Consider the following 57671-nt stretch of genomic DNA (forward strand, 5'->3'; position numbering starts at 1 on the left):
ATGCAGACCAAATCAATGCCGACCTACTCGCCTTCTTTCAGGTCGCTGGTCGAGCTGCAGCGTAGAGACAAGTTCCCCCGGCCGTTCGTCGTCGGCGACGGCCGGGAAGACTCGTTGTCGTCCCGAATTGAGTCCGAACCATACTTTCCGGCATCGAATTGTTTCCATGGCTACCCCACCTCTCTTACCGCCTGAACGCCGGGAGCAGCTCTTCCCCGCACTCACGCCTTCGCAGATCGCGCGCATAGCCGCAGCGGGAAAAAGACATCCAGTGAGCGCCGGCGAATTATTGATCAAGCAAGGTGAAGTGGCGGCAGGTCTTTTTGTAGTCGTGTCAGGAGAGATTGAGATCATCCAGCCAAGCCCGCACGGAGATGTGCTGATCACAACGCACACGGCGGGAAGCTTCACGGGAGAGCTCAACATGCTCTCGGGACGCCGTGCCCTCGTCTGCGGACGGATGAGCAAAGCCGGGGAGGTAATAGAACTCGATCGTCACGCATTGCAGCAACTGGTCCAAACCGATGTCGAACTCAGCGAGATCATCATGCGTGCGTTCATTCTGCGCCGTCTCGAATTGATTGCTCACGGCATCGGCGATGTGGTCTTAGTAGGCTCCTCGCACTCGCCGGGGACGCTGCGTATTAAGGAGTTTCTCACCCGCAACGGTCATCCTTATTCTTATATCGACCTCGACCGTGACGAGGGTGTGCAGGAGCTGCTGGACAAGTTTCAAGTCAAGATCGACGAGATTCCCGTATTAATCTGCCAAGGCAAGCTCGTCCTCCGTAATCCGAACAACCAGCAAGTCGCCGATTGCCTTGGGCTCAATTCGGACATCGACGAAAGTCATCTCCGCGACGTTGTAGTCATCGGAGCTGGGCCCTCAGGGCTGGCAGCCGCTGTTTATGCGGCCTCTGAAGGTCTCGACGTGCTTGTGATTGAAACCAATGCACCCGGAGGACAAGCAGGTTCGAGTTCCAAGATCGAAAATTATCTCGGGTTCCCTACGGGAATCTCGGGGCAAGATCTCGCCGGGCGCGCTTACACCCAAGCCCAGAAGTTTGGCGCCGAGATGATCATTGCGCGCAGCGCCGTGAAGCTGGCTTGTACTAAGCGTCCATATGCGATTGAGATCGAGGGAGGCGCACAGATCCCGGCCCGCGCAATCGTGATTGCGACCGGCGCTCAATACCGCAGGCTTCCGCTTGAGAATCTCTCACAGTTCGAAGGTATCGGCGTGTACTACGGGGCTACCTACATCGAGGCGCAGCTTTGCGAGCACGAGGAGGCAATCGTAGTAGGCGGGGGGAATTCAGCTGGTCAGGCAGCGGTCTTCCTTGCAAACACTGCGAAACATGTGCACGTTCTAATTCGCTCAGAAGGGCTGGCCGACACCATGTCTCGTTATCTGATTCGGCGAATCGAGGAGAGCCCAAAAATCACCCTGCATCCATTTACCGAGATTGACGGTCTTGAAGGCAACGGAAAGCTTGAATGCGTTCGCTGGCGAAATAATCGGACCAAAGCGGTGGAGATCCATCGCATTCATCATGTTTTTCTCATGACCGGAGCCAGTCCCAATACGGAATGGCTCGAAGGATGCATAGCTCTGGACGACAAAGGCTTCATCAAAACCGGGCCGGAGCTTCTTCCCGAAGATTTGCGCTCGGCGCAATGGCCGCTCTCGCGGTCTCCTTACCTGCTCGAGACAACTCTTCCAGGCGTCTTTGCGGTGGGTGATGCCCGGGCAAACAACGTAAAGCGTGTCGCTTCAGCCGTAGGAGAAGGCTCGATCTCCATACACCTTGTCCATCGTGTCCTTGCGGAGTGAGTCATGCAGGTAATTGTTCCTTTTGAAACTGTCATCCCTCGCGCCGCACGACAGCTCTTTCGTATCGAGAGAATGATTTTGCGGCGCGGGGGAGCTGCGGTTGCGTCTGTGATGACAAAAGCAGATCCCCCAAGCCGCATAAGCTTCACCTCTCAAATGACAGCTACGCCGCGGCTTGAGGGATGACAGTATCTATGGTTTCGGCCGCAATCGTGAATCATTCAGGCCCAACCGCAGAGTACACGGTCACTGGGAAAGGCCCTCGCTCTTCCGGTGTGAGAACACCCAAAACTTATAACCGATAAAGTTGAATCCGAGCGAGAAAGCTGTTCCCACCAACGCCGCGAACGACGGCCACGCCTTCGTGTGGATTCCCCATCTGGGATGCATGTAGGTAGCAACGTACGACGACGTCCCCACATTCACCACCGCGCCCAGCAAGCTTATAAACAGAAACTGAGCCCCTTCCACGACATAGTGCTTGTCAGTGGAGCGCCGGAAGGTCCAGGAGCGGTTCATCACGTAGCTGTTCAAGACCGCGGATGCGAATGCGAACGTCTTGAAAACCGCGAACATTGCTCCTGCCTGTCCAGTGTGGGTAAGGAAAATGAGAACATTCAGGACCGAGAGATCGACGACAGTATTGATGACGCCAACCACTCCAAAACGAAAAATCTGCACAACATGAGATGTCCGCCGTGGCCGAAGATGTGGAGGAGGATGGGGTACGGCGATCGCGCTGTTGGGGGGTAGATTCACCGAGATTTCACCCATTGGTCGAATTGCATAAAATGACTGTCCATTCTAGCCAATAGAATCATTCTCCCTTTGGCCGCGGGGTTACTCCCGTTTGGTCCGGTTGAAATTCTGGCACAGGCTGTGTGATCACGTCGTTGCCCCGGACAGCATAAGGCGCGTGCGGCATCTGCGTTACATTTCCGCTCGCGGCGTCGGCAATGCTGATGCCGAGTGTCTCAAGCAAGCGGCCTGTCACCACGTCGAGGTTCAGCTTCGACTGCTCGTAGTCAGACATCGCGTTCACCAGATTCGAATCGGCAGTCGAGACATTACTTAGCTGCGTGAGCACGTTGTATGTCGTACTCAGCCCCTGCACAAGCTTCTTCTGCTCAGCATCGAGGCTCTGTTGAGCGTAATCTCGCGCCTTGAGTGCGGCATCGACCGCTGCGCGATTCTGCTGCACCGAGAACTGCGCATTCCGCACTCCAATAGCTATTGAGTTTTGTAGTTGCTGGAGACGAACCTCCGCTTGGCGATATTCCAGCTCCGAACGAATCTGATCTGCCTGTGCCGCGCGATTGCGAATAGGGATATCCACGGCAAAGCCGACAAAGTACGTTGGATGGTTAACAGTCGTCGAGAGTGCATCGGAATAACCACCGTTCGCCGTACCGACCGGCGACGTGGTTGTAGTGAAGTTGGGATTCAGCGCCCCGGCCAATCCATTGCCTCCGTAATTCGCGACGAGGTCAACGGTCGGCAACAGTGCATTGCGGGCCGATCGCTTGCTGATATTGCGGTTGGTCAGGTCGATACGGGCCTGCGTCAATTCGGGTCGCCGGGTAAGCGCATCGTTAATCAGATCCTGAATCGGCAGCACGGGCTCTGAAGCCGGCAGCTGAATCCTGTCAGTTGGAATCACTCCGGCGTTGGCGATCACGGGATCGTTCTCATTGCGAGTGATCGCATTCTTCATGAGCAACTGTTGAAGCTGCAGGTTGGTTTGCGACGTGATCAGCGCCTGCTGGTTCGATGCAACTTGCGCCTGCGCGTTTACGATCTCGATTTGCGCAATGGTGCCGGCCTGCACTTGCTTTCGGTTGTTAGCCTCCAGCTGCTCGGCTGACGCAACCGCGCGCTCCTTTGCCTTCTCGTCTTCATACGCTGTCACAAGATTCCAGTAGAGAGTTTCTATTTGAGTGACCGTGAAAATTACTTGCTGACGAAAGGCTTCGTCGGCGATCTCGCGATTGTTATTTGCAATGGTGATAAAGCGACGGTTGGAAGCGAATCCAAATCCCTGCAGAACGTGCTGCCGCAGTTGGAACAAAAAGTTCGAATTTAGTTGTGGCACCAGGAACGTCCGCGTGCTGTTAGTAGTAACGCGCGAATTGTTGAATGTGACATTGAAAAGCGTACCGCTGGAAAATCCCTGCTGATATCCAAAGTTTGCCGTTCCAGTATTTTGAAGAAGTGCGGGGACACCGCTGATAACTGTGTTCGACTGCGGAGTGTCGCTGTGCTGGATTCCCAAACTGGAAGTCAGAAGAGGATCGAAGGAATCGATGGGAGGACCAACACCCAATGTCGACGAAACTAACCCAGCAGTTCCAGTGCCTGCTCCACCTGCCGCGGCCACCGTGCCGCCAGCGCCCCCTCCAGTGGCTCCGCCTCCGATTCCACCAATGCCGGCGCCCGGAGTTCCCTGCACGATTCCCGTGTTCACGCCTCGGACGTTGGCCCCGGACTTTGTGCGAAGGATGTCGGTATCAGCAACTGGAAGGTTATACCGTGCGATCACTAAATCCAGATTGTTCTCCAATGCCAGTGCAATCGCATCGTCGAGCGACAACACCATGTTCCCATTTTGGAGCACGCTGTTCAGGCGAGCCGAGTTTGTCAGGTTAGGTTGTGGCACCGTATGTGCCTTGTAGGGCGCAAGCACATTGGGAAATATCGGCGCTCCATTCGTGATCTCTTCCCTTCCCGGCTGCTCTGCCTGCGCACCAGGACAGAGAGTTATTGCAACCATTAAAACCATGAAAAAGACACGACAAAGCGAATGAACGCATTGGAACATCTGTTGTCCTCCGAAACGTTTTACGCGCGAACTGCGCATGAGAAACCCTGTGGCATTCTGCATTGTCAGGCACGACACGAGCAAACCAGGGCTGAATAAAACGATACAAAACAGGTGGGCAGGGTTATGTAAAGCTTTGTAGCGACAGGACGGGTGGTCTGAGAGGTGTACTGGTAGAGACGCAGCATGCTGCGTCTCCGCTATAAAGCTTCGGCAACCCGCGCTCTCTGGCGTCCTAAGCGGCCGGGAGGAGACGCAACACGCTGCGTCTCTACCACGCTCCAGTGAAGCAACCGCGGCCGGCGTAAGCCAGTCTAAGTCGAGCTGAAACTACTGCGGAGGAATTCCGGGACCAGAAGGCGGTTTGGGTGGCGGCGTAGAATTGTGCTGCGAGTTCGCGATCGCGACTCCTGCAGCGGCGCCTGCTGCCACGGAGCCAACGGCAATTAGCACGGTTCGCAATATGCTGGTAGTGGTCTGAACCCCGACGTTCGATCCTGCAGCTAATCCGGCGCGGCTGATCGCTGTTTGCTGAATGGCTTGCTGAATCGCCTGCTGCGTTATGGGACCGACCGTTCCCACTCCCGCAGCCGTCACTTCAACCTGCTGCCCCGGATTTACATTTACAGACTGCGATTGGTTCGGCGCTCCACCTGCTCCATTCAGCGGAGTGATTTGCACGACACCGCTAAACACGATGAGAGTCGTGCGGTCAGCCGTCGCGATCAGTAGAAAGTCAGTGCCGATGACTCCGGCAACTGACGTTGGCGTGCGCACCTCGAATTTGGAGTTCGGTTGCGTCAGCTTGACTACCTGACTCCGGAGACGGCCAAATAGCAGCTCAAGCGTGGTCTGCTGCGCAGCCGCGTCGTGCTGGACCACGCGCATTTGACTGTTCGATCCCAAACTGAGAATCGAGCCATCGCGGAGGCTCACCCGGAGACGCCCGGTATTGTTGGTCTGGAGCTGATCGTTCCACTGTAATTGATCGCGAACTGCAAGCGCGGCCCCATTGCGTGTAGCGGCCTGATCCAGAGCAGTTACTGCGCCAGCGAGTTGCCCTGAGCCGGCGCCTTGATAACAGAAGCCCGCCAAGGGCGAAAGCAGAAAACACAACACCACTGCTGTACAGCGATAGAGATTACTTCTCAGCTGCATGCAATTGATCATCAATCTAGCCTCTTTGCACTGCGCTACTGAACGGTCAAATTAACGGTTGTGGAAGTCTGCATCCCGCCAGAGTTGCCGACCACGATGATTGTGTACGTTCCCTGCGGCGTCGGCGCCGGAGTCGTTGATTTGCTCATACCGCCGCCTCCGCAGCTGGCCCAGATTCCCGTGCAGGCAACGATCAAGCCAAGCCACATCACCGAGCCACGGCGACGACGCGGAGAGCGCAATCCAACCAGCACGATCGCCGGCACCATTCCCATCCAACTCGCCAACATCCAAGGTGAACTCGGATGCAGCAGCTCGGCGGTGGTCGTTCGCGTTATCGTCAGCGTTGATGTCGTTGTCGTCCCCACCGCACCCAGGGTAATGGTTGATGGATTGAACGAGCATGCGAGTCCAACAGGCAAGCCCGCGCACGAAAGCGTCAAAGTATGCCCGGCGCTCGCGGCGTTTGGAGTGAACGAGACGGTAAACGTCGCCGATTGCCCTGTTGCCAGCGAGGCGCTCGATGGCGACGTAGTGATGTTGCCTGCATTGCCCAGTCCGGCGACGTTCAAACCGGAACCTGAAATAGCTACGCCGAACACGGTTCCGCTCGGCGTTCCCGAATTGAACTTTGCGAGCTGCTTCCCCGAATTGATATCGAACCGATAGATGTTCGAGCTGCAATAATCGCCCGCCCAGAATGACGTTCCATCCTGGTCAAGCGTAATCGAGTACAAGCACTGATCGCCAGGCGCTGTGTACGTCATCACCTGCTGGCCAGAGGCATTGAGGCGAACGATGTCCACCAAGTCGGCAACAATGACGCCTCCGTCAGGAAGAATACGCAACATGAGCGCCTTCTTCAGGCCCGTGGCAAAGGGCGGCAGTTGCTGATTGCGGCAAACGTCGTAGCGCAGAATCGATAGGCCCTCTGATGTGTACAGGAGCGTGCAGTTGTCAGCCGAGAGATCAATGTCGTCGCTTCCCTGCTCCTCAGTGGCCACCGTGAATGTGGTCACAAGCTTGCCGCTCGGATCAAACTTGAGAATCTGATGCGAGCAACCTTGTTGTCCGACGTAAGCGTTGCCCGCGCCGTCGAACACAATCGTCTCTGGCTGGCAATTGAATCCGGTGCCGAACGTTCCCAATAGCGTACCTGTCTTCGGATCGAACTTGCTGACGTTGCCCGCGGTGAAGTCCGTGGCATACAGATTCCCTGCTTTATCGAACCCCATTCCGGAAACCGTTCCATTAAGACCCGTGGTCAGCGTCTGGAGCAACGTTCCGTCCGGAGCAAACCGCTTGACCGTTCCCGGACTTATTCCCACGAACACCCCCTGGGGGAAGTTGTTCACGGTTACAGTCACACTCTGTGACGCGGAACCGGAGAGTCCCAGCGCATCCGTTGCGGTGACCTTCACGATAAAGGTGCCGGCCGCGTTGTACGTATGCGTGCCGCTCGCAGCGTTTGCAGTCGTGCCGTCCCCGAAGTCGAGAACCGTTGTGGCGATGTTGTTCTCGGCGTCGACGCAATTACCGGTCGCGCTGATTGGCAGTGGGACGATGCCGGTGGTTGGAGTAACCGTCAGAGTGCAGGTGGGCGCGGTGTTGGTACCCACCGTGACGGTTTGCGTTGCTGTGGCCTTTTGACCAACCGCATCGGTTCCGGTAAGCGTGACCGTGAACGTTCCCGCTTTGGTGTAGGTGTGCGTACCGCTCGGAGCGGCCTGTGTTGTACCGTCTCCGAAGTCAAGCAGGGTGCTCGACAGAGCTTTCTCAGGATCACTGCAACTGCCGGTTGCTGTGACGGGCAATGGCGCAAGGCCGCTCGTTGGAGCGACCGAAAGCGTGCAAGAAGGTGGCTGATTCACTGCGACTGTGACCGTTTGAGTTGCCGAACCTGTGAGGCCGTTGCCGTCGGTCGCCGTTACTTTGACGGTGAACGTGCCCGCAGAACTGTATCTGTGAGTTCCGCTAGTTCCACTTTGGGAAGCTGAGCCGTCTCCAAAATCAAGCGTAGTACTTGCGATGGGACTTGTGCCCGCTGTGCAGTTACCGGTTGCAGTTACGTCGAGTGGAGCAGGACCGCTGTTCGGAACGACTGTAAGAGTGCAAGCTGGCGCGACCGCCGGGGTTACCGTCACCGTTTGTGTCGCTGTACTGGAGAGACCACTTGTGTCAGTTGCAGTGAGCTTTACTGTGAATGTGCCGGCCGTGGTGTATCTGTGAGTTCCGCTAGCTCCGCTCTGTGCGGCTGAGCCATCGCCGAAATCAAGAGTTGTACTTGCCAGGGGACGCGAGCCCGGCGTGCAGTTGCCAGTCGCAGTTACGTTGAGCGGAGAAGCTCCGCTATTGGGCACAACACTCAGCGTGCAAGCGGGCGCTACCGCTGCACCCACAGTTACCGTCTGAGTCGCCGAGCCGGAGAGGCCATTGGCGTCCTTGGCAGTTACAGTAACAGTGAAGGTTCCGGGCGAGTTGTAGGTATGCGATCCGCTGGTTCCACTTTGGGCCGTAGAGCCATCGCCGAAGTCAATCGTAGAACTCGTGATCGGACTGCTGCCTGGAGTGCAGTTTCCAGTGGCCGTCACCGTCAAAGGCGCAGGGCCGCTGTTCGGAGCAACAACCAGCGTGCAAGCCGGTGGTTGAGCCGCACTAACGACAACCATCTGCGTTGCCGAGCCGGAGAGGCCATTCTGGTCGGTCGCCGTAACTCTCACCGTAAACGTTCCGGTGGAACCGTACCTGTGCGTTCCGCTAGTTCCAGTTTGGGAGGCAGAGCCATCTCCGAAATCAAGCGTTGTGCTTGCGATTGGGCTTGTGCCGGCAGTGCATGTGCCAGTTGCAGTTACGTCGAGTGGAGCAGGACCGCTGTTCGGAACGACTGTAAGAGTGCAACCTGGCGCAACCGCCGGGGTTACCGTCACGGTTTGTGTCGTTGTGCTGGAGAGACCACTTGTATCTGTGGCGGTGAGTTTTACCGTGAATGTGCCGGCAGTTGTGTACTTGTGAGTTCCGCTGGTCCCGCTTTGGGTGGCTGAACCATCGCCGAAATCAAGAGTTGTACTTGCTATGGGGCGCGAGCCCGGCGTGCAGTTGCCAGTCGCAGTTACGTTGAGCGGAGCAGCGCCAGTGCTGGGTACAACACTCAGCGTGCAAGCTGGCGGTTGCGCTGGGCCGACCGTTACAGTCTGGGTCTTTGAGCCGGACAAGCCGTTGGTGTCAGTCGCGGTGACTGTAACAGTAAAAGTGCCGGGTGAATTGTAAGTGTGAGTACCGCTGGTTCCGCTTTGGGCCGCGGTGCCATCCCCGAAGTCAGTTGTAGAACTCGCGATCGGGCTGGTTCCAGCGGTGCAATTGCCCGTGACCGTCACACTAAGAGGTGCCGGGCCGCTGTTCGGGACCACTGAGAGCGCGCACGTTGGTGGCAGGTTGGGCGTGACTGTGACAACCTGCGTGCCAGTCCCGGTAAGTTGGAGGTTGTCGATTGCCGTGACCGTGACGGTGAACGTCCCGGCAGCGGAGTAAGTGTGCTGAGCGGTGCTACCGTTAACCGCGGGGGTTCCGTCGCCAAAGTCCAGGGTTGTGCTACTGATCGTTCCGGCCGCGTCCGAGCAGGTAGCAGTCGCGGTCGTCTGCAAACCGGCAGGCACGGGATTCGGCATGACAGAAACGCTGCAGGCCGGACCAGTTGAGGTCGTCGCACTCGCCGTATTTTTGGCCAGGTTCGGATCCGACTCGATGCCGGAAACATTTGCCGTCGCAGTAATCGTCCCCGGGCTGCTCGGCAGCGTGATGAAGGTGGCCGACACAGGTTGACCATTGGCAGCGAGACTGCCGATTGGACAGCTGATATTTGTACCCTGTGTGGTGGTCGTGGAGGTGCAAGTGTTTGGAGACAAGCTCACGACAGTGCTGTTCGGAATAGAGGCAGTGAGCGTGACGCCCGTAGCATTGAGTGGACCAGCGTTGCTAACGCTGAGTGAATAGGTGATGTTCGCGCCGACATTGACAGCAGCAGGAGCGCTCAAAGTCACTCCCAAATCGGCTCCGCCGGAAAGCGCCTGGCCGAAGACGGCGATGCCTCCTATTTGAGTAAACAGTCCGGAAGTTCCCGAAAAGCCAAGTCCGGTGCCGTAGCCGGTACCGTTCATAACGGCCCCTGTCTGGATATTGATCCGGTAGAGCACTCCCGTGAATTCATCGTTAGTCCAGAAGCTTTGGCCGTCGGGATCGAGATTGAGGTTTTGAAAGAACGCTTCTATGGACGGGATCGTGTAGGTCTGCAGGATGTTCCCGCTTTGGTCAATTCTCACGATACGATCTGTATCCGCAACAAGAAGCGTGTCGTCCGGAAGTTCACGCAGCGCGAATGCGCCGTGCAGATTCGTGATCATGTCCGGATGCTGCGCGAGCTCAGCAAGGTCGTAAACCTGCACTGTCTGCGTTCCTGTGGTGTAGGCAATAATGTCGCCCGAGTCGAGCAGCTCAATCCAATAGGCTGAAGTGAAAGGGTTGAGGGAAGCGGGAAAGAAAGTAGTGCTCGGTGGCGTAGTAGCACTTGCCGATTGCGGGAGTTGGACGACCGTTGGTAATACGCTCGTATCCCCTCCATGTCCGGTTTGCCCCACCAGCAGGTTTCCTGAAGGTTGGACTAAGGGTGACCACGGACCCGTGTAGCCGGTTCCAAAAAGGGTCGGCGGCACCGTGCCGTTGACCGCAAATTGCGCCACCTGGTTCGCCTGCGAGTTCGCCATGTAGAGGTTGCCGGCAGCGTCGAACGTAAGTCCCTCGCCCTGGCCTGTCGTTGGGTTCGAACTGAGCACTTGCACTACCTTGCCCGTCGCTGAATCCAGCACAAATACCATGCCGAAGTCCGTGCTTAAGAAAACCTGTCCCTTAGCGAATGTCTGAGGGGGACCCGTGAACACACTTCCGAGAGCAACCGTTTCCGGGAATGGAGAGATCGAGCATGGATTTGTGTAAGGACTGCAGAACCCGCCCAACCACCCAACAAAGCTCGAACCGTTGCCTGCAGTGGGAGTGGCCGTCAACATCACAGGAGTTGTTCCCGTACCTGGAAACTGTGCGGAGCAGGTTCCAGAAGCGGTACCGTTTGTAACAGCGCAGTTGATTGCGTTGGTGCTGTCGGTAATCGTACCGCTTCCGCTGCCAAACCCGACGATGTTGATCGTCATCTGCGGCGCAGGAGTAATGGGTGTGAACGTAGCAGTAACGTTCTGGGCCTGGTTCATGAGGACCTGACAAGACGCAGTCCCGGAGCAGGCACCGCTCCAGCCGGCGAAGTTGAAGCCAGAGCTGGGGGAGGCCGTCAATGTCACTGTCGATCCTGCGGCAAAGTTTGCTGTGCACGTCCCCGCAAATTGGGTAAAGCAAGAGATTCCGAATGGACTGCTCGCGACGAATCCCCCAGCGGCGCTCGAACCTGCGGGCGGAATTAGGGTAACCATGAGCGGAAATGTTGTCTGCGCGGCCGTTCCGGAGAGAGTGTACGTAAGGCTGGGATTGGCAGCGTCGTTGGTAGAGAACGTCAACGTTGCTGTAATCGGGCCGTTCGCGTTGGGGCCGGGAGCGAAGGTAAAGTTAAGGATACAGAAACTCAGTTGACCTGTCGGGGGTACGACAACGGGAGGATCTGCTCCAAAACACCCGGAGGACGGCTTGACGTTGAAGTCGGTCGGGTCGGAAACGCTCAGATTGCTGATAACGAGATCGTCCAGGCCGAGGTTTCCCAGGTCGATAGGTTGCCTATTTGTCTGACCAACCAATGTAACCGGAAATGTGAGCGTACTTCCCGATCCGGGAAAGATCGAACTGATAGGCGCCAGATTTACTTTGCGGATGCGGTTGCTTCCTGAGTCGGCAATGAAGACATCATGGGTACCCTGCTGAGTGTTAAACAGAGCAAGGCCGGTATTCTCGATCATCGCCACGGTGGAAGGGCCTCCGTCGCCGGAGAATCCTCCGGCGAGGTTGTTGACGTCGCCAGCGATGGTGCTCACGTCTCCGCTGAATGCGTCCACGCGACGAACTACGTTATCGAAACCGCCGCCAATGTACAGGTTCTCCAGGTTGTCGACAGCAATGTACTGGGCGCCTTCCATTGAGGCTGAACGTGCGGATCCACCGTCTCCTCCGAAAGTCGGGATTCCGTTGAATGCGGCGTTTGATATGTTCTCGATCAAGGCAATTCCGCTCACAATACTCACTCGGCGGATCGCATTGTCGCCGCTATCCGCAATGAATACGTCGGTGTTGCCTGGTTGTGGAACGCCTTGTATCAGGCCAGGAGAGACAGCCAATCCGGCGGGAGCATTGAGTAGCGCTGAAGTCGGCACGCCGTTATCACCGCAGTTAGTGGGATATGTTGTGCAGGCCTTACCTGGAGTACCAGCGAAGGTTGTGATTGTCCCGGTTGTGCCGACTACACGAACCGTATTGAGTGCTTGATCGGAGATGTAGATGTTGCCGCCCGCGTCCACGCCCACACCGACGGGCACATCCAGGCTTGCGCTTGTTGCGGCTCCGCCATCTCCGCAGGTTGGAAACGAGGCTGATCCTGGGGTGCAGGGAGTTCCATTTCCGGCCACGGTCGCGATCTGTCCAGGCTGGATTTGAATGCCCGCTATTGTGATGGCGCCCGCCTGGTTGTTGATCGCGCGAACAACAGCTGCTTTGGAGTCGACGATGTAATAGTTCCCCGTACCGTCAATCGCAACTCCTTGCGGACTAACAAATCGGGCTGAGGTCGCAGGCCCACTGTCGCCGTTGCAGCCCGGTTGAGCGCAGTTGAGCGTGGCGCCACCGAATCCTGAGCCCACGACCGTGCTGATATTGCCTTTCGTATCGATCTGCCTTAATCGCTCTCCAGCAGTTTCGAGCGCGAAGACGTTCTCGTTGGCATCCACCAGCAGACTTTGCGCCAAACCTAGCACCGCACTGGTGGCCGCTCCGCCGTCTCCTCCTGAGCCTCCGCCAGCGAGATTTGCGATCGTCGCGTTCGCCGCGCTGACGACGCGAACGCGCATGTTGAAGGTGTCGGCAATGACGATGTTATTGTTCGCATCGATGAAGACGCCTTCAGGAAAATTTAGCGATGCTCTTGTTGCAGGTCCGCTGTCACCGCAGCCAGGCTCGTTGCTGCAGATGGTCCCGAGTCCGGCTACTGTGGTGATGATGTGGCTTGCGGACGTATCAACTTTGCGAATGCTTGGGTTGCCAGAGTCGGTGATGTAGAGATTGCCATTGGCGTCGGTAGCCAGGCCGGTGGGACGATCGATCTGCGCCGAGGTTGCTGAACCACCATCTCCGTTCTGACCCGGAACGCCCGGCGTGTTCAATGTGCCGGCATAGCTGCTGATGTTTTGGGATGCGTCAACTTTGCAGACGACATCGAGCTCAGTATCGGATACGAAGAGATTCCCAGCCCCGTCTATGGCAACCCCCGTCGGCTTCTCCAGAAGTGCATTCTTTACGGCGTTACCGCTGTTGCAACCGAACGCTACATCGGCGCCAGGATTCGTTCCGGCATAGGTGGTGATCACCTGCGTAGCCGCATCGACGCGCCGTACTACCGCGTTCCCGGTATCGGCGATAAATAAGTTCCCGTTGCCATCGACCGCGATTCCCGTGGGAGTATTCAGCCGAGCATTCGTCGCCGGGCCGCCATCGCCGCCGTAAGCACCAAAATATGGATCCTCGCTGCCGGCGACTGTCGTGATGTTCTTTGATGAAGCGTCTACACGGCGAATTCTCTCGTTGTTCTGATCGGAGATAAAAAGATTGTTGCCTTTATCGATCGCAAGACCAGTCGGGAAATTGAGTTGAGCCTTGGTCGCCGTGCCGCCATCGCCGGAGAAGCCGGCTATCCCAGTTCCCGCGTAAGCGGTCAATGCGCCGCCGGTGTCTACGACGAACACGGTATTCAGGGCCGGAACAGCGATGTAGGTATTCCCGGCGCTGTCTCTCACCGCAGAAGTAGGTTGCGGCAGGTAGGCGTTGGTCGCCAGGTTAGACTGCGCGCCACCGCCGGCGATGGTGTTGATTGTATTCACCTGTCCAGTGGCCCAGAGCGAGGCCAGCGAGATGACAATAAGAAGGCTGAGCGTACGTCGCATTCGTATTTCCCCGGAATTTCAGTTTCGGCATCGCAATCCCTCGGCCAATGGAATCCCTCGCCGACAACACACCAAGCCTCCGCAACTCACAGCGCTACGCCCGAGTTCGCGCACACTCGTCGAAAGCCTGCTTGTAACCTGGCAAGGACATCGGTGGGCGTGAACCCTGTGCTTTAGGGAATGATCCAGAGACTCGGGTTGGAATAGTACGACAACTCGGCCCTGGAAGAGATGTTGAAAATTCAGTAAATGTCCAAAAATCTGTTTCTTATGCGTTCTAAGGTCTTCCCTCCAAAGCTCGAATTTCTGTTCGTTCTGGGGCAGTTAAGGATGAAGGGCTGTTGATACGGCGAGCCAACCACCTCTTTGTGACCCGAATAATCGTGCGTACTTGACATGTTCGCCATTTGTTCGCTATACTTCAATTTGTAGTTAATCGCGGCAGACCAAGCACTTCCACCCTGCCGCAGCGCGGCGTCCCGTTGCCGCGCAACCGCCTCGTCCATCGAGGCCTTGTTGTATCCGGGCCCTTCAGTGCAGTGCCACCTACGAGGTGAAGATCATTCCAGGAGAATTTCTTCCCATGAGCGCCATATACGATGAAGACGATTCCAACGACAACTCACCAGACGAGAGCGACGCCAAAAAACCTGTGCGCCGATGGTCGAACAATCCCATCCGCGATGCAGCGCTTCGGCTGCTGAACTCTCCCGCCCCGCCGCGCGAGGATCCGGATGACATCGAGACCGATCCGCCGCCGGCGATTGATCCGCAGCAAGTGGGCGACATTCCTAAGATCGGATCGTTAGAAGAAGGTGTGGATCTGTTCAAAGCGCTTAACCGCAACATTGAGCTGCAGGAAGGACTCGGCGAGCTCATATCGCGTCCAGAAGCTCGAGTATCTGAAGAAAGCAAACGACGCCAAGCGCTGCGAGCACATCAAGACCAACGGCATTCAGTGCGGCTCTCCGGCGGTTGGCAGCCGGCAGTACTGCTACTTCCATGGGGTGATCCATCAGCAGAATCATGAGCTCCCGTTGATCGAGGATCAGCGCAGTCTGCACCTCGCCTACCTGGACCTGGCGAAGAGCGTCAGCACGCAAACGATCTCTGTGGCCCACGGCAAGCTTCTGCTTCAGATTCTGCAAAGCGCAGGCAAGAATCTGCCGAACGGCGATTGGGATGATGGCTATGAAGGGATCTGATGCGATATCCCCAACAGGATCCACAGGGATTGGATGGGATATCCCAGCCAATCCTCAGGGATCAAGATGCGATATCCCTAGGGACCTCAAGGGATCCTGATGGGACTTAAAGGGACTTAGCAAGATTTCAGCCACTCAAAGTCGGGAAACGGCGACCAGTCTGATTTGTGCCCGGATAGAAACGTTCGAGTCGACATCTACTTTGCGGATTTAGATGGCGGGAAACTCTGAAACATCTTGGCTACCGAGTTCTGAACCTGCTTTTGCAGCTCTGAGGATTTTTCCTTGAGGGTGCCTTTCGCGATTGCCCGCCAGACGGAATGCTTCGTAGATGCATCCCTCATTTCGATTAAGAGAGCGCCCTTTGCTACGGAGACCACAGTACCGACGCTGTTGTTGGTCCACATAGTTGTCCCGGGCAACGGCGTCCCCCCGACTGCGGTGTAGGTCGGATCGGCGGCCGGGACGGAATCCATCGAGTCGACTTGACCGTAGAAGTTCAAGATCAGATCGGGATGGTCTTTATCGATCGTCATTCCTTTCATCTTGAGCTGTTCGTCTGCGTTGGCTCTGATCTCGATTCCCACAAAGGGACGAGTAGTTACTGGATGATCAGCCCATGCGTACGTGCGGTACTTGGAAAAATCGGCGTTCTTGTCCCAGGCAACGTCGAGTTTCGGTCCGGCTTCGAGTGTCAACGTTCCGCAGAGCAGGAAGAGAGCAACGAGCACAGTTGAAACACTGCGGGAAGTCGTATATCTCTCGAGACGTTTCATCTACCGCGCGACCTCGCTGCCAGACACTGTTTGTACCGCTGCGGTGGACGAAGCTGGAATGCGATCGTCGCGAATTTGAGACGCGTGCACGATGAAGCGCTGCGGGGCGTCTCCGATGAAATAGAAAGGATAGCAAGTGACGAGCGTTACAGACGGCCGTGGCCGAGGTTGGAGTACCGAGACGTTGTTGGGAAAGACGATTTCTATGTCGTCGATTGCGTACGTAATGATTCCGTCGACGGTAGCGAGCTCCAGCCTGTCGCCGACCTCCACATCCTTCAAGGAGCGAAAGAATCCGTCGCGGTGCGCAGCAATTCCAAGGTTCCCCACGCCACCCGGCATCGCAGTGCCCTCGATTCTGCCTGCGCCGCGATTGAGGATTAGCTCGCCAGTGCCGTTGAACACTGGGACTTGGAGTCTCAGTTTGGGAAGCCTCAGCATCGCAAGCGGCGGATCGAACTGCATCGCTAAGGTCTGTTTGTAAGCAGCGACGCGTTTCTCCGACCAGAGGCTGTAATCTGCAAGGTCACCGCGGAATGCAAAATGTCTCGATCCGGCAACGGGAGTTGAGGCAAGAGCAAATCGCCACTCAGCGATGTTGCTTCCTAAGGAGCCGTGCAACCACGCGACCGCGTAGATCGCAAGACACAAGATGCCAATTACGAGGAAACCTCGTTCAATTCTTCGTCGGGTCTCGATTCGCATGGTGTTGAGAACGCTCTCGCTCGCGCAAACCTGAGCGAAAGTAAGCTATCCGATTAGTAGAGAAGAAGGTAACTGGCAAGACTTACAGGGACAGAGAGCGTCTACCTGGTTGAATGCTAGGAACGATTCTGTAATTTTTGGCAGTTCTGCGCCCGAATGCATTAGCGTACGGTGGCTGCATCACCTCGCTGATTCCCGAATGGTCTCAGCCTCTCCTCTGGGGCGCAATCGGCCGACGGAATCAGCGAGGGAATCTGAGCTCGAGTTCTTCCGTTGCTGGTTTTCCCCCTATTGCACCAGTTTCCAGGATTTGTCCGGATTGTATTCCTGTATTTGATATGCCGTTTGCGATGTGTTCTTGCCCAGATCTCGCTGATACACACGTCCCTGCTGACTCACGATAAAGGTCATGATCCCGCTAACTCCGTATTCCGCGGGAAACGCGAGCAATGCGAATCCGTATTTTAGTTTTCCATCGTCCAGATAGTTCTTGGCTCCGCCGGGAGCGCTAGCTCCTTGCGCCTTAAGCAGGCGATAAAAATAACCGTGAAAAGGGCGTTCGCCCTTGCTCTGACCATAGCCCTCGGAGGTCGCATCAGCCATGAGCGGGCCCATAGGACTCGGCGATTCCCCTTCTTTGACTTCCCAATACAAGCCGTTCTGTTTTCCGGGATCGCTCGTGAGTTTGGCAGCGTAGATACCAGCAGGTTCTCCATCTCGAGATTGTTCGGCATACTCACGTTGCGCTTGGACGTAAGCCCGGCAGGAGCGAATGGTCGCGAGCTCGTTGCGTCCGATACGCCGCGCCAGAAGTTCGTCTCTGCCGGCGGCACTGTCGAACCTCCATCTTCCGCTTTGTTCCTTAATGGGAATGGGAAAGGGCCACGCATCGTTCCCGATTCGGAGTTCCTGGACGCCCTTCGCTTTTGCTAACAAGGCGTGCTTTTGCGAATACTTTGTTATGAACGAGGCCCGGGCGTTTTCGTCGGCTACCTGATCGCCGGATGAAGTGATGTCGTTAGCATCGGGTCCGAGAATCACCTGAATCAATCCCTGGTCGCCTGCCCTTGCAGCTTCAAAGAGGGCATCGGCAGCGTCCTTTGCTGACGAAAACGTCCTTTGACCGGTATCAACGCCAGGGGCAGGGGCCTGGGCTAGAGCGAAAGAAGCCAGAAGCGCGGAAATAAAGAGCACCAGCAGCTTCGTCGCGGCAGTGAATTGAGTTCTCATCCTCGTCGTCCTCCTCCTCCCGCTCGCTTACCGCCGCCACCAGAGCTCTGATGGCCTCTGGCGCTGGCCGCTTTCTCCTCGCGTGCGCTGCCTCCGGAAAATGCGCTGCTGCGATTGCTCTGCGAACTGGCTTCCCGCTGGCCGCCTCCGTAGCCACGATCGGACGATGCACGCTGGGAAGGCTGAGTCAAGCTTCGAGGTTGTGAATTTGAAGTTCGCGAAACCGCAGGCTGGGTGTTGGCGTTTCGTGTGCCAGCAGTTGGTCCGTTAGCAGTTCGCCCTGCGAGCGCATTGCCTGTGCCGCTCGCCCGGTTCGCGGCCAATCCAGAACGGTTCGTTCCGAGTTGGGACCGATTCCCCCCGGGGTCCGAACGATTCGCGCCGAGTCCTTCGTTGCGAGCGGATTGGCGATTCCCCCCCGCATACGTGCTCTTACCTTTCCATTGCTCGCTTCCCCGAGTGCCAGGACGGGAATTTGCTACATTTCCGTTATAACCGGCGCGGCTGATATTCGCATTTCGATTGTTGATGTTCTGATTGTTGTGAAAGCGATTGTAGTAGTTGTTCTGATTAACTGTGATGTTGTTGTTCCCGCCGCGATACGCATTATTGTAGGCATACGGATACCTTGCGGGAGCTGCGTAGCCGTACGCCGGGCGGAATGCTGATCCATAGACGGGGCGATAGGCATACGCCGCAGGAACATAGGGTCGGGGACCATAAAAGGCCGCGCCGTATCCCCAATTGGGATAATAGTAGTCGTCATGGTGGAGCGCTGAGCCTAGCGCCATGCCGACTCCAAAACTGAGCAGCGACGCCGCTACTGCAGTTCCGGTGCTCACTCCCGAGCTTTGTGCCTCAGTTGTCTGTGTGGTGGTTGTAGGTGTTTGCTGTGGTGCGCTCGCCGCGGATTCTGGCGGCGGGCTGTAGACCTGCTCCGGATCGTACTGCGGTACGTAGACAACTTGCGGATTGGCGGGCTGCACCACGACAACCTGCTGTCCACCCTGATTCTCCTTCGTCACAATTTGTTCAGGAGTGCTTCGCAATGATCCGGCGTTTACTGCCTCAGTTCGCAGCCGTTGCGCCGAGGCCAACACTGCCTTCTGATCTGTTTTGAAAGCCTCTCCGACTTGTTTGGTCCAGTCCATCTGTTGGCACATCATGTCGACAACTTGGGGAAACTGCACCAATGCCAGAGTGCTCGGGCCGAAGCCGACTTGTTTCGCAGCTTCTACGCGTTGGTCGGTGCTCAGATTAACGTTTTGTATAAGCCAGTTCCCTGCGTCGAGAACTTCTTGCGGATTCGTTGCGGCTGTGAAGATCTGTATGAGCACGACATCCGGATACAGGGCAACTGGGGCGAGCAGCTCATCCAGGTAGTCAGGGGTAAGCTGAGAGCTAGCCGCAGGCGCTGTCGCAAGCGGAGCTCCGCCAGCCGGACCTGACGTTGCATTGTTCCCTTTTCCCTTATTGCAACTCACGCTAGACCAAGTGCCTAAGAGCACCAGTCCTGAGGCGACTAACCTCCGCAGCCGTAAATTTTGAAGGAACATAAATCGCTCCTGAATTTTTGTTCGAGTTGTGGGGAACGGAAATAGGGAAAGCAGAGAGATTAAGAAGACAAGAAGTTCTCTTGCAAAGCCCTCCCTGACCCTTGTCGGAGTGTGCGTCCGATTGCCGACTGCTCACTACTGACAAAAATGACAGAACGAAACTGGGTTTAGCGATCGTGATTTACGAGCGCTTCAGGGGCATGGATGTGCAATGCCTTGCGTTGCTTTGTCACCGCCCCATGACGGCTCCACTCATTAAGGACTCTGCTCACAGTGAAGGGACTGACGTCGGCGAGGGATGCAAGCTCTTCATTCGTGATGTGCAGATCTATACCGTCCGGATTGACGTTCCGCTTGGCCAAGTTGATGAGCGTTTTCGCAACGCGATCTTTAGCCGAGCTACCGAGGATTCCCGAGTGTCGTTCTACTCCTGCGCTCAGATAATGCAAGACGATGCTGACTGCATTGCAGGCAAGTTGCGGGTGCGCAAGTGCGAACCGCCGGATGTTCGCGTGAGCCCATGAAACTATCTGGCAATCCGAAACGGAGTATGCGCTGCCGACATATGGCATTGGATCGGCAGAGAGAGTCCCCAACCCAAATGTGTCCCCGGGTCCAAGCCAGTAGAGAATGATTTGCCTCCCATCGCGCGTCAGTCGGCAATATTTTGCCTGGCCAGTGAGAATCAGGAACAGTTGCGCGGCAGTGTCACCTTCGGCGCAGAGTTGCACGTTGGAAGAGACTTCCATTCGGCGGGCATCCGCCATCAGTGCAGTCTTGACACTTTGTTGCAAACCTTCGAATAAACGAGCGGTAGTCCATGCCATGTCACTCGGAATTCCAATGGCAGTAGCCGAAGTCACGCGTCACCAAACCGCCAGAGCGCTGGTGAAAGCAGGTTACTGGCACTCTGACCGATTAACGACTGTCAGATGTGCCAGTAACTGTAGGCATGCTGCTAATTCACACAGCACAAACCGCAAACATCTTTATGCATACTCAACGTCTCTAAGAGGTAGTGTGGCGGTAAATTTCCCGATTCCGGACCATCCAGACGTTGAGACTCTGGCCGAGATGGTCAGTCGTGTTCTGCTTCCTTACAGTTCCGAACTAGGACTCGACGCAACGGGCGGAGCCCAGCAACCCAAAAGGCAAGTCTCAGGCAAGAGTCTGGAAAGACCGTCCCCTGAGCAGTCTAGCCAAGACTCGGAGCTTCATTGACATACGTGCAGTGGTGGGCCGCCAAGCTAGAGTCCGGGGTTGAACATTGGGTGGGCGAATACGTACAGCGCTGATTGGATTGGTTCGAATCTCACCTTATCCCCACAAACTCCGCAGTGGGGAAAAACATCGTCATAAAGAATAGTCACCCGGTGCGAGGTCGTATGACTAACATGGTGAACCTCATAAACTCCCGAAGTAGGAGCCTTGTGCCCGGGCCGAAACAAACCTGATGTGGAGTCCATTCTGTCCTTTGTGAATCGAGCGATCATGCCCTGTGGAATTGCTGGCATCTCTGAGAGTTTCCTCAGGAAGTGGAAGACTCTGCCGACGAGTCCTTCCCGAGGGCTCGAATGTGGCGACTCGGAATGAGTAACAAGAGGAAGGCTTATTCGCTCAAGAGCTATATGAAGACCTTCTTCAGTATCTGTGATTCGCGAAGTAGACAACTACAGCAACCGCCAAAGAAAAGTTCATCTTAGCGTTTGACACATCACAGCGTCGTTGCTCGCCAGCAATAAAGAAGAAGGGATTAACGGATTTTGTCGTGGAGGTGATCAGCCATCAAACTCGCCATTGGCGAGGTCTTTGTGAAATACAACGAATCCCTGGACTCCGATAACGATTCGCGGACGACACCAGCAGACGGGACCGGAGCAGTGGTCGGGAAAATTTCCCAGGCGCATAAAGTCGGGAACCATCTTTAACGCGGCAAGCGTGGCTTGCATCTCCTCGTTCGCCTGACTAACGGCCTCGCTCAATGTCTCCGGGATTCTCACGATTGCCTCCATTTCCCGAACCAGCGCAGCGTTATTTTCTCAATGTTTGAAATCGCTGAAACTGTTACAAGTACCAGAAGCGGCTGAAGAATTTCAATTTTGAGAGGTGGGAGTAGAAACGAAGGTCTTGCCTGCCAGGGCGTCGCCAATCGCGCGCAGCAGATCGGTTCGCATTCGCGACTTCAAGACGTAGCCGCGTGCTCCCGCGGCGAATGCTGCGGAGAGGTAATCGTCATCTTCTTGCACGCTGAGAAAAATGATGGAGCCAGTGAAGCCTTGGGTATGGAGCTCTCGCGCAGCACGAATACCGCCCATATGTGGCATACAGACGTCGAGGATTACCAAATCGGGATGAAATCGTTCAACGGCGTCCAACGCGAGATCACCGTCTGCCACAGCGGCAACCACCTGGAATTCCTTCGCGCCCAATAGAGCCATCACAGCATGCAAAGCGCCTGGATGATCATCCGCGATAACTACGCGATGACGGGAAGTTGAAGTCATGTTCTTTTTGCCGTTCGTAGCTTTCATCCATTCTTAATCTGGGACAACTGGAGTTTCAAACAGCCCCCCACTGTCAGATGAGAATCACCTGTATCTCTTGAAGCCCGACACTGTTAAGTTTGCCAGTTCGCAAACTCAGCAAGACGTCCCTATTCTTGCGCGAGGCAAATCTATGAACGGGACGCGTTACCTAATCACGTTGATCGTCGCTGCCGGACTAGTGCTTGGCGCGTGCACTAAGAAGCCGAGCCAGGACGCCACAGCTCCGTCGGCAGACAACTCAGCCCAACCGTCTCAGGCGCCAGCAGACAATGCAAGTCAGGCGTCGCGACCTTCCACAGGAACTCCTGCATCGAGCGCCACCACCCCCGAGGCTCCGCCTCCGGCCGTCGCGGAAGCTCCGCCTCCGCCTAAGCCAAAACCCAAACCGGTAGTGATTCCAGCTGGAACTGTGATCACGGTTCGGCTACAGCAAACTGTTGGATCAAAGACGAGTCATGAGGGAGACCGGTTTGATGCGTCCGTGGCCGATCCGGTTACCATCGGTGGGAAGACAGTAGTTCCGGCCGGCGCGAGTACTCACGGCCAAATCACTCAGGCTCATGCCGCTGGCAAATTCAAAGGTGGAGCTACTCTCGGCCTCGCGCTGACAAGTCTCCGTGTGGGCGGAACGAGCTACACGATCCAGGCGACACCGGTTTCACAAACTTCGAAAGGCAAAGGCAAGCGCAGCGCTGCGATGATCGGCGGAGGCGCAGGTGGAGGTGCCCTGATTGGGGGACTAGCCGGTGGAGGCAAAGGCGCTGCGATCGGAGCTCTCGTTGGCGCAGGCGCTGGAACCGTGGGAGCAGCATTCACTGGCAACCGCGATATTTCGTTGCCCGCAGAGTCTGCATTGAGCTTTCAGCTCACAGCTCCAGTAACACTGAAACCTTCAAGCTCAGATTCGCCGGAGTAGACCCAGATTCGACAAACTCAAGGGAGGCATTCCAAATGAGGCAAAGCCTGAGACGATTTCAATCCATGATGTTGCTCGGTACCATCTTGGCAGCCTGCATGACATGTTTTGCGCAGGCAGACTCTTCGCAGTCAAACGACATTAACTCAGCCATAGAGTCGCTTCGTGCCGATTTCCGGGCGGACAAAGTAACGATCATTACCCAAGCCATGCAATTCAGCGACAAGGATTCCGCTGCATTCTGGCCGATCTATCGGCGCTACGACTCTGATCTCTCAAAGCTAAACGATGACCGGGTGCAGATCATCAAGACGTACGCCGATAAGTTCAACAACATTACAGATGCCGACGCGAAAGATCTCGCAGAGAAATCCTTTGCCTTCGACTCCAAGCGCACCGACCTGAAAAAGAAGTACTTCAACGAGTTCAACAAGCAACTGCCGGCAACTACGGTGGCGAAGTTCTTTCAATTGGAGCACCGCCTTGATTTGCTGGTTGACCTGAATCTTGCAGCCGGATTGCCACCGCTTCTGACAAGGCCCGCAGCTTCGGCGCAGAGTTCAGCCAAATAGACCAAGTCGGTAATCTCCCGGTAACGGTTAATTCTTGGTCCTGGACCGGTTTGGAAAAAGCGAAGCGGCCTGTGGCGACATGCGGTATGCTTGGGGCCAAAAAGTCCGGACATTTCCCCGTCAGGTGACAATCTTTGGTACGACTGTATTTTTTGCCAGCTTTTGCAGCAATGAGGAGAGACTACTCTGAACACCTCTTAGGGCTTTCCCATACCAGCGAGCGAGGATGCGCACCGGGGCAGCTCTTGCGAGAATCGGAGCTTGTGTGATGGGACGGCCGCGAATACTAATCTCGGATGACCACAATCTGGTGGTCGAAGGCTTCCAAAAAATTCTGGAGCCGCACTTCGAAGTAGTCGGCGCAGTGGGAGATGGCCACGCCCTTCTGACGATGGCTCCGAAGCTGAAGCCAGACGTAATTCTCGTAGATATCGGGATGCCGCTATTGAACGGGCTTGAGGCAGGCCAGCAACTGAAGTCGCGTTTACCGGGAACCAAGTTTATCGTCATCACAATGAACGAAGACCCGGAGGTTGCTGCCGACGCTATGCGTCATTGGGCGTCGGGCTATCTCCTCAAGAAATCCGCCGGCTCCGAATTAATCAAGGCCATCCGCGAGGTGCTGAAGGGCAACAGCTACGTCACACCCAAAGTCGCGCAACAACTACTTGACCGCTTTGTTCGAGATCCACGGCCCGAACACTCCGCCAAGCTTACTTCACGTCAGCGCGAAGTCCTCCAACTTCTGGCGGAGGGAAAAAGCATGAAGGAAGCGGCGGACATTCTGCACATCACACCGCGAACCATCGCTTTTCATAAATACCGAATTATGGAAGAGTTCGGGTTAAGGACCAACTCCGACTTAATGGTCTTTGCGATTCGCGAACATCTAATAAGCGCTTAGCGATGCAGTTGTAGCATCGTAGGGAGTAGTCAAATAGGCTTGACGGCACCCGTGCGACCGATGCCTACGTGAGAGAATCATCGCGTTATTGAAGAAAGCGCGGCTTGACTCTCACCCAATCCACTAAGAACCTGATCGCGCGAATATCGGAGCGACCCTTTATAGGGGCAGCCGCTGGCAGATTCTTCAATGACGAAATACCTTCTCGCGGCTTCAGATTTCACACGCAAGGGCTAGAGCATCAAACAAAAGCGCGGCTTCTGCTCCGAACTTATGAGAGTGCTGAAATCCGAGCAGTTCAGCGACACCTGCGACGCGATCTTGACGTAATTGAAGTCGGCGCCGGTATCGGAGTGCTCTCATGCCATATTCGACGCCACATCGATTCCGGCCGCCACCTTTACTGTATCGACGCCAATCCAGAAGCAGCCGCAATGATTAAGAACAACCTCAATCTGAATGGATTGACGGCTGGAGTAACCGTCGTGAACGCCGCCATGGCTCATGTTGCGGGTCGTGTTCGATTCGTACGTGGGACAACAGTTATCGACGGGCGAATTGCGGAAGACCGCTGCCCGTGCGAACACCCTCTGATTCCGGCCGTAACGCTGGAACACTTGGTGACGCAATTCGCACTTCGCCAGTACGCGCTAGTTTGTGACATTGAAGGGTCAGAGGCAGCCATCATCACGGACGATTCTGCAGCTATCAAAAACTGCGCCCAAATCATTATGGAACTGCATAACATCACATACTTCGGTCGGCAATACCATCCCGATGACATTTTGTCGTCCTTGCAACGGCTCTCGTTTTCTCTACAGACGAGGCACGGCAACGTCTGCGTCCTTAATCGGAGCTAGATCGCGGGAACTCTGGCGGTGGAGGATCTCTGCTATCTGTTCGGCCTGGATTTCGCGATCAAAGTGTGAGGCCACGAACGACCTTGCACTTTGACCCATTTCTTTGCGGAGTTCAGCAGACTCATATAGAACAAGGATCGCTTCAGCCAGCGCAGCATCATCCCCCGGCGGGACGAATATCCCGCCTTGAGATTTCTCGATGACTTCGCGAATCGCTCCATCAATTGCCAGCACTGTTGGTCGGCCAGCGGCCATATAGTCGAAAACCTTATTGGGATATGTGGTCTTCAGCATCCGGGCATCCTTCAAGGTCGCGACGCACACATCAGCCGCCGCCAAGACGTTCGGCATGTTCTCTTTCGATTGAGCTGCAACGAAGGAGACATTATTCAGCCGAAGAGAATCGGCCTCACTCCGCAGCCGCGGAAGCTCTTTTCCGTCTCCGACAATCGCAAACACAATATCGGCCCGATGGTGCATGCGAGCCGCTGCCCTCAGCAAACAACCGATATCGTTCGCAAAGCCGAGGGCTCCTGCGTACATCACTACAAACTTGTCATGCATCCCGTGATCGCGGCGGAAAGCGTCGCCATTCAGCTCTGGGCAGTACATCGAAGTGTCGACACCATTGGGAATGACCGAAATCTTCGATTCAGGAATTCCCTGCTCCAGCAAATACTCGCGATACGACGGCGAGTTGACGATGATTTCTTTCGCTCGAGCGTAAAGGAAGGATTCGAGCCTCCGCGCAAACCATATGAGGACACGACCTCGGAGCAGACCTAGACTTACGGCGAACTCGGGCCACAGATCGCGAATTTCCAGAATGAATGGACGGCGTCTCAGAGTGGCGATTAGCCATGCCGAGATCGCCTGAAATAGCGGCGGCGAAGTCCCGATCACTACGTCCGGGGTCTCAACTCGCAAGCCCGTGATCACCGCGGTGATCATGAAGCTAAGAAAAGCGACAACGCGTTGAAAATAGCTGCGATGCCATCCTCCAATCGCCCCAGCGAAACGCACCTCAATTTGGTAGTGATTCGGAAATGCCGACTTCTCCTTTCCCGTGAGATAGCTGTACTGGCTGGTTACGATCGTGAATCGATGGCCCATACGAGCGAGCCTGCGCGCGAGCTCATAGTGCCTGGTCCCACCTGGATCCTGAGGTCCGCAAAATGCCTGATGAATTAAGAGGATATGCACTCAGATCTTCTCGATTGCAGCATTCGGAAAACTAGGAAGACGAAGACTCCTGTGATGCGATTGGCTCAGGCACAACTCGTTTGCGCACGCGAGGCGTTTTTAGAATCGGCTGCGTGTACAGGACTCCGCTCGTTCGTCTTGAAAAGAAATGCAGTGCGACGATGACTGCGAGCGGAAGCATGTTGATGATGGTAAAGACAAACAGCGAGATCAATCCATCGCGGAAGACTTGAATCAAATTGGACGCAACCAGCAAGTAGGAAAAATGTATGAGCGAGAAATAGCCCGCGCGATACACAGCCTCGAACCAGACACCCATCAGGTAGGCCCACGCGAAAGACATGATCACAATGCCGGGATAGGAAAAGTTGAGATAGAACTCTCCCAGCATCGTGACCACCATTCCGTCGTCCGCCATAGGTCGTTCTTTGGTTGAAATTTCATGCTCATATCGGGTCAAACCAGGTTTCTCCGGCCACCACTGGCGAGGCACAACGACGGTGAGCAGACCCTCGTACGTTCTACCCCAATAAAGATGGCCATGTGCATCAGCGAGGGTAAGTGCGCTGGCAAACTGGTCCAGGATCATCTCATCTGGATGATCGCCGTGAAAGACCTTCGCGATTTCAGATTGCGCACTCTCCCAGACGTCTCCTATTGGCTGGCTCGCCTGCAGCCGCTGGCCTATTCCCTTTAAGGGAAAGAACAGCAGAGCAGAAACTAGCAGACCTGCGATTCCCGCGGCGCTGGGCCAACGGCGCCCTCGGCGGTCAACATAGATTTGCATGAGAAGAATGAGTGGTATCAGTAGGCGAAAGCGAAAATTCCCCTGATAGATGACCCAGCCCATGTACGCCGATAGCGAGATCACCAGGCTTGGCTTGAACCCATACCAGTAAATCAAGGCAAGCAAACTCAATCCAGCCCAGGTTTGAGCAATGATTGCCCAATTTGAGTACACCAAAGCGGGTTCGATAGGTTGCGCAGGAACTCCCGGAAACCTGCTCCATAACAGCATCGCGACGCACCCGGCCGGGATGCAGATTGCTGCGACCAGCTTGAGAATTTCCGGCTGTAACGCTCGCGGGCGCTCTAGCCGCTTCGTCAGAGCTAGTGTCGCTGCTCTATGACTGGCCAAAATCCAGGCGCACGTCATCGCTATGAGAGCCAGGTCCGCTAACATCATGGCTCTCGAAATCTCCACTTCCGAAACAGGAATCGAACCTTTCCACGAGAATAGCGTTGTCGCTCCATTCAGGATCGCCAAGGCACGAACACTGATGAATCCACAATGGAAGGCGAAGTAGACGGTAGCTGGGTGCGTGACAGACAGCCTGGCGAATGCCGCTAAACATGCGACGCAACAAATCACGACGGTTGCGTCTAACAGCACCGCATTAAATAAGGAAAAGGCCACCGTTCAGCCCTCGAGGGGTGGGCAGGATAGCACAAACGTCCGATTCTTCCTGATTTCGCCGGTTTCCAACCCGCGAATACCGGTACTTCCTCCTAGCACGAAAGTCGTAATACCTTACCCACTATCTTCTTGTTACCAAAGGGAGAACCCAGCTAATATCTGGTTGCATCTTAAGTAAGGCTTCGGAGATGCTGTAGGGGACCCACGCAGTTAAAAGGGCCCAGGGGCACATGCGTCGCATTTCTCTACTATTCGTGTTGTTAAGTGTCACGCTGTCGGCCCAGGCTGACGTTCACAGCCTGTCGAGCCGGCATACGAACCGGCGTGTGACTTCTTCGCGCCGCCACCATCGCCGTCCTCATCTTCGCCGCCTGCGTTTTTACGGACCTCCGGTTGCGCCTGAGCTGCGCGGATCCCGCGACTCGCTGCTCAAGCAGAACTCGGAGATCGATCAGGCAGGATTGGTGCGCATCGAAGATGACGCTGCGCTCGAGCAGCTTGAAGCTCGAGGCGTACTCATACCAATCCCGGCCAGCGATCATCTAAGAATCAATCCGTCGCTTAAAGAGAATCGCCGCTACGCGCGTCCCTGGACAGTGCAGTTTATCGACGACATGGCGCAGGAGTTTTATAACCAGTTCGGCAAGCCGCTCACGGTTACATCGGCGGTCCGGACCGCCGCGCAGCAGCGCCGCTTGACGCGTACGAATCACAATGCTGCACCGGCGGAGGGCGAAGTTGCTTCATCGCATCTTGCCGGAACCACCGTGGACATCGGCAAGCGTTGGCTGAGCCGCAAGCAGCACAAGTGGATTGCTGATTATCTAGCGCGCATGAAAGAGCAGGACATCATCGAGCCTGAAGAGGAGCGTCGCCAGGCGTGCTTCCACGTGATGGTTTCGCAGCGCTACCCGTATCCAGTAGCAATTCAGACCAAGGCTACGGAGCCAGTTGAAGCTCCGCCGGTAGCCCCGATTCTTCCGCTTGGTCCTGAATAATTGGCTGATACTGCCATCATGTAGAATTCCCAAAAGGCCGCGTTCAGGCGGCCTTTAACTTTCTATCAAGGACAAATTCTCGACGATGCTGCCACGGATCGTGCTGTGCGCGGTGGTAAGCTTCCTGACCATTCCTTCACTTATGGCGCAGACCAAACCGGCAAGAAAGCCGGTGAAATCGCTCACGGCAAAGCAGATTCACAGCTCCTCGCTTGTAATAGACACTCACGCCGACACCACGCAGCGCCTCCTCGACGACAACTTTGACATGGCTAATCCGCCAGTCGGAGACCAAGGCAATCTCGATTTTGCCAAAGCCAAAGCGGGTAACCTGGGAGCGGAATTCTTCTCGATCTGGGTTGAGCCCAAAGAATTCAAGGGCCAGTACGCTCATCGGACGCTGGCGTTGATTGATTCTGTGTATCGGCAGGCTGCGAAGCATCCCGACAAAATGACGATGGCTTTCTCAACCGCAGACATTGAACGTGCGCACCGCGAGCACAAGCTTGCGGCGCTCCTAGGTATTGAAGGCGGGCATTCGATCGAGAACGATCTTCATCTGCTGCGTGACTACTATCGCCTCGGCGTGCGTTACATGACCCTCACATGGTCAAACACAAACGAGTGGGCGGATTCCTCCGGCGACATCAATGACACAAACGTACAGCACCACAACGGGCTTACTGAATTCGGCAAAGACGTTGTCTACGAGATGAATCGGTTGGGCATGATCGTCGATGTTTCCCATGTCTCCGATAAGACCTTCTATGACACTCTGCTGGCGAGCCGCGCTCCGGTGATCGCCTCGCATTCGTCTTCGCGGACTCTTACGAATCATCCACGTAACATGACGGATAACATGCTGCGCGAAATTGGGCGTCGCGGCGGGGTTGTGATGGTGAACTACTACTCTGCATTCGTCGATGAAAACTGGCGTCAAGCTTACGAAGCGCAGGCAAAGGAGCGTACCGCGGCCATTGATGCCGTGGCACAGCAATATAAAGACGCCGATCCGGTCACACGGTATCGCGAGACGGATAAGGTCGCAAAGCAGTGGGCAGCGAAGATTCCGCGTCCTCCGTTTGAGGCGATCATCAATCACATCGATCACGTCGCCCGGGTTGCTGGTGTAGACCATACGGGTCTCGGCTCGGATTTTGACGGAACTCCGTCGATGCCGGAAGGCCTTGACTCCGCCGCCGATCTTCCCAAGATCACAGATGCTCTGTTAAAACGTGGATACACGGCTGAGCAAATTCGCAAGATTCTGGGTGGCAATCTATTGCGAGTATTCAGGGAAGTGGAACAGTTAAGTCGCAAGTTGAATGCTGCGGAGAGACCTTCTCTCGCGCGCCAGATGAGTTCATCGAAGTAAAATTCACGTCGAGACCTTTTGAGAGAGACAATGAGAACTTTTCTTAGCGTTCTTGTTTGCATCGCATTCTCCTTTGCGGTCGCCCAAACCAGCACTACCACTCACAAGGCAAGCACCGCGCATCGAACCGCTTCGACAACCCAATCGACAGCTCCACAGGCGACTCCGGCCGAAAATCCTAAAGCGATCTTTCACACCACAGCCGGCGACCTTACTTGTGAGCTATTCCCCAAACAGGCGCCAAAGACCGTCGCGAACTTCATCGGACTTGCCAACGGAACCAAAGAATGGACGAATCCTGATACACGCAAGCTGCAGAAGGGTGTCCCGCTCTATAACGGAACGATCTTTCATCGCGTAATTCCGAACTTCATGATTCAAGGCGGCGATCCGTTGGCCAACGGCCAGGGTGGACCGGGCTATAGCTTCGAAGACGAATTCTCACCGGATCTCAAGTTCGACGTTCCAGGACGACTGGCCATGGCGAACTCTGGACCGGCAACGAACGGCTCGCAGTTCTTCATCACTGAAGTGCCCACGCCTCACCTCGATGGAAGGCACACAATCTTTGGCCAGTGCACTCCCGAGAGCGTGGAACTCGTCAAACACATTGCTCGCAAAGCTGCTGATCCCCGCGATAACCGGCCCTATGATCCGGTGAAGATTAACAACATCGAGTTCACCGGACTACCGAAGCCAGCAGCAGCTGCAAAGAAACCAACAACTGGGAAAAAGAGCACCGCAACCAGCAAAACTCCTGCTCCCAAACAGCCAGCACCGAAGCAGCGATAACGAAAGTGGTGAGTCTATGACCATTGCTCAGCAACTACTTCCGGAATTCGATCAGGAAATGGGCACCACGCGCCGTACGTTGGAACGGGTGCCCAACGAAAAGTGGGACTGGCGTCCGCATCCCAAATCGAGCACCATGGGATGGCTTGCCGGACATCTCGCCAATATCCCAACCTGGACGAACCATGGCATCGATCTCGACAAACTTGACATAGCGCCCGAAGGAAAACCTTTGCGCGGCTCACCGATTGCCACACGCGAGAAAGCGCTGGAAGCCTTTGATCGCAACGTGAAAGCCGCGCGGGCTGCCATTGCAGCCGCAAGCGACGAACATCTCAGTGCGGGATGGAGTTTGATTTCGAATGGTCGTCCGATCTTCACGCTCCCGCGCGCAGCTGTGCTTCGAAGCTTCGTGATGAGTCATATGATCCATCATCGCGCACAGCTCGGAGTGTACCTGCGCTTGAATGACATTCCTGTTCCGGCAACCTATGGGCCGTCGGCCGACGAAAGCTAAGTTAACGGTACGCAATTAGAGCGCGTCGCCCCATCCGGCTTTCCTAGCATCCTTGTACTTTGCGCCTTGCTTCTTCGAAACGGTTTCCCGTTTCAGGCCCTCGACGGTGCACAGTTCCAGTTCCACATGGCCAGAGTGCTTGCGCGGGTGACGCAGTATTCGAGCGGATGGAAGTGAGATCGGCTCCCTGGCTACAGCGACGTAGGAATACTTCTCATCTTCATAACCGAGCGTCGCTAACTTCGCATGCCGATGCTCGGAGCTTCGTTCGAGCCGCTCCGCGAAGCGGCACCAGTTTCCATCTCTCATCGGACACTCATTTCCATGCGGACAAGGCGCAACAACATGGGCGCCAGCTGCAATCAGTTCTTGACGAGCTTCACGGATACGCTCGAATCCCGCCGGAGTACCAGGCTCAATGATGAGAAATAACTTGCCAGCCCGCTGCCAACCGGCACGCGCAAGGGCAGGCACATCGTTCGAAGGAAGCTCATTGAGGACGTACGAGATCGTCACCAGATCGAAAGCGTTTGAGGAAAGCGACTGCATAACACTTCCCTGTCGCCACTCTGCGCTTCGAATCGACTCCAGCTTTGAATTCTTGGAGAGCTGCTTCCCTATTGCGATCCACTCAGTCATGTCCTCGACCAGAACGATTCGAGAGAGCTCCATGAAAAGCTCAGCAGCAGCCCACATTGCTGTTCCAGGTCCGGCGCCCAAATCGAGCATGCTTTCGATCCGCAATCCGGGGATTCTTCGGCGCACTTCCCGCAACACGCACGCGACCACCGCGTAAGTTGCGGGCAAGCGGCTAATCAAATAGGCCGCTTGATGCAGCCTGTCGAGCTGTGGCCTGCCCTTGCGCGCGCCCCGATATCCGGCGGTAAGTTCCGCGGAGGCACGTGCTAATTCGGCTGGTGCAATGCCCCGCGTGAGCTCATCGATTCCTTGCGTCAATTCCGGCGGGAGTTGCATTGAAGTTTGTGAGTTGAATGGGTAGAAATCGCTTTCGATGTTTTAGACTACTCGTTTGCACTTCTCACAGCAGAAAGGACATGCATGGCCCGTCAATCTGGAACTTACGCCACCTTTGATACCACGGTGGGGAAGATCGTCTGCCGGCTCTTCGAAAAAGAGGCGCCGAACACGGTTAAGAATTTCACTGATTTAGCGCAGGGAAAGCGCGACTGGAGCGACAACATCAGCGGCAAGAAGGGTCCTGGCCCGCTGTATAACGGAACCATTTTTCACCGCGTGATTCCCGACTTCATGGTCCAGGGCGGTGACCCAAGCGGAACGGGCATGGGTGGACCAGGCTACAAATTTGCCGACGAAACCAAAGGCTCTCCCCACAAGTTCGACAAGCCGGGCAAGCTCGCTATGGCTAACTCTGGTCCCAATACAAATGGCAGTCAGTTTTTCATCACGGTTGCCGCCACACCGTGGCTCACAGGCAATCACACGATCTTCGGTGAGGTAGTGGAAGGTCAGGATATTGTTGACGCAATCACGAAGGTCAAGCGCAACTCGCAAGACAAGCCTGCTCAGGATGTGAAAATCAACGGCGTCAAAATCGAAGCCGTCGCTTAGTGCCTTCATGGTAGAGACGCAGCATGCTGCGTCTCTTCAGCTTACGCTCCGATTACCTTTACTAATTCCTGTACTGCATCGGCGCTCTTCTTCAGGGCGGCTTGCTCTTCGTCCGTGAGCTTGATTTCGATAATCTTCTCGAGGCCGCGGGCGCCTAGCTTGCACGGGACCCCAACAAACAGGCCTTTGATTCCATACTCACCCTGCAAATAGGCTGCGCAGGGCAAGATCTTCTTCTTGTCTTTGAGAATGGCCTCGGCCATCTCCGTGGCTGCCGCCGACGGCGCATAGTAAGCACTGCCGGTCTTCAAATACTTCACGATCTCAGCACCGCCGTCGCGCGTGCGCTGAACGACGCGATCCAGAGTCGCCTTATCCATCAGTTCTGTAATAGGAATACCGGCTACGGTCGAGTAACGCGGAAGTGGAACCATGGTGTCGCCGTGTCCGCCGAGGACGAATGCGGTTACGTTCTCCACGCTAACCTTCAGCTCTTCGGCGATGAAGGTTCGGAAACGCGCGGAATCTAACACGCCGGCCATGCCGATGACGCGCTCTCGGTTGAACTTGCTGATACGGAATGCGGCCTGCGCCATTGCATCGAGTGGATTCGAAACTACGATCAGAATAGCGTTCGGCGAATTCGCAACGACCTTGCCGACTACATCCTGCATGATCTTGTAATTGGTATTGAGCAGGTCGTCGCGGCTCATGCCCGGCTTGCGCGGGATACCGGCGGTGATGATCACAATGTCGGAGTTGGCGGTATCGGCGTAATCATTCGTGCCAAGCACGTGAGAATCACGCTTCTCAATCGGCATCGCTTCCAGCAAGTCAAGGGCTTTACCTTGAGGAACACCTTCAATGATGTCGATCAATACGACATCAGCCAGTTCTTTTGAGGCGATCCAGTGTGCGGCGGTAGCTCCCACATTGCCGGCGCCGACAATCGAAACTTTCTTGCGCATTCTTTCAAAGCTCCTATCGATTTTTTAGGAAAAGCAAGAGCGAACACGGAGGACACGAAGGTCACGGAAGGAGGTTTGTTGCGTCGTTGCAAAGGATAGGTAACTAGATACCTAAGAATGCCGAGAACTTCTGGCGTTGCCTCCCTCGTTGTCCTCGTGCCCTCCGTGTTCAAATATCTTTAGGCCAAAGCTACTTCACGCCTCGTACCGACCAGTGCGTCCATGTTGCCGATCATGTGGCTGGCGAACTCGCTAGTCTTGACCTTGGTAGCGCCTTCCATCTGACGTTCGAAGTCGTAGGTCACTTTCTTCTGCCGAATAGTAGTTTCGAGAGCATCTTCGATTAGACGCGCCGCCTCGCGCCAGCCGATCAGCTCGAACATCATGACACCCGACAGAATCACTGAACCAGGATTGATCACGTCGAGATCGGCGTATTTCGGCGCCGTGCCGTGCGTAGCTTCAAAGACCGCGTACCCGTCACCGATGTTCCCGCCGGGAGCAATGCCAAGGCCTCCCACCTGCGCTGCGCACGCGTCAGAAATGTAGTCGCCGTTCAGATTGGGAGTGGCGAGAACGCTGTACTCCTGAGGCCGAATGATCACTTGCTGAAAGATCGAATCAGCGATGCGGTCATTAATCATCAGCTTCTTCTTCCACTGACCGTTGCCGTGCGTACGGTAAATCTTATCGAGAACGTCTTTGACCTCGGCGTACACGCCTTTGCGGAACTCTTCGGGAGCGAACTCAAGACCCGGTTCTATCTGCTGCGCATTTTGCTCAACCGTGATCTGCGAGTTTTTATCTTTGTTGTCTACAATCCAGCTCTCTCGTTCGGTGACGATGCGATCGCGAAACTCAGCTTGGGCGACCTCATATCCCCACTCACGGAAGGCACCTTCTGTAAATTTCTGAATGTTTCCTTTGTGCACGAGGGTCACTGACGGGCGGTTGTTTTCGAGAGCAAACTGAATCGCGCGCTTCACCAGTCGCTTCGTGCCAAAGATCGAAATTGGCTTGATGCCAACTCCGGAGTCCTCGCGGACGCGCTTCTTTCCCCCTGCAAGCATCTCCTCATTGAGGAAGCGGATCAGCTTGCGCGCTCCATCGCTTCCTTCTTTCCACTCGATGCCGGCGTACACATCCTCTGTATTCTCGCGGAAGATCACTACGTTCAATTTTTCCGGATGTTTCACCGGCGAGGGTACTCCCGAGTAATGCTTGACGGGACGAACGCAACAATACAGATCGAGTTCCTGCCGCATCGCTACGTTAAGGGAGCGAATGCCTCCGCCGACCGGCGTAGTGAGCGGACCCTTGATCGAGACACGCAAGTCCTTAGCGGCTCGAAGCGAGTCTTCCGGCAGCCAGTTGCGGAACTGAGAAAACGCCTTCTCACCCGCGAAGATCTCATACCAGGCAACACGACGCTTGCCGCCGTATGCTTTCTCCACAGCAGCATCGAAGACGCGCCGCGAGGCCTTCCAGATGTCACGTCCTGTGCCATCACCTTCAATGAAAGGAATGATCGGATTGTCGGGCACTCGATATTGCCCGTTCTCGTAACGGATAGGCGCGCCTTCCGGAGGGAGAGGAACGCCGTTATACACAACTGCCATGAGCGACTGCTCCTATGATGTTATGAATACAACGCCAAGCTCTTAAAACTAACATCCTCAGCTAGATGGCGCAACGGAGCACTGGTACTCTGGAGGACGCGCCGAGCGCATCCTACCGTCTCCGAGTCACTATCCGAGGTTGATCCATGTATGCCTCGAAGTGACTTGGGATGAAACCGCGCGAGAAGCTCATATGGCGCAAGTTGGCAAATTCTTGCGGCTCTAAAGCGCGATCTGAACAACCGTTGAGCGACTATCATGCTATTGGCTCTTCTGTGCTCTGAGCTTTCGCCTAATTGCCCGATCAAATTGTAGATTGGCGTGAGTCCAGAAAGACCGACTATGGACCTCTTCCTACCTCCGAAACGTCACTTCAGCCGGCTCTCGTGGGCCGGCTGCTTTTTACCCGGTATAACGCACGAGTAGCATCGTTTGGTCATCCTCCTGACGGCCGAACTCTAACGAGCGCTTACGTATCTTCTCGAAGATCTCCGGCAAAGGACAATCAACTGCTTCCTCAAACGCTCGCTTGATCGGCTCCAGACCCAATTCGGCACCGCGTCCATCAAATACTTCTGTAAAGCCGTCAGTAAGTAACAGCAGAATGTCACCTGGATCACATTGCAGAGTTTCGGCCGTGAACCGTTGTTCCGAGAGGATTCCCAAAGGGAGATTCTGTGCCTGGTATTCAACGATGGCGCGTTGCGCCCGACTGTAGCGCATCAGCGGGGGATGACCCGCGAGAGAGTAGTTCACGCGGTTGCCATTTGCGAATTGCAAGACTCCTGCGGTCACAAACATGTTGGGCATCTTCAGGGGATAAAGCGTCCGATGCACCTCATTGAGTAACTCTCCGGGCGAGCCTCCGTTTGTTAGCCGACTGCGAATGGAGGTCTTGAACATGGCCATCAGCACACCTGACGACACTCCGTGTCCTGAGATATCTGCGATGTAGCTGATCCAACCCTGCGGGTATTCGGCAATGTCCACGAGATCACCGCCTACTTCTCCGCTTGCGAACGAAGCGCCGAACACCTCGAATCCTTTAACACTTCGCTCGAACGTCGGAACCAGGGATCGATGAATTTCGCGCGCCAATTCGATCTCGGTTTGAATTCGAAAGTAACGATTCCCTTCTCGGCGCATGAATCTTACAAAGAGGATGTAAGCGGTAACCATCGTGATGATCGCCCAGAATCCCAGGACAGAGTTCTGCTTCTGAAGAGTGTCTCTGTCCCGGATGATTTGCAGATGAAAAGAAGCATAAAAAGCCCAGAAAGCAAATGCATGGATGAGCGCCCAAACAGGCAACCATCGAAACTTTCGCAGGATAGAAAGCAACGCATATCCGATCGCAAACACTCCGTAGATGCAAATCACCGCGACAGTGGAGATAATGCTTACTTTGGCGCCGGTGATCAGGAGTTGCACGAAGCCCATGCTGGCAAACAGCGTAAAGACTCCCGACAACATTGCGATGCGCGAACTTATCGGAATCGACTTCCAGAATTGAGCGCGCGTTTGTACGTGCGAGTTCGGTTTTGTGGTGCTAATTTGCGTTTCTCCTTGATTGGGAGTACGCAATGTTAAGGTGCCGGTTCGATTTGGACAATAAGAAAAGGGCACAGAGTATGTGCCCTTCTTGGTTTCGTTGAATTGATCGCTAGCGCAGCGCTGCAAGAACGATCACATCTTCGGAAGTCGGAACGCTCTTCGCCATCTCGGCTTCGCGACGGGTGATCTTGAACTCACGACCGGCTCTCTCGCCCTGAAGCCAGATCTGCGAGAGGAAGTACTGGTCTCCATACTTGTGGAATACAAGGCGGCTGTTCGCCGAAGGATTCAGAGCTTCTGCATTGTTAGCCGAAGCCAGCATTTGATTTGTCTTTCCGCCGCGAATCGCCAACACACTGCTCGCGCCGGTTGAGATCGACTGAATACTGTACTCACCAGCAGGCAGAGTTGACTTTCCAACCATGAAGTCAAAAGGAACATTCGCCTTCACGTTCACGCTTTGTGCGTTTGCGCATGCCGCCACGAGCAACAGGCCAAGAACGCCAACCAGACTTACGATTTGCCGTTTCATATTGCCTCCGTTTCGTGTGAGGCGGTGGAAGCAATGCGCTATTTGCCGTATCGCCTTCACTGCTCCTGCTCTTCGCTTCCGTCTCTACACTTCTCGCCGAGAGTAAGTGCAAGCTGCATGCCAAAGCTGTTTGAGATTCCTGATTGTCACGCGAGACCGACGCAAATCGATGAGCAGATTGGACATTGCGTTCGCTTATGCTGAAACTGTGAAGTCTGAGTTGCCACAAATGTTTTTGCGGCGCGAACCGAACGGTTAATTCGATCCAGGAATTTGAACCGATGGGTTGAGATCGTCAGCCGCTCATCAGAAAGAGGAGCGGATGATCTGGTTTCGGATGCGCCTGCCAAAACTTGACCAGTACGGAATAGACCACCAAGCCGATCTCACCTTCCCCCAACAGAACAAAGGCAAGCGATTGTTTCATCAAATTCCGCTGAGTGAGGCCAACCACAACGCTGATTGGATTCAGCATGTCCGCAAGAAAGGCGATGCTGTTGGCAATGGCCGTCGCTCCACGCGCCTCGATTACATAATCATCACCTTCGCGCGTCACTTTGACGCGCAGAGACGAATAGAATTCGCTGCGATTGTCCATCAGGCGCACAAACAGGAAAGCGGTGTGACCATGGAGCTTCAGGTGGCTCTGCACCTTGCGTTTGAGATCCGCCCGATAGTGAGAGTCATCAGCATGATGCGGAATTAAGTTCACCTTCTTGTCGCGAATCGAATTCCACAAGCGCTCAGATTCGTCGTCCATAAACTCAAATTGCGCAACGCGCATTTCCGTGGCGCGTAAATATCTGCTCACGCCGCTGAGGGTGAGAAGCAGCAGGATGAAGCAGCTTGCAATGATCACTCCGTCGGGACGTTCAATGACATTTGCGACCAGCGTATAGGCAAAGACCAGAGTGACAATCCAGTAGTAGAGAGCCTTCACATATGAAGCCGGATGCTCCCTTGAACTCTCTCTCCAAAGAGCGAGCGCGACCGCCACGGCGGCAGAGAACATCAGGACCAATACACCGGTAGCGTAGGCACTTCCCTGTTTATCCACGTCAGCCTGGAAAATCACGGTGACGATCACATCGATCGCGAGCAACAGCAGCACCAAGGGACGTCGATAGGCTACCCAGGGAGGCGCCATGCCGAATCGTGGCAAATAGCGTGGGATCAGGTTTAGGAGTCCGGTCATCGCAGAAGCTCCAGCGAGCCAGAGCACAAGAATCGTCGAGAGATCGTAAAGGCTACCGAAGCGATTTCCGATGAGCTCGTGCGCCAGGTAAGCAATGGCTCGTCCATTCGCAGGACCATCTGCTTGGTAAGCACTCTCTGGGATCAACAAGACCGAGACGAAGCTAGAGAGTAGCAACAGCACGCTCATGATCGCCGCCGCAGTGACCAGCAGCTTGCGTGTGTTGCGAATGCGTCCAGCCGGCACCGCGTCCTGGCCTGTCTTATCTTCTTTGCCGCCATCGACCAGCGGCATAACCGAAACTCCGGTCTCGAATCCACTCAGCCCCAATGCCAGTTTGGGAAACACGATGGCTGAAGCCACAAAGAGGGCAGTCCAATCCCCGTGTGCGTGCAGAACCCTCGTCCAGTTCGACAGCAGCTCTGGACGTCGATACACAACAGTGGCGGCGTAGAGCAGCACATAGATATTCAGCAGGATGTACGGAATCGTGGTGGCCGCAACCACGACAATGGCCTCTCGAAATCCGGCGATAAAAACGATAGCCAATAACGCGAGCAGGATAACCGTCACACTGAGCGTGTGCTCGCTGATGAACGGATGCAGATATGGATTTTGCGTTGCGTGCCGGGCGGCGTCCGCTGCCGAGAGCGTCATGGTGATCACGAAGTCGGTTGCGGCGAATCCGAGCAAGATGAGAACAAAGATTTTGCTCTTCCAACCAGAAAACAGGTTTTCTAGCAGCGCGATCGAGCCTTGACCTGCATACGATCGCGCAGCAACCTCCGAGTAGATGGGAACCGCACCAAAGATCGTAACCAGAACGAGAATGCCGGTGGCGGGAAACGAAAGCGCGCCAGCGGCTAGCAGCGCGATTCCAGGTTGATAACCGATCGTCGAGAAGTAATCGACACCCGTGAGCCACAAGACCATGTACCAGGGATGCGTATGATCGGGAGGTTCGGCAACATCTAGCGGGCTCCCGCTGAACAGGAAGCGATACAGCGCGTTGTAGCGCCGCGGTTTAACTTCAGTCTGCGGAATCGTCGTGGCTGGCAAGTTCAAAAAGATGACACCGTAAGCTCCGGGGATACCACAGACTGATGCGGCTCAATGAACTGCGCTTCACCTCGCGCCTGTGACCATGCTCACTTTAGCTCTCTTTGGCGCGATCATATGCCAAGCCTCGCGAATGTGCGCCGCGAGATCTTCATCGCTAATGCGATCGAGTTCGATGCCGACCCAGCCGCGAACGCCGACATAAGGAGGCTTGAAGTAAGTTTTCGGGTCTTCTTTGATCAACGACGCCTGAAGCTCAGCCTGCGTAGCTATCCAAACGGCAACATGACCATCGTTGTGATGATTGTCCGCGAACATAACGAAGACTTTCTTGTGTACGAAGAATGTTGGCTCACCGTGCGAGAGCTTTTCCATAGTGTCGGGCAGAGCAGAGCAGATTCTCCGCACACGCCGCAGATGCTCGCGATCTGAATCGCGCTTTATTCCCCGTACGGTACCCAGATGTTTTTCACTTGAACTGCGTGTTGCAGGAACCATCGGCCCTCCGCCTGATCGGCATTGAACCAATCGATGACCCGGCCCTCGTTGCTAAACACTTGCTTCAAATTTCCGACCGACAGCAACTTTACCTGCGCTGCGCTTGCCGCGTCGGTAAATGACCAGATGGCATCGACATCGTCGTGTTCGGCAAGTACCTTGGTCAACTCCGCAGCGCGTCCGGTCACGATGTTCACCACGCCACCGGGCAGATCGCTGGTATCAAAGAGCTGATACAGATCGCTGGTGATCAGCGGATAGCGCTCGGATGGAATTGCCACAACGGTATTGCCCATTGCGATTGCGGGAAGTACGAGCGACAGGAATCCCAATAGTGGAAGATCCACAGGCGTGACAATGCCAATCGTCCCGACCGGCTCGTTCATGGCGATGGAGACGTTGCGGAACGGGGGGTTGTGCACGGCGCCATCGAACTTGTCGGCCCATGCGGCGTAGGAAAACACGCGTTCAATGCTGTGAGGGACTTCGCGTGTGGCCTGCTTCTCGCCCATTACTCGCGCCAACCGCGCGCTTATCTCAGCAGCCCGCTGCGAGAGGTTCTCGCCAACGTAATACAGCACTTGCGCGCGATTGTGAGCCGTCGCCTTCGCCCAGCCTTCAGCCTTACGTGCGGCCTCAACGGCATTGCGAATGTCTTTTCGGTTCCCCAGTGGGGCCTCGCCGAGCAGAGCTCCATCGCTCCCATGAATCGGATAGCTGTATCCCGAATCGGGACGCGCCTGTTTGCCGCCGATATAGAGTTTCACCGTGCGGTCGATGGCAGGGCCGTCCGACCTGTCATCTTCCTCTTCGGTTGCTTCGACGGCTGGAGGTGACGATTTTGGAAGCGCGGCGGCCTGCTTGAACCAGAGCGGCTCCAAATATTCGAGGAGCCCTTCCCTTCCCCCCTCGCGACCGTAGCCACTTTCGCGATATCCACCGAAGCCGCAGGCTGCGTCGAAGAGATTCGTGCTGTTCACCCACACCACACCGGCTTTAATCTGCGAGGCAACATGCAGGGCGACGTTAATGTTCTCGCTCCACACGCTCGCGGCAAGGCCGTAGGTCGTGTTGTTCGCGAGCTCTATGGCTTCACGCAACGTACGGAAGGTCATCGCGGCAAGCACGGGACCGAAGATCTCTTCCTGTGCGACCGTCGAACTTGGATGGACGTTCGTGAGCAGCGTGGGCGGATAATACAGACCTTTCACGGGCAATTCTGTGCCCGGCTGATTGCAGATTGCGCCCTCGGCCACGCCCTGATCGACCAGCTTGCGAATACGTTCGAGCTGCACCGGAGCGACGATGGCTCCAATGTCGATGGCTTTATCGAGTGGCGAGCCCACGCGCAGCGTCTCCATGCGTGCGCGAATCTTTGTGACAAGTTCTTCTGCGATGCTCTCCTGCATCAGCAAACGCGATCCGGCACAGCAGACCTGTCCCTGGTTGAACCAAATGCCATCGACAAGCCCTTCGACCGCACTGTCGAGATCGGCGTCGTCGAAGATAATGAACGGCGATTTTCCACCAAGTTCGAGCGACAACTTCTTATGACTTTGCGCAGTCGCCTTGCGAATAGCGCGCCCGACTTCCGTTGATCCCGTAAATGCAATCTTGTCGACGTCGGGGTGCTTGACCAGCGCTTCGCCCGTGCGTCCATCGCCGGTCACAATATTGACGACACCTTTGGGCAGTCCGATCTCTTGACAGATTTCGGCAAAAGCCAGCGCAGTGATGGGCGTAAACTCCGCGGGCTTCAAGACGACCGTATTTCCGGTCGCAAGCGCCGGGGCAATTTTCCACGCGAGCATCAGAAGCGGAAAGTTCCACGGAATCACCTGCCCCACAACTCCGCAAGCAACGTATCCCGGAAACTCCTGATACAGGAGCTGCGCCCAGCCGGCATGATGGTAGAAGTGCCGTGCAACCAGTGGAATATCGATATCTCGGCTTTCGCGAATCGGTTTGCCGTTGTCGAGGGTTTCCAGCACTGCCAGCCGACGCGAGTGCTTTTGCACTTGTCGCGCCAAGGCGTACAAATATCGTGCCCGCCCGTGTGGCGCGAGCGAGTTCCATTGCGGGAAGGCCGCGCGAGCCGCCTTGACGGCAGCTTCTATGTCGGCTGCGCTTCCCTGCGCAACGCTGGCGAGCTTGTCTCCAGTCGACGGATCCGTGGTGTCGAAGTACTCACTCCCGATCGGTTGCTGCCACGCCCCGTTGATGAAGTGCCCGAACTTGCGCTTGTGATGATCAAGCCAGGCGAGGGACTCTTTCGCGTCCTCCAGCGCCGGACCGTATTCCATCGAGGCGAACTTTTCGGCAATTTTGCTCATCGACTCAATCTTCCGTCCATTCTCACGCGATTGGATGTCTGTAATCCGCCGAGTAACGACCGGTTGCGTAGTACTCGAGCTGCCTTTCAATGTCTGCAAGCATTCCGCTGGCGCCAAAGCGGAAGAGGTTCGCGTTGAGCCAGGGTTCGCCGAGTTCATCCTTAATCAGGGCGAGCCAATCGAGCGATTGCTTGGCCGTACGAATCCCGCCTGCAGGTTTGAATCCAACGATCATTCCAGTGCGCGCGGCGTATTCGCGGATTGCCCGGACCATCACAAGTCCCACTGGTAAGGTTGCGTTTACCGTTTCCTTGCCAGTAGAGGTCTTGATGAAGTCAGCGCCAGCCATCATTGCCACCATGCTTGCGCGGGCAACGTTGCGTAGCGTGACCAAGTCCCCGGTGCCGAGAATTGCCTTCATGTGCGCCTTGCCGCAGGCTTCCTTGAAAGTTGCGACCTCATCGTACAGAGCCTGCCAGCTTCCACTGAAAACGTGTGCGCGAGTAATGACGATGTCGATCTCGTGCGCTCCGGCTTCCACGGAGCGACGAATTTCGCCCACGCGTTCTGCGAGCGGCGATAGGCCCGCGGGAAATCCGGTAGACACCGCCGCCACGTTGATCCCACTGCCCTTCAGTGCGCGGACCGCGGTCTCTACAAAGCTGTGATACACGCATACGGCGGCAACTTTGAGCTGGAAATCGTCGAGTCCCAACTGCTTCATGATCGATTGCTGCACCGGCTGCTTTGCCTTTGCGCAAAGGCGAAGAACACGCTGATGGGAGTCGTCGCCGGAGAGTGTGGTCAGATCCATACAGCTGATGGCCCGCAACAGCCACGCCACCTGCCACTCTTTTTTCACTGTGCGCCGCGCGACCAGCGTCTGTGCCCGGCGCTCCACCGCGCTGGTGTTCACGCGAATATCTTCCACCCAATCCAGGTTGAGAGGTACGCCGCGGTTGGGTTGCAGCTCGCCTTTCTGGGTCGGCGTCGCGTGCGCCTCGGCTATGCGGCGTTCAAGGTCGGTTTTCACCGCCATAAGTGTTCTCCATTAAACGGACATCCAGGATTCATAAGGAAGTTTCAGGTGGGACTCGTATTAGACAATGATACGCCTCGCATTCCTGGAGTGATTTTGGACTCCCGAAAACTGGAGCCGAGTCCGAAAATGCCACCCCGCCCCCTCCCCTACTTCTTTTTGTGCAAAATCCCTCAAACAAACGACTTGGATTGAAAATGCAACGATTTTTCCCAATTTGAACCGCAAGATCTTGTGTTTTAAGGATGGTTGATCCGGCACATCTTGCGGATTGCTTCTTCCATTTTTAGTAAGTGAGCGATTGCGCTTGCCGGAGGAAGCCGGAACTGACTTGCTCAAGTCAGGTCTCTCCCAGTTTGGAACTGGCACTCGCTCCATGTTCTCTTGTTATGACATCGAGCAAATGGAAGTCAATAGCGCGTTTGGGCTGCATCCGTTGCTCGCTGGTGGCTAGCACGATGAAGGAAAGACGGGATTTAAGGCACGGTGCCATCGGAGTAGTTCGGCGCGCCTCAGCAACTGCTTTGTTTTCAACCAGCGTTAGAACTACGGATTTCTATCCGTTGCTCTCACAAATCTGTGGAAATTTCCATAAGATTGGCGCGTATAGGCTCTCGATGTCGGTAGACACGCATTTGATGCCAGTTGGTGCTAAGTGGTGTATATTGGTTACCATGCCAGCTACAAAGCAACAACGGGGACAAGATAAGAACACAGTCCGCCGAAGCGTATCTATCCGGTCGGAAGTTGATACGAAGATCAAAACTCTGGCGCATCAGCAGAACCGAAGCGCTAATCAAGTGATCGAGAGTCTGATCGAAACCGGGCTCGAAGCCAAGGAGTCTGAGAAACGGCGTTTCTTCGAGCTCGCTGAAAAATTTCGCACTGCCAGCGTTCCGGAAGAAGTTAAGGCGGCCAAAGACGAACTCGCTCGTATGATCTTCGGAAAGTAGATGCCGAAGATCCAATGGGACGCCCTTCCGGCCGCGATTCGTGATCATCTCCTCGATCGAGCCCGCGAACGTGAGGTTTCGTTCGACGATCTCTACAAGCTGAAGCTCTGGCGGGAGAGCAACCCCGATGCTCCCATGGTCCCTGGTACAAGGACTTTGGCTCTTTCAAGCTGTGCGGCGAGGGCAAATACCCGAAGACTTTTCTTCTGAGTGAACAAAGCGCAAAAGGCCAAAAGATAGAGTGATTCTCTGCCCTGCTCGCCTTCTCTACGGGGACGAGTCCAACGGCATTCGTGACCACGCTCCTGCATCGTTGTTGTAAACTTTTCCGTTTCACAATGTTCACCTACCATTGGCTTTCCGCCGGAAGGTCCGGCGAGTACTCAGTAAAAGCGATTCCTTTAAGGAGCGATTCGATGCGTAGACTCCTGAGCCTTGCGCTCGGAATGATTTGCAGCACTGCCATCATCTCGGCACAGACAGCCGATGAGCTGGTCGCCAAGAATCTTGACGCAAAAGGCGGCGTCGAAAAGATAAAGTCGATTAAGTCGTACAGGTTCTCAGGCAAGTTCCAGCAGGGTAGCTTCACTGCGCAGGTCGCGCAGGAAGCGAAGGCGCCCAACAACATCCGGGAGATGTTTACCCTGCAGGGCATGACACAGATTCAGGCTTACGACGGCAAGACCGGCTGGCAGATCTCGCCTTTTCAGGGCCGACGCGACCCTGAGATGCTCGGCGAGGATGATCTGCGCGACGTCGTTGAGGACGCCGACTTCTACGGTCCGTTGGTGGATTACAAAGAAAAGGGCAACACCGTCGAGTATCTCGGCCACGACAGTGTGGACGGTGACGATGTCTATCGCCTGAAAGTCACGCTCAAGAACGGCGACATCGTCTACTACTACCTCGATCCCGATACCTACATTGAGATTCGGACTGAGCGCCAGCAGTTCATCCGCGGCGCGGTCAAGGAGAACCAGACTGACCTTGGCTCCTACAAGCAAGTAAACGGTGTCTTCTTTCCATTCTCGATCGCCAGTGGTCCGAAGAATCGTCCCGACCAAAAGGGCACGGTGACGATTGAAAAGATGGAAGCCAACGTCGATATTCCGGATACGGGATTCAAGATGCCAACAGCTCCTGCGGCTCCGGCTGCTAAGCCTGCGGGCAAGCCGGGCGTGTAATAGAGAGTTCTAGTGGTACTCACTTCCCAATTGACAACCAAAAGGGACGTGACTCTCAGAGGCCAAGCACTAGTCAAACGAAAGATCTGGCAGTACACCGAAAGGATTTCTGCGAAATGACTTCAAGAGCCAAATTGGGAAACCACTTCCGCGCCGCAGCGCTCATCCTGTTGTCCCAAGCATTTCTCACTGGCACAGCCCTCGCACAGCAAGCCGAGCCGAAGCCCGTCCGCTTTGATGCGGGAACCATCTCCGGACTGCCCGCGCGCAACATTGGCTCTGCAACAATGTCCGGGCGCGTGGCGGCTGTGACTGCTTTCACTGACAAAGGCCGCCTAACCGTCTTTGCGGGAGCCGCGAGCGGCGGAGTATGGAAGTCGGTGAACGGAGGCAGCAGCTTCCGTTCGGTCTTCGACCAGCCATCGGCGCAATCGATTGGGGCATTGGCAGTTGATCCTACAAACACGAGGATCGTGTGGGCCGGCAGCGGCGAAAGCTGGATGCGTAACAGCGTCTCGATCGGCGACGGCATTTACAAATCCACCGATGGCGGGGAGAACTGGTCCAACGTTGGCCTGAAGGATTCCGAGCACATTGTGAAGGTGATCGTGAACCCGAAGGACGGAAACACGGTATTCGTGTGCGCAACGGGATCGGCCTTCGCCGACAACGATGCCGGCGGTGTTTACAAGACAACCGATGGCGGCAAGAACTGGCGCAAGGTGCTCGCTGGCGCGAACCGTTCAACTGGCTGCGGGCAGATGTCGATGAGCACGCAAGAGCCGAACACACTCTATGCGACGACTTGGGACTTTCGGCGTCAGCCCTGGACCTTCCGCTCCGGCGGTCCTGGCGGTGGAGTCTTCAAATCCACCGACGGAGGAGATCACTGGAACGAGATCACTGAGACCAGTGCGAAAGGCTTGCCTGGGAAACCTTATGGGCGCATCGCGATCGCGGTAGCTCCGTCGAAGCCGCAAACCGTGTACGCGATGATTGAGTCGAAGGCCAGCGCACTCTATCGCACCGATGATGGCGGGCAGAACTGGAAGAAGCTGGACGCCAGCCAGTACATGGTGTGGCGTCCCTTCTATTTCGCCAATCTAATCATCGATCCGAAGAATGAGAACAAGATCTTTAAAGTCGATCTGGTGTTGTTGCTCAGCGTCAACGGGGGCGAGAGCTTCAGTGCGGTTTCAAATCAGGCCCACGGTGACTTCCACGATGTTTGGATCAATCCCGACGATCCCAACGTGATTTTCGCGACTGATGACGGCGGGTTGTGGCGCAGCTTCGACGGGGGAACGCGCTGGGAACATCAGATGAACCTTCCCGTCTCGCAGTTCTATCACGTAAGCGTCGATAACCAGATTCCCTATCACGTTTATGGCGGGCTGCAGGACAACAGCTCATGGGTCGGCGATTCGTCTTATCCGAGCGGCGTGACGAACTCGCGTTGGGAAAACATGTATGGCGGCGATGGATTCTGGATGTGGGAGGATCCCTCCGATTCTAACTACATTTACGCGGAGGCTCAGGGTGGCGAGATCGGCCGCGTAAATCGCTGGACGCATGAATCACGCGCGATTAAGCCCTATCCGCAATATGGTGAGAAGAAGCTCCGTTTCAACTGGAACACTCCAATCCAGATCAGTCCGAACGACAAGGACACCCTCTACCTAGGCGCGCAGTTTCTCTACCGCTCGCATGATCACGGACAATCGTTTGAGCGAATCTCTCCTGACCTGAGCACGAACGATCCGGAAAAGCAGAAGCAGGAAGAGTCCGGTGGCATCACGGTCGATAACTCTGCCGCAGAGATGAATACGACCGTCTATACGATCTCCGAGTCTCCAAAGAATGGACAACTCATCTGGGTTGGAACCGACGACGGCAATATCCAGATCACGCGCGATGGCGGGAAGAACTGGACGAACGTGGCCGGCAACGCTCCGGAAATCGGCAAGGGATCTTGGATTACCTGGGTAGAAGCCAGCCGCTATGACGAAGGCACAGCCTACGCGGCGGTTGATCGCCACATGTATGGCGACATGACTCCGCACATTTTCAAAACCACTGACTACGGCAAGACGTGGAAATCGATCATGGCAAGCGACAGCGGCGTTCGCGGCTGGACGCATGTCATAAAAGAAGACCTTGTTAATCCGAACCTTCTCTTCGTCGGAACCGAGTTCGGGTTCTTCGTGAGCAACGACGGCGGAGAGCGTTGGGCGCAGTACAAAGGCAGCAACTTCCCCGCGGTGGCGGTTGATGACCTCGTGATTCAGCCGCGAACCAACGATCTGGTGTTGGCGACTCACGGGCGCGGTATCTGGATCATCGACGACATCTCACCTCTTCGCTCGCTCACCCCGGAGATCATGCAGCAGGAAGCTGGATTCCTTCCCATGCCGCAAGGAACGCAGTGGCTTGAGGTCTTTGCGGGATGGCCTGAGGGCGCAAACTCCTTTAACGGTCCGAGCCGCCCAGACGTTGCTACGATCCCCTACTATCAGCGCACGCGCCATATCTTCGGCGATTTGAAGATCGAGGTCTTCGACTCTCAGGGCAAGCTGGTCGATACGGTTTCCAGCAGCAAGCACCGCGGTGTAAATCGGGCGCAATGGTCGATGCACTTGAAGCCCCCGAAGGTACCACCAGCGGCCAGCGCGTCGTTTGGCGCGGCGTTCGGACCACGCGTTCTTCCTGGAACGTATACCGTGAAGATGACCAAGGGCGATAAGGCCTACGAGTCAAAGATCGACGTTGTACTCGATCCGCGGATGAAGTTCAGCGTGGAGGATCGCAAACAGCAGTTCGATTTAGCCACCAAACTGGCCGCCATGCTCAATCACATGAGCTGGGCGGTGGATGCGATCATTGCAGTGCGCGACACTGCGAACCGAGATGCGAGCCAGCTCAAAGACAAGGATTTACTGAAGCAGAAGCTCATTAAACTAGCAACCGACTCGGATGCCATTCGCAGCAAGATTGTCGCAACCAAAGAAGGAGGCGCCATCACCGGCGAGGAGCGGCTGCGCGAGTTCCTGGCGGGCCTCTATAGCGACGTAAACGGGTATGAGGGTAAGCCGACCGATTCGCAAGTGGCACGCACCGATGTTTTAAGGCGGGAGCTCGAAGATGTAATCGGCGAGTTCCAGAAGCTTGCCACGCCGCAATTGGATTCGCTCAACAAGCAGTTAGCGGCAAAGAAGCTGCAGCCCGTCAGATTGATCCCAGAACAGGAATGGCAGAAAGCCCAGGATGCGGCCGAAGGCGGAGGAGCGGCGGCTCCCAGTGCGATGGGCATGCGGGAGATGGATTAGGTCTTTACAAACTTGACGCTTAATAGCACTGTCATCCTGAGCCCTTCTTTTGGGCGAAGGATCTCCCGAGAAATTTCGGACCTAATTGCTGCGTCTCGGCTTTTTCACGACGTTCTTGGCCGAAAAGCCAATTGAGTGCAATTACGTTCGACGCATCGCGGGAGGTCCTTCGGCCAACAGAGGGCCTCAGAATGACAGTTCAACAAGGGATCCTATGACCGATCTTCCAAGGCTGGCAACCAAGATTCACATTATCGAGGATCACGAAGCCACGGGCGATATTGCCTCCGCATACGACTTCTGGCGGACTGGATCTGGACGGCAGCAGGTTCCGGGGATCATCAAGTGCTTTGGAGCGCGGCCTGACTTTCTGCGTCAGGTTGTGGAGTTCTCAAACACTGTTCACTTCTCGGAAGGGCATCTCACCAGGCGTCACAAGGAGATGCTCGCTACCTATGTTTCTTCTCTGAACCGCTGTCCGTATTGAATCGACAGTCATGCCTACTTCCTGCGGGTTCAGGGAGCATGCGATGAGACTGTGGGCGCCATTGCCCAAGGAAAACTGGAACAGGCTGGTCTCGCGGCAGCCGAGCGAGCGCTACTCAACTATGCGCAATTGATCACGGAGTCAGCCAGCCGTTCCACTCACGAAGACGTGGATAAGCTGAGGCAGGCGGGATGGAGCGACGACCAGATTTCGGAGGCGGTGTACGTAATTGCAATATTCGCCTTCTTCAATCGGGTGGCTGATGCCTTTGGGGTGCCCTCCCAGAACTATCTCCAGACAGGTAGGCTCACTCCATGAGACCCCATCATGCGGTCCCAGGGCGGATTTGTGCCATTTCGGCACAATTTAAGATTTGCCTTTAAGCCCGCTTCTCAGCTAGCTTATGCGCATGCGGTACTCTGCCTTCGCGGTGCCGCCGGCCTCGCACCGCATGTTGCTCTCTGTGGTTTTTCTATGCCCGGCCATTCTGTGTGGTCAGTTCATGGGCACTCCACAACAACAAGCTCCAGCGCGGTATGTGCTCACTGGAACTGTCGTCAGCTCCTCCACCGGCGGCGGCATTCCTTACGCTTTGGTGCAAGTAGATCAGAGCGCCAAGCTGGCTGACCAGAATGGGAATTTTCGTTTCGATAGCCTGGTCTCCAACACGGTCAACCTGCAGGCACACAAGCCAGGCTTCTTTGAGGAGAATGAAGTCAACGACACGCACGCGCCGAACACGGTGACGCTCTCCTCCCCTTCTACGAATGTACTAGTGCGATTGGTGCCGGAAGCGGTAATCAGCGGACATGTTGAAAACCCTGAGGGCGAGCCTCTTAATGGCTTGCCTGTCCGTTTGCGCCTTGCGCAAATCGTTAATGGGCGGAGAATGTGGCAGCAACAAGGGAGCCGTCAAACCGACGATGATGGCAACTTCCACATCGCAAACCTAAGGCCCGGCACGTATTTTGTCCAGGTAGGACCAAACCCCAGAGCGCGCCCAGTAGGCGAGCAGGACAAATCCGAAGTAATTCCGGCTCTCTACTATCCCGGTGTACGCGAATTGAGCGCCGCCACACCTTTACGTCTTCTTCCTGGCCAGCGTGTCAATCTTGAATTCGCAACGAAGCGAGTGCCGGCCTACCGCGTCTCGGGTGCCGTCACCGGCGTGACCGGGAACATTGGCGGTCTTACGCTTCTTGACCAGGACGGCGAGAGGAGCGAGGTCGGCATGCGTCTGGACCCCAGAACGGGAAGGTTCGACGCGTTTCCCATTCCGGCAGGAAGCTATCGCCTTCGTTTCAACGGCCGAGATACGGATGCAACGGAACTCTACGCCGACGTTCCAATCAACGTGACTACGAACCTTACAGAACTCCGCATTCCCGTGGAACGCACCATGACCATTCCGGTGGAGTATCAAACGGAGTACAACAAACCCGACCGGACGCCGTTCTCAGGGATAGGCGGAGTTGAGGGCGGGTCCAGAAATCGGCGAATGCGTTCGGCGCAGCTCAAACTGATCTCTCGCAGGCCTCCGTACCAACAGTTTTGGGCATCAAGCCAAACGTCCGGAGGAGCTGAGGCGTTTCGCGGACTTGAAGCCGGCACATATGACGTAGAAGTCGAGTCCATCGGCTCCGGCTACGTCGCGTCAGTGACCTGGGGTGGGAGGGACCTTCTTCGCGAGCCGCTGGTTTTGGCAGAAGGCTCGGATCCTCAGCCAGTCCAGGTAACAACGCGGGATGATGGGGCGTCACTGAGTGGCTCGGTGCAAATTGGGAACGGCGTCCAGTTCGCGCAGGTGCTGATGATTGACGAAGACGGGGGCGGAGTTCCTCCGCGTCCTTTTTCCGTGAATAGCTCCGGCTCTTTTCAGGTTCAAGGTCTTGCCCCGGGACGTTACGACATCCTCGCATTTGACCGGCTTGATGGAATCGAATATCGCAATCGCGAAGTGTTGGAGGCGTATTTGTCTCATGCTGCGCACGTAACGTTAAGCGCCGACGAGCAAGCTAAAGTAACGCTTGACTTGATTCGCACACAACAACAATGACCTGCAGATGCTTATTCCCGTTATTACTGACTCTGGCAGCGATGCCCGCCGCCTCGCAGCGTGCTCAAAACGCGAGCCAAAGATTCGACGTGAGCGGGAGGGCGGTGAATGCCCTGACCGGAGAAGCTTTGCACACTGCAACGATCCAGCTTTTTCCGACGAATGACCGAGGAAAACCTCTGCGCTTCGAGACTGGCTCGGATGGCTCTTTTGAATTTCACGGCCTCGAGCCCGGGAAATACAGCCTGGTGGGACAGGTGCGAAACTTTCCTCAGCAGTCCTTCGAGCAGCACGAGAATTTCAATACCGCGATCGTGGTTGGTCCTGACAAAACCAGTACGGGGATCATCTTTCGCATGCGTCCGGAAGGCGCCATCACCGGCAGGATACTCGACGAACATAACGAACCTGTCCGCGAAGCACAGGTGCTGCTTTTTCAGCGAAATACCGATACGGGAAAGCGGTTAATCGAACAGAGATCGCAGACGATGAGTGACGATCAGGGCGAGTACCGTTTCAGTCACCTGCGACCGGGAATGTACTACATTGCCATTTCTGCACAGCCCTGGTATCGACGGTATCTCCAGCCTGTGCTGACGCGGAACCGCGAATCCCCTGCTCCGGCGGCCGACATCGATCCGGCGCTGGATGCCGCTTATCCGATTACCTACTATCCGGGTTCCAGCGAGGCAGATAACGCAGGCGCCCTGATCGTTCACCCCGGAGACCGCCTGACTGCAAACTTTGACCTCACACCCGTTCCCTCGTTGCACGTAACCCTTCTCAACACTCGCAGCGAGATGGATCGCCCCATACAACCCAACTTGCGTGCTCGTGTGTTTGGCGACTCGTGGGTATTCGTTCAGCCAACGATGGGATGGCGTCAGAATGTAATGGAAATGTCGGGCATCGCACCGGGAGATTACTCGCTCAACTTGATGCAGCGTGATGGGACAGAAAACAGGATGTCGGCACAAGACGTTACACTGCGCGGAGATATCGAATTCGATGCCGCTGCAGTCGCAAGTCTCGAGCAGTTGCATGGGCATATCAAGTACGACGGCACACGTACACCACCGAATGCTTTTCTTCAATTCCGTGACGTTAACGCGCGAGGAGGAATGGGCACGCGCCTGGACGAGCACGGTGAATTCAAGCTGCAGCCGCCTCACGCAGGACGCTACGTCGTCGCTCTCGGCAACGCTCCGGGATATGCAATCCGCACCATCTCTGCGACTGGTGCTCGGGTAAGCGGACGCACGCTGGACCTAACCGGATCTGAGCCGGTGGAATTGACTATCGAAGCCTCAGAAGGCGTAGCGCAGATCGAAGGTACCGTTATGAATGGTGCCAAGCCAGTGTCTGGCACGATGGTAGTTTTGGCCCCAGAGGAGATGGCAGATAACGCCTCACTCTTCCGTCGCGACCAAAGCGATAGCGACGGCACGTTCACTCTGCGCGATGTGGTGCCGGGACGATACACAGCAGTTGCGCTTCAGAATGGGTGGGACATGGAGTGGGCCTCCCCCGAAGCGCTACGACCATATCTCGCCAAAGGCACACCAGTAGTGGTCAGTGGCAAAGAGAAGCTCGATATCAAGATTGCAGCACAGTGAGAGAAATCAGAACCAGTCGCTTTTATAGGCTACCCACCAACTGATGAACGCTACTGGGATCGTGGCGAGCAATCCCCACAACAGCGGCAGTGACAGGTCTGCAACCAGGCTAAGCACGAAGAATGTCGTCCAGAAGATTCTTTTTTGCATGCTAGTTCGTCTCCGCATCTTGCCGGACTGCGAGCACTGCAGCTCCGCGAATCCCGTCACGCTTTAGTGTTTGCAGCGCCTCGTTGGCTTGCTCCAGGGAAAAGATTTGGATTTGCGTGTGAATTGGAATCTCGGCAGCCACGCGCAGGAAATCAAAGCCGTCTTGGCGCGTGTTGTTGGCTACGCTGCGGATCTTTCGCTCCCAATAAAGCAGATCTTATGGGAACGAAGGAATTGGACTCATATAGATTCCGCCGAGCACCAGGGCTCCACCACGCTTCAGATTCTTGAGAGCCGCCGGAACCAGCTCGCCGGCTGGCGCAAAAACGATGGCAGCATTAAGCGGCATAGGCGGATCGTCATAAGCGCCGCCCACCCATTCAGCACCGAGCTCAGCCGCTAGCTTGCGATGCTTCTCTTCCCTTGTGGAAACCGCAACGCGCATGCCCCAGTGACGCGCGACCTGAATGCAGACGTGGCCGGCCGCGCCGAAGCCGTAGATACCCAGTTTGTCACCGGACTCGAGTTCCGCGAGGCGCAACGCGCGAAATCCAATGATGCCGGCACAGAGCAATGGCGCGGCTGCGAGAGCGCTGAACTTATCGGGAATCGGATACACGAACTGCTCTGGCGCCACGACGTACTCGGCATAACCACCATTAGCCGTCCAGCCGGTGTAGAGCGCGTTGGGACAGAGGTTCTCTTTTCCACGCAAGCAGAACTCACAGCGTCCGCAAGTGCGATGCAGCCAGGGGATGCCCACACGCGCTCCTACAACATACTTGCCGGCATTTGTGCCCGTACGGACCACGCGTCCAACCACTTGATGTCCAGGTATGACTCTGGGCAATTTCAGTGCAAGCTCACCCTCCACGACATGCAGATCCGTACGACATATTCCGCAGGCGCTTACTTCGACCAGAACCTCATCGTCAGCAGGTTCAGGAATCGGCACTTCCGACAGCACGAGTGGACTAGTGTCGATGGCTGCCGGTCGGGAGAGGACCATTGCTTTCATTGTGCCGCTCATTCGCTTACATTAAGACATCCTTACACGAGACACGAGGACTGGATGATCGTCGCCACCGACTATCCTGAAATTATTGTCGACAACTCACCGCTGCGCATGTTTCTCGCGGCGCCCAGGACTGAAGAGAAGCGGAAATTTCCTGGCGTCATCTTCTACTCCGATATCTTCCAGCTCACTGGGCCCATGCTACGCGCCTGTGTGCGGCTCGCGGGATACGGATTTGTCGTCGCGGCTCCTGAGATTTATCACCGCATCGAGCTGCCCGGCTCGGCGATTCCATTTGACGATGCGGGACGTACTCGCGGATTGAAAAACGCTTCGAGCACTGAGGTCGCAGAATTCGACCGAGACTGTCGGGCGGTTGTCGACTACCTGGCACAGCACCCGCTGGTGTCTCCAACCAAGTTGGGAGCCGCGGGTTTCTGCATCGGCGGGCATCTCGCCTTTCGGGCGGCGCTTCAGCCTGATGTGCGTGCAACGGTTTGCTTTTATGGCACGGGTATCCACGATGGACGCCTGGGAAAGGACACAGATGCAGAATCGTTACAGCGCGCCGGAGATATCAAGGGTGAGTTGCTGATGATCTTTGGCGAATCCGATCCTCATATCCCGAAGGAAGGACGAGAAAAAATCCGGACTGAACTTCAAGAAGCGGGAACGAGATATCGAGTTAAGCTCTACCCTGCCGAGCACGCATTTATGCGCGACGAGGGACCGCGGTACGATCCGGAATGCACTGATCTTGCATTCGCCGAGATGATGCATCTGTTCCGCAGTACTTTTGGCGAGAGCTCAGGAATCGCGGCATAGGACCGCGACTTCCGTGCATCCAAGCTAGCGTCGCGACATTTGCCTCCGATTTCTCCTTATTCGCATGCGTAAACGAATTCAGATCATTTTTATCGCCTTCATCGTTCTGGCTGGAATACGGCTGCTTCTTATCTACCGCGAGCGTCATGCATCGGTACCTGCGCCAAACGCCCGTCAGACCCCCACTCTGAACGCCGATGACTACGTTGTGCCTACGCAAGTGCATTCGACTGATTTCAAATCGGCGAAGGAAGATCTAAGTGGCAAGACGGTGTGGGTGAAGGCGGGAAATCAGGTCACTTACTTTCCCTATGCGGCTGGACATGTCGATTTCAAGCATTCTGCCGGATTGCTCCCACCGATGAAGAAGCTTCAAATCACAAATGTGATCCAGAGTGTGGCTCCGGATGCGAATGCGGAGGAAATTGCTCCGGGAGTACGAGTCAGGGCGCAGCGGGTTCTTGCGGTCTTCAAGCCTGATGGAGAGACGAAGTCCTACGTCGTAGGCATCGGCGGCAATCGAGGTGGCGATTACACGCTCTACATCAACGACATGTTTTTCTTCGAGGATCCTCACCAGCTATACAAGCATTGGACGCGCGACGTATGGTCGGCCATCGATCAGCATCAGGCCCTGAAAGGCATGAGCGAGCTGCAGACGGCGCTTGCTCTCGGCGCCGGAGTTCCGGAAGGAAGTGGAGGAGACTTCGGCAATCGCACTTTGAGATTCGACAACAACGGCCATCCCGTAACTGTTACCTTCGAACGCAATCACGCTACACAAGTGGTCCCAGGATCTTGAGGAGTTAGCGCACCGAAAAATGAATTAGGGTAATCTCATCCTGCGGAGGGAGCAACGAACAATGATGCTGGATTGGAATGAATATCAAAAAGAGTTGATGACGACGATTGGAAAGATCGCGCAACTAAGCCCTGAAACCGTCAGCGGTTACCAAGCTCTGCACGCTGCTGGGAAGAAGACGAATCATCTCGGCGCAAAAACGCGCGAATTGATCGCGCTGGCCGTTGCGGTCACAACGCATTGTGACGGCTGTATTACGGTTCACACGAGTAACGCTATCAAGGCAGGCGCAACGAAAGAAGAGATTGCCGAAGCACTCGGCGTAGCAGTAGCGATGAACGCCGGAGCTGCTCTGGTTTACAGCGCGCGCGTAATGGATGCTTACGCTGCGAAGACGGAAAATGAGCCTGTAGCGGCCACACGCTGAGAGCAGATCCTGCGACCTGCGTCCCTCGGCTACAACGGCTGGGAGGCAGGCCCGCACCGGGTCGAAATGTCTTTGCAGCTCTGGTTGTTACCAAAGTTCTGCCACAGTGATATCCCGGCTGTAATTCCCTGCAAGTGCCGTCCCTAGAGACGTTCATACGCTTGGTACAACACACCAAAGCCTCGCAAACCGGGGCTATCCCTCTGATTTCCGAATGTTAGACTCTAGGAAAGGCTATGGCGAAGGAAGAGCATGGCGGAATACCTGGTCAATACCGCCGACGAGCGCGGACATGTCTCTGAGTACGTAGAGCACGGGGCCTCGGTTGCCGAGGTTCGCGACCGCTTTGCGCAGCAGGGGCTGCTTGTCACTTCTATCAAGCCCCGAGGGATTCTCGGAACAACCCGGTCTGGGCCCCAAAAGAAGCTCAAACTCGAGCAATTTGTCATCTTCAACCAGCAGTTTCTGACTCTTATTCATGCGGGACTGCCGATCCTGCAGGGCCTGGATCTGCTCAGTAAACGCCAAAAAAATCGTTACCTGCGCTCCGTTCTTGAGAATGTTCGGCAACGCGTTCGTACCGGCGAACTGCTTTCAGAAGCGTTTCGGCACGCGGCTCCCGGCGCGGTCTCAAAGGTATACACAACTACTCTGCTCGCAGGTGAAAAGAGCGGCAACCTCGAAGAGGTGCTGGGTCGATTCATCGCCTTCCAGCGTGTGGCACTTGCCTTTCGAAAGAAGCTGCTGGCATCGCTGGTTTACCCGGCGCTCCTCGTCACCATGGTAATGGTGATGTTCACCTTCCTCCTGAGTTATGTGGTTCCGCAGTTTCAGGGTCTCTATTCCCAATTGGGAAACGGAACCGCGAGCCTGCCCAGCATAACTCTATTTGTGCTCGGCATTGGCGAAGTTGTGAAGCACTG

Annotated in this window: 50 protein-coding genes (1 of these 50 running past the window's edge); 25 read left to right on the forward strand and 25 right to left on the reverse strand. The window is 55.6% G+C overall.

Annotated features, from left to right (window positions below; all coding sequences use genetic code 11):
• Nucleotides 1-195: hypothetical protein (locus VNX88_00005; protein HWY67007.1), on the forward strand; the 195-nt coding region annotated here is incomplete at its 5' end.
• Nucleotides 167-1834, forward strand: a complete 1668-nt coding sequence (locus tag VNX88_00010; protein ID HWY67008.1) for an FAD-dependent oxidoreductase — start codon at nt 167-169, stop codon at nt 1832-1834. The genes VNX88_00005 and VNX88_00010, both read left to right, overlap by 29 nt.
• A gap of 246 nt (nt 1835-2080) precedes the next feature.
• Here VNX88_00010 and VNX88_00015 read toward each other — a convergent pair whose 3' ends face one another.
• From VNX88_00015 to VNX88_00030, 4 genes are all read right to left on the reverse strand, one after another.
• On the reverse strand, nt 2081-2515 hold the full coding sequence (locus VNX88_00015; protein ID HWY67009.1) for a GtrA family protein: 435 nt from the start codon (nt 2513-2515) through the stop codon (nt 2081-2083).
• 136 nt (nt 2516-2651) lie between these two features.
• Nucleotides 2652-4604: a TolC family protein gene (locus tag VNX88_00020; protein HWY67010.1), complete on the reverse strand. Its 1953-nt coding sequence runs from the start codon at nt 4602-4604 to the stop codon at nt 2652-2654.
• A 378-nt stretch (nt 4605-4982) separates the two neighbouring features.
• Nucleotides 4983-5810 carry a FecR family protein gene (locus tag VNX88_00025; GenBank protein ID HWY67011.1) on the reverse strand — a complete coding sequence of 276 codons (828 nt, stop codon included), beginning with the start codon at nt 5808-5810 and terminating at the stop codon, nt 4983-4985.
• A gap of 35 nt (nt 5811-5845) precedes the next feature.
• Nucleotides 5846-13948 (reverse strand): PKD domain-containing protein, encoded by an 8103-nt coding sequence (locus tag VNX88_00030; protein HWY67012.1) that lies wholly within the window; start codon nt 13946-13948, stop codon nt 5846-5848.
• Nucleotides 13949-14531: 583 nt separating this feature from the next.
• Between VNX88_00030 and VNX88_00035 the strand changes: the two genes are divergently transcribed.
• On the forward strand, nt 14532-14978 hold the full coding sequence (locus VNX88_00035; protein ID HWY67013.1) for a hypothetical protein: 447 nt from the start codon (nt 14532-14534) through the stop codon (nt 14976-14978).
• A 7-nt stretch (nt 14979-14985) separates the two neighbouring features.
• Nucleotides 14986-15153, forward strand: coding sequence for a hypothetical protein (locus tag VNX88_00040; protein HWY67014.1), 168 nt, complete (start codon nt 14986-14988; stop codon nt 15151-15153).
• Between the two features lie 197 nt (nt 15154-15350).
• On the opposite strand, the gene VNX88_00045 is transcribed toward VNX88_00040, so the two are convergent.
• The 7 genes from VNX88_00045 to VNX88_00075 all read right to left on the reverse strand — a co-directional run bounded on the left by VNX88_00045 (nt 15351) and on the right by VNX88_00075 (nt 21951).
• A complete protein-coding gene (locus VNX88_00045; protein HWY67015.1) occupies nt 15351-15929 on the reverse strand; it encodes a DUF4136 domain-containing protein in 579 nt (192 codons plus the stop codon).
• On the reverse strand, nt 15930-16634 hold the full coding sequence (locus VNX88_00050; GenBank protein ID HWY67016.1) for a class D sortase: 705 nt from the start codon (nt 16632-16634) through the stop codon (nt 15930-15932).
• 288 nt (nt 16635-16922) lie between these two features.
• Nucleotides 16923-17864 carry a DUF2950 domain-containing protein gene (locus tag VNX88_00055; GenBank protein HWY67017.1) on the reverse strand — a complete coding sequence of 314 codons (942 nt, stop codon included), beginning with the start codon at nt 17862-17864 and terminating at the stop codon, nt 16923-16925.
• Nucleotides 17861-19420 (reverse strand): DUF3300 domain-containing protein, encoded by a 1560-nt coding sequence (locus VNX88_00060; GenBank protein HWY67018.1) that lies wholly within the window; start codon nt 19418-19420, stop codon nt 17861-17863. Before VNX88_00060 ends, VNX88_00055 begins: the two co-directional genes overlap by 4 nt.
• Before the next feature lie 167 nt (nt 19421-19587).
• Nucleotides 19588-20247, reverse strand: a complete 660-nt coding sequence (locus VNX88_00065; protein ID HWY67019.1) for a Crp/Fnr family transcriptional regulator — start codon at nt 20245-20247, stop codon at nt 19588-19590.
• A 951-nt stretch (nt 20248-21198) separates the two neighbouring features.
• A complete protein-coding gene (locus VNX88_00070) occupies nt 21199-21420 on the reverse strand; it encodes a hypothetical protein (GenBank protein HWY67020.1) in 222 nt (73 codons plus the stop codon).
• Between the two features lie 93 nt (nt 21421-21513).
• Nucleotides 21514-21951: a response regulator transcription factor gene (locus VNX88_00075; GenBank protein ID HWY67021.1), complete on the reverse strand. Its 438-nt coding sequence runs from the start codon at nt 21949-21951 to the stop codon at nt 21514-21516.
• Between the two features lie 145 nt (nt 21952-22096).
• Between VNX88_00075 and VNX88_00080 the strand changes: the two genes are divergently transcribed.
• From VNX88_00080 to VNX88_00095, 4 genes are all read left to right on the forward strand, one after another.
• Entirely contained in the window at nt 22097-22882 is a 786-nt protein-coding gene (locus VNX88_00080; protein HWY67022.1) for a hypothetical protein, read from the forward strand.
• Nucleotides 22883-22917: 35 nt separating this feature from the next.
• On the forward strand, nt 22918-23454 hold the full coding sequence (locus VNX88_00085) for a hypothetical protein (protein HWY67023.1): 537 nt from the start codon (nt 22918-22920) through the stop codon (nt 23452-23454).
• Nucleotides 23455-23722: 268 nt separating this feature from the next.
• Entirely contained in the window at nt 23723-24358 is a 636-nt protein-coding gene (locus tag VNX88_00090; protein HWY67024.1) for a response regulator transcription factor, read from the forward strand.
• Between the two features lie 104 nt (nt 24359-24462).
• Nucleotides 24463-25218, forward strand: a complete 756-nt coding sequence (locus VNX88_00095) for an FkbM family methyltransferase (protein ID HWY67025.1) — start codon at nt 24463-24465, stop codon at nt 25216-25218.
• On the opposite strand, the gene VNX88_00100 is transcribed toward VNX88_00095, so the two are convergent.
• Together VNX88_00100 and VNX88_00105 are read right to left on the reverse strand one after the other, a co-directional pair.
• Complete coding sequence (locus VNX88_00100) at nt 25174-26421, reverse strand: glycosyltransferase family 4 protein (GenBank protein ID HWY67026.1); 1248 nt, start codon at nt 26419-26421, stop codon at nt 25174-25176. The genes VNX88_00095 and VNX88_00100 overlap by 45 nt on opposite strands.
• Nucleotides 26422-26452: 31 nt before the next feature.
• Entirely contained in the window at nt 26453-27838 is a 1386-nt protein-coding gene (locus tag VNX88_00105; protein ID HWY67027.1) for an O-antigen polymerase, read from the reverse strand.
• 230 nt (nt 27839-28068) lie between these two features.
• Here VNX88_00105 and VNX88_00110 point away from each other — a divergent pair, with 230 nt between their 5' ends.
• The 4 genes from VNX88_00110 to VNX88_00125 all read left to right on the forward strand — a co-directional run bounded on the left by VNX88_00110 (nt 28069) and on the right by VNX88_00125 (nt 31520).
• Nucleotides 28069-28836: a DUF5715 family protein gene (locus tag VNX88_00110; protein HWY67028.1), complete on the forward strand. Its 768-nt coding sequence runs from the start codon at nt 28069-28071 to the stop codon at nt 28834-28836.
• 85 nt (nt 28837-28921) lie between these two features.
• Nucleotides 28922-30211 carry a dipeptidase gene (locus tag VNX88_00115; protein HWY67029.1) on the forward strand — a complete coding sequence of 430 codons (1290 nt, stop codon included), beginning with the start codon at nt 28922-28924 and terminating at the stop codon, nt 30209-30211.
• Between the two features lie 30 nt (nt 30212-30241).
• Nucleotides 30242-31003, forward strand: coding sequence for a peptidylprolyl isomerase (locus tag VNX88_00120; protein ID HWY67030.1), 762 nt, complete (start codon nt 30242-30244; stop codon nt 31001-31003).
• A 16-nt stretch (nt 31004-31019) separates the two neighbouring features.
• A complete protein-coding gene (locus VNX88_00125) occupies nt 31020-31520 on the forward strand; it encodes a DinB family protein (protein ID HWY67031.1) in 501 nt (166 codons plus the stop codon).
• 15 nt (nt 31521-31535) lie between these two features.
• On the opposite strand, the gene VNX88_00130 is transcribed toward VNX88_00125, so the two are convergent.
• On the reverse strand, nt 31536-32495 hold the full coding sequence (locus VNX88_00130) for a small ribosomal subunit Rsm22 family protein (GenBank protein HWY67032.1): 960 nt from the start codon (nt 32493-32495) through the stop codon (nt 31536-31538).
• 84 nt (nt 32496-32579) lie between these two features.
• Here VNX88_00130 and VNX88_00135 point away from each other — a divergent pair, with 84 nt between their 5' ends.
• Nucleotides 32580-33110 (forward strand): peptidylprolyl isomerase, encoded by a 531-nt coding sequence (locus VNX88_00135; protein ID HWY67033.1) that lies wholly within the window; start codon nt 32580-32582, stop codon nt 33108-33110.
• Nucleotides 33111-33151: 41 nt separating this feature from the next.
• Here the strand turns inward: VNX88_00135 and mdh are convergent, their stop codons facing one another.
• From mdh to deoC, 8 genes are all read right to left on the reverse strand, one after another.
• On the reverse strand, nt 33152-34078 hold the full coding sequence (mdh, locus tag VNX88_00140) for a malate dehydrogenase (GenBank protein HWY67034.1): 927 nt from the start codon (nt 34076-34078) through the stop codon (nt 33152-33154).
• Between the two features lie 179 nt (nt 34079-34257).
• Nucleotides 34258-35697 carry an NADP-dependent isocitrate dehydrogenase gene (locus VNX88_00145; protein HWY67035.1) on the reverse strand — a complete coding sequence of 480 codons (1440 nt, stop codon included), beginning with the start codon at nt 35695-35697 and terminating at the stop codon, nt 34258-34260.
• A gap of 402 nt (nt 35698-36099) precedes the next feature.
• Nucleotides 36100-37170, reverse strand: coding sequence for a PP2C family protein-serine/threonine phosphatase (locus VNX88_00150; protein ID HWY67036.1), 1071 nt, complete (start codon nt 37168-37170; stop codon nt 36100-36102).
• Between the two features lie 190 nt (nt 37171-37360).
• On the reverse strand, nt 37361-37783 hold the full coding sequence (locus VNX88_00155; protein HWY67037.1) for a hypothetical protein: 423 nt from the start codon (nt 37781-37783) through the stop codon (nt 37361-37363).
• Nucleotides 37784-38078: 295 nt separating this feature from the next.
• Nucleotides 38079-40043, reverse strand: a complete 1965-nt coding sequence (locus VNX88_00160) for a hypothetical protein (GenBank protein ID HWY67038.1) — start codon at nt 40041-40043, stop codon at nt 38079-38081.
• A gap of 60 nt (nt 40044-40103) precedes the next feature.
• Nucleotides 40104-40535, reverse strand: coding sequence for an MmcQ/YjbR family DNA-binding protein (locus VNX88_00165; GenBank protein ID HWY67039.1), 432 nt, complete (start codon nt 40533-40535; stop codon nt 40104-40106).
• Complete coding sequence (locus VNX88_00170) at nt 40478-42868, reverse strand: aldehyde dehydrogenase family protein (GenBank protein HWY67040.1); 2391 nt, start codon at nt 42866-42868, stop codon at nt 40478-40480. The genes VNX88_00165 and VNX88_00170 overlap by 58 nt, the downstream gene beginning before the upstream one ends.
• 22 nt (nt 42869-42890) lie before the next feature.
• The gene (gene deoC / locus VNX88_00175) at nt 42891-43907 is read right to left on the reverse strand and encodes a deoxyribose-phosphate aldolase (GenBank protein HWY67041.1); all 1017 of its coding nucleotides are present in this window, start codon (nt 43905-43907) and stop codon (nt 42891-42893) included.
• A 674-nt stretch (nt 43908-44581) separates the two neighbouring features.
• Between deoC and VNX88_00180 the strand changes: the two genes are divergently transcribed.
• From VNX88_00180 to VNX88_00215, 8 genes are all read left to right on the forward strand, one after another.
• Nucleotides 44582-44860, forward strand: coding sequence for a hypothetical protein (locus VNX88_00180; protein ID HWY67042.1), 279 nt, complete (start codon nt 44582-44584; stop codon nt 44858-44860).
• Nucleotides 44861-45070, forward strand: a complete 210-nt coding sequence (locus tag VNX88_00185) for a hypothetical protein (GenBank protein HWY67043.1) — start codon at nt 44861-44863, stop codon at nt 45068-45070.
• Between the two features lie 206 nt (nt 45071-45276).
• Complete coding sequence (locus VNX88_00190) at nt 45277-46044, forward strand: hypothetical protein (protein ID HWY67044.1); 768 nt, start codon at nt 45277-45279, stop codon at nt 46042-46044.
• A 116-nt stretch (nt 46045-46160) separates the two neighbouring features.
• Nucleotides 46161-49370 (forward strand): hypothetical protein, encoded by a 3210-nt coding sequence (locus VNX88_00195; GenBank protein ID HWY67045.1) that lies wholly within the window; start codon nt 46161-46163, stop codon nt 49368-49370.
• Nucleotides 49371-49584: 214 nt separating this feature from the next.
• A complete protein-coding gene (locus VNX88_00200) occupies nt 49585-49857 on the forward strand; it encodes a carboxymuconolactone decarboxylase family protein (protein ID HWY67046.1) in 273 nt (90 codons plus the stop codon).
• Between the two features lie 51 nt (nt 49858-49908).
• Nucleotides 49909-50175: a carboxymuconolactone decarboxylase family protein gene (locus VNX88_00205; protein HWY67047.1), complete on the forward strand. Its 267-nt coding sequence runs from the start codon at nt 49909-49911 to the stop codon at nt 50173-50175.
• 85 nt (nt 50176-50260) lie between these two features.
• Nucleotides 50261-51913: a carboxypeptidase-like regulatory domain-containing protein gene (locus tag VNX88_00210; GenBank protein HWY67048.1), complete on the forward strand. Its 1653-nt coding sequence runs from the start codon at nt 50261-50263 to the stop codon at nt 51911-51913.
• A 128-nt stretch (nt 51914-52041) separates the two neighbouring features.
• Nucleotides 52042-53529 (forward strand): carboxypeptidase-like regulatory domain-containing protein, encoded by a 1488-nt coding sequence (locus tag VNX88_00215; protein HWY67049.1) that lies wholly within the window; start codon nt 52042-52044, stop codon nt 53527-53529.
• Between the two features lie 6 nt (nt 53530-53535).
• Here VNX88_00215 and VNX88_00220 read toward each other — a convergent pair whose 3' ends face one another.
• The 3 genes from VNX88_00220 to VNX88_00230 form a co-directional block, all read right to left on the reverse strand.
• Entirely contained in the window at nt 53536-53679 is a 144-nt protein-coding gene (locus VNX88_00220; GenBank protein HWY67050.1) for a hypothetical protein, read from the reverse strand.
• 1 nt (nt 53680) lies between these two features.
• On the reverse strand, nt 53681-53821 hold the full coding sequence (locus VNX88_00225; protein HWY67051.1) for a hypothetical protein: 141 nt from the start codon (nt 53819-53821) through the stop codon (nt 53681-53683).
• 75 nt (nt 53822-53896) lie between these two features.
• The gene (locus VNX88_00230; GenBank protein HWY67052.1) at nt 53897-54697 is read right to left on the reverse strand and encodes a zinc-binding alcohol dehydrogenase family protein; all 801 of its coding nucleotides are present in this window, start codon (nt 54695-54697) and stop codon (nt 53897-53899) included.
• Between the two features lie 54 nt (nt 54698-54751).
• Between VNX88_00230 and VNX88_00235 the strand changes: the two genes are divergently transcribed.
• From VNX88_00235 to VNX88_00250, 4 genes are all read left to right on the forward strand, one after another.
• The gene (locus VNX88_00235) at nt 54752-55519 is read left to right on the forward strand and encodes a dienelactone hydrolase family protein (GenBank protein HWY67053.1); all 768 of its coding nucleotides are present in this window, start codon (nt 54752-54754) and stop codon (nt 55517-55519) included.
• Between the two features lie 64 nt (nt 55520-55583).
• Nucleotides 55584-56321: a hypothetical protein gene (locus VNX88_00240; protein ID HWY67054.1), complete on the forward strand. Its 738-nt coding sequence runs from the start codon at nt 55584-55586 to the stop codon at nt 56319-56321.
• A 61-nt stretch (nt 56322-56382) separates the two neighbouring features.
• On the forward strand, nt 56383-56748 hold the full coding sequence (locus VNX88_00245; protein ID HWY67055.1) for a carboxymuconolactone decarboxylase family protein: 366 nt from the start codon (nt 56383-56385) through the stop codon (nt 56746-56748).
• 252 nt (nt 56749-57000) lie between these two features.
• Nucleotides 57001-57671 carry the 5' portion of a type II secretion system F family protein gene (locus VNX88_00250; protein ID HWY67056.1) on the forward strand. The gene runs 550 nt beyond the window's last position, so the window shows 671 of its 1221 coding nt (coding positions 1-671); its start codon is at nt 57001-57003; the stop codon falls past the right edge of the window.

It is taken from the genome of Terriglobales bacterium (genome assembly GCA_035567895.1).
In the GTDB taxonomy this organism is placed as follows: Bacteria; Acidobacteriota; Terriglobia; order Terriglobales; family Acidobacteriaceae; genus Gp1-AA112.

Excerpts from the sequence above, each read along its gene's own strand:
- VNX88_00080 (HWY67022.1), top strand. The coding sequence starts at position 22,097 with ATGAACGGGACGCGTTACCTAATCACGTTGATCGTCGCTGCCGGACTA.
- VNX88_00190 (HWY67044.1), top strand. The coding sequence starts at position 45,277 with ATGCGTAGACTCCTGAGCCTTGCGCTCGGAATGATTTGCAGCACTGCC.
- VNX88_00075 (HWY67021.1), bottom strand. The coding sequence starts at position 21,951 with ATGAAAGCTACGAACGGCAAAAAGAACATGACTTCAACTTCCCGTCAT.
- VNX88_00155 (HWY67037.1), bottom strand. The coding sequence starts at position 37,783 with ATGAAACGGCAAATCGTAAGTCTGGTTGGCGTTCTTGGCCTGTTGCTC.
- VNX88_00130 (HWY67032.1), bottom strand. The coding sequence starts at position 32,495 with ATGCAACTCCCGCCGGAATTGACGCAAGGAATCGATGAGCTCACGCGG.
- VNX88_00050 (HWY67016.1), bottom strand. The coding sequence starts at position 16,634 with ATGCGAATCGAGACCCGACGAAGAATTGAACGAGGTTTCCTCGTAATT.
- VNX88_00010 (HWY67008.1), top strand. The coding sequence starts at position 167 with ATGGCTACCCCACCTCTCTTACCGCCTGAACGCCGGGAGCAGCTCTTC.
- VNX88_00020 (HWY67010.1), bottom strand. The coding sequence starts at position 4,604 with ATGGTTGCAATAACTCTCTGTCCTGGTGCGCAGGCAGAGCAGCCGGGA.
- VNX88_00180 (HWY67042.1), top strand. The coding sequence starts at position 44,582 with ATGCCAGCTACAAAGCAACAACGGGGACAAGATAAGAACACAGTCCGC.
- VNX88_00220 (HWY67050.1), bottom strand. The coding sequence starts at position 53,679 with ATGCAAAAAAGAATCTTCTGGACGACATTCTTCGTGCTTAGCCTGGTT.
- VNX88_00210 (HWY67048.1), top strand. The coding sequence starts at position 50,261 with ATGCGCATGCGGTACTCTGCCTTCGCGGTGCCGCCGGCCTCGCACCGC.
- mdh (HWY67034.1), bottom strand. The coding sequence starts at position 34,078 with ATGCGCAAGAAAGTTTCGATTGTCGGCGCCGGCAATGTGGGAGCTACC.
- VNX88_00055 (HWY67017.1), bottom strand. The coding sequence starts at position 17,864 with ATGAGAACTCAATTCACTGCCGCGACGAAGCTGCTGGTGCTCTTTATT.
- VNX88_00035 (HWY67013.1), top strand. The coding sequence starts at position 14,532 with ATGAGCGCCATATACGATGAAGACGATTCCAACGACAACTCACCAGAC.
- VNX88_00030 (HWY67012.1), bottom strand. The coding sequence starts at position 13,948 with ATGCGACGTACGCTCAGCCTTCTTATTGTCATCTCGCTGGCCTCGCTC.
- VNX88_00195 (HWY67045.1), top strand. The coding sequence starts at position 46,161 with ATGACTTCAAGAGCCAAATTGGGAAACCACTTCCGCGCCGCAGCGCTC.
- VNX88_00125 (HWY67031.1), top strand. The coding sequence starts at position 31,020 with ATGACCATTGCTCAGCAACTACTTCCGGAATTCGATCAGGAAATGGGC.
- VNX88_00135 (HWY67033.1), top strand. The coding sequence starts at position 32,580 with ATGGCCCGTCAATCTGGAACTTACGCCACCTTTGATACCACGGTGGGG.
- VNX88_00120 (HWY67030.1), top strand. The coding sequence starts at position 30,242 with ATGAGAACTTTTCTTAGCGTTCTTGTTTGCATCGCATTCTCCTTTGCG.
- VNX88_00170 (HWY67040.1), bottom strand. The coding sequence starts at position 42,868 with ATGAGCAAAATTGCCGAAAAGTTCGCCTCGATGGAATACGGTCCGGCG.
- VNX88_00240 (HWY67054.1), top strand. The coding sequence starts at position 55,584 with ATGCGTAAACGAATTCAGATCATTTTTATCGCCTTCATCGTTCTGGCT.
- VNX88_00235 (HWY67053.1), top strand. The coding sequence starts at position 54,752 with ATGATCGTCGCCACCGACTATCCTGAAATTATTGTCGACAACTCACCG.
- VNX88_00115 (HWY67029.1), top strand. The coding sequence starts at position 28,922 with ATGCTGCCACGGATCGTGCTGTGCGCGGTGGTAAGCTTCCTGACCATT.
- VNX88_00165 (HWY67039.1), bottom strand. The coding sequence starts at position 40,535 with ATGGTTCCTGCAACACGCAGTTCAAGTGAAAAACATCTGGGTACCGTA.
- VNX88_00145 (HWY67035.1), bottom strand. The coding sequence starts at position 35,697 with ATGGCAGTTGTGTATAACGGCGTTCCTCTCCCTCCGGAAGGCGCGCCT.
- VNX88_00200 (HWY67046.1), top strand. The coding sequence starts at position 49,585 with ATGACCGATCTTCCAAGGCTGGCAACCAAGATTCACATTATCGAGGAT.
- VNX88_00090 (HWY67024.1), top strand. The coding sequence starts at position 23,723 with ATGGGACGGCCGCGAATACTAATCTCGGATGACCACAATCTGGTGGTC.
- VNX88_00025 (HWY67011.1), bottom strand. The coding sequence starts at position 5,810 with ATGCAGCTGAGAAGTAATCTCTATCGCTGTACAGCAGTGGTGTTGTGT.
- VNX88_00060 (HWY67018.1), bottom strand. The coding sequence starts at position 19,420 with ATGTTCCTTCAAAATTTACGGCTGCGGAGGTTAGTCGCCTCAGGACTG.
- deoC (HWY67041.1), bottom strand. The coding sequence starts at position 43,907 with ATGGCGGTGAAAACCGACCTTGAACGCCGCATAGCCGAGGCGCACGCG.
- VNX88_00045 (HWY67015.1), bottom strand. The coding sequence starts at position 15,929 with ATGAAACGTCTCGAGAGATATACGACTTCCCGCAGTGTTTCAACTGTG.
- VNX88_00065 (HWY67019.1), bottom strand. The coding sequence starts at position 20,247 with ATGGCATGGACTACCGCTCGTTTATTCGAAGGTTTGCAACAAAGTGTC.
- VNX88_00245 (HWY67055.1), top strand. The coding sequence starts at position 56,383 with ATGATGCTGGATTGGAATGAATATCAAAAAGAGTTGATGACGACGATT.
- VNX88_00230 (HWY67052.1), bottom strand. The coding sequence starts at position 54,697 with ATGAAAGCAATGGTCCTCTCCCGACCGGCAGCCATCGACACTAGTCCA.
- VNX88_00150 (HWY67036.1), bottom strand. The coding sequence starts at position 37,170 with ATGTTGTCGGGAGTCTTTACGCTGTTTGCCAGCATGGGCTTCGTGCAA.
- VNX88_00110 (HWY67028.1), top strand. The coding sequence starts at position 28,069 with ATGCGTCGCATTTCTCTACTATTCGTGTTGTTAAGTGTCACGCTGTCG.
- VNX88_00185 (HWY67043.1), top strand. The coding sequence starts at position 44,861 with ATGCCGAAGATCCAATGGGACGCCCTTCCGGCCGCGATTCGTGATCAT.
- VNX88_00085 (HWY67023.1), top strand. The coding sequence starts at position 22,918 with ATGAGGCAAAGCCTGAGACGATTTCAATCCATGATGTTGCTCGGTACC.